Below are 57,671 nucleotides of genomic sequence, written 5' to 3'. Positions count from 1 at the left end.
AATCATTCTTTTAATTGGTGGAATTATAGGATACAACTATTACCAAAAAATATTCGGAAAAGCAATAACAAAAAATAGTGTGCTTTTTGTCTATTCTACGGATAGTTTAGTAGATATTAAAGACAAAATAGCTGCATATTCTAAAAGTCCGAGTACTTTTCTATTTATTGCAGCAAAGAAAAACTTTTCGAAACCTAAAAGCGGAAGGTATCTTCTAAAAGAAGGAATGTCTAACAACGAACTTGTGAACATGCTTCGCAGTGGCGATCAAACTGCCTTAAGGGTTTCCTTTAACAATCAAGATACATTAGAAAAATTTGCTGGTAGAATTGCCGAACAATTAGAAATTGACTCAATTTCTATTGTAAATTCTTTTACTGATACCCGTTTTTTATCAGAAAATAAACTCACAACAAAATCAGTTTTGCAAATCTGTATCCCTAATAGTTACCAAATTTACTGGAATATTTCTGCAGATGGATTTAGAGATAAATTATTATCCGAATACCATCGTTTTTGGAATACATCCAGATTAGAAAAAGCAAAAAAATTAAAAATGTCTAAAGAAGAAGTTATTGCTTTAGCATCTATAGTTCAAAAAGAAACTGCCAAAAATTCAGAGCGTCCAATAGTTGCAGGTTTATATCTAAACAGGTTAAAAGATGGCTGGCCTTTACAAGCAGATCCCACAGTTATTTACAGTATAAGAGAACTAAAAGGTCAAGATTATGCTGTTAAAAGAGTTTTAACAGCAGATTTAGAAATAGATTCACCTTACAATACTTATAAGAATATTGGTTTACCACCTACTTTAATTTCAATGCCAGACATTTCTAGTATTGATGCCGTTTTAAATGCGCATAACCATAACTACATGTATATGTGTGCCAGTGTTGATAAGTTGGGCTTTCATGCATTTGCAAAAACACTTACACAACACAACAATAATGCTGCTAAATATCATATTTGGCTTAATAAGCAAGGTGTAAATAGATAGAAATCATATTGATAAATAATTGCTATTTCTTTATCAATATCATAAGAATAAACGAAGTAGTTCCTTTAAATCAACAAACTAAATTACAAAACAGCTGGGTATTAATAATTTTTAATACTTTCTCAATATTTTAACATATTGATTATCAATCAATTTAAAATTATGTTATAGCTTTGCACCGCGAAACAGAAAGCATAAAAAATATATGGTAATCAAAAAGTTTTTATATTTAAGTAGTGCAATAATTGTATTAGTAAGTACAACTTCTTTAACAACAGTAGAGACAAACAAAACGGTTTCCTATCCTAAGTATTTAGAATACAATATTCCATATTTACAAAAAAACTTTGTAGCTTTTAAACAGGCGGTTGCATTTAAAGAATCTCAAGGAAAATATACAGTAGTAAATACTTTGGGTTATTTAGGCAAATATCAGTTTGGAAGAACAACTTTAGAACGATTAGACATTTATAATACCAAAGAGTTTTTACAAAATCCTGAATTACAAGAAAAAGCATTCATAGCTTTGTGTAAAGTAAATAAATGGATTTTAAGAAAAGATATTAAACGCTCTGTTGGAAAAACAATTAACGGAATTATTATTACAGAATCAGGAATTTTAGCGGCTGCGCATTTAAGTGGTGCAGGAAATGTGAAAAATTACCTACGAAGTAATGGAACTGACTGTTTTTCTGATGCTTATGGAACAACTATTAAAAGCTATTTGAAAAAATTTGCTGATTATGATGTTTCTAATATTAAAGGCGATCAAGACGCAAAAGCTTAATTACTTTTGAATGATAAAAATAGCCGGCTTTTTATGTAAATCTGGCTTTTGATGTTTCCAATCTTTTATCATCATTGTTTTAATGTATTCGGTTGGCAATGTAATGTCTGCCGCAATACATAAATAAGTACTTGTCGACAAAGTATCCTTTAATTCGGTGAACATTTTTTCATTTCTATAAGGAGTTTCTATAAAAATCTGAGACTGATTTTTGTCTTTAGATAATTTCTCTAAATCTTTAATCGCATTTTTTCTTTCTCCTTTTTCAATGGGCAAATATCCATTAAAAGCAAAATTTTGTCCATTCATTCCAGAGCCCATCATTGCCATTAAAATGGATGAAGGACCAACTAAAGGAACAACCTGTATATTTTTTTGATGCGCTAGTTTTACCATACTTGCTCCCGGATCTGCAATTGCTGGAACTCCAGCTTCAGATAATAAACCAATATTTATTCCTTTTTGGCAAACATCCAAATATTTTAAGGTATCCATCTCTTCTGCGTATTTGTCTAGCGGCATTAAACGCAAAGAAGATTGTTCTTTTTCTGGTGCTATTTTTTTAATAAATCTTCTTGCAGATTTCTCGTTTTCCACAATAAAATACTCTAATTGATCAATCACATTTTTTACTGATAAAGGCATTACTTCTAAAGGTTCTGTATCGCCCAAAGTTGTTGGAATTAAATAGAGTTTACCGATCATTTTATATAATTTAGACACTAATTTATGCTAAAAAAAGTGCGTTTATTTTATTTAGAAAGTTTATTTGCTATAACTTTACAGGCTTCCTCAAACATTATATAGACATTTTCAAAACCTTGATTTCCGCCATAATAAGGATCAGGAACAGCTAAATTTTTAGTTGAATGTGTTTCATTTAGAATCAATTGTACTTTGCTTTTGTCATCGTTGGTTCTTGCCTGCATCAAAATATTTTGATAATTGGTTTCATCCATCGCATAAATATAATCAAAAGTATCGAAATCTTTGACTGTAAATTTTCTTGCTCTTTGGTTTCTGATGTCAATTCCGTGTTTTCTAGCAACTTCTATAGAACGTTCATCCGGTAGTTTTCCAATATGATAAGCTCCTGTTCCGGCAGAATCTACAAAAATTTCATCCGCATTTATTTTTGACAGTAAAATTCCTTCTGCCAATGGAGAACGACAAATGTTCCCCAAGCAAACCATTAGTACTTTTGTCATTATAAAATGAAATTTTTAGAACGTTAACTTCTTAGTTAAATCGTCAACGTATTTTCTAAATTGTTTATCTGTTTCTGTCAGATTATCTACGGTTTTACAAGCGTGTAAAACGGTTGCATGATCTCTTTGCCCAATTTGATTACCAATACTTGCTAAAGATGTTTTTGTTAATCTTTTAGCAAAGTACATCGCTAATTGACGCGCTTGCACAATATGTCTTTTTCTCGTTTTAGATTGTAAAGTAGCAACATCCATATCAAAATACTTAGAAACTTCCTTTTGAATATAATCTATAGAAACTTCTTTTTTGGTGTTTTTTACAAACTTATCTACAATCTGTTTTGCTAAATCAATTGAAAACTCTTTTCTATTAAATGAAGCTTGTGCAATCATAGAAATAAGAACGCCTTCTAATTCTCTAACATTAGATTTAATATTTTTTGCAATATATTCTACAATATCTTCTGGCATTTCTACGCCATCTCTGTACAATTTATTTTGTAAGATAGCTATTCTAGTTTCGTAATCTGGTGCTTGTAATTCTGCTGATAATCCCCATTTAAAACGAGATAATAATCGTTGTTCAATATCTTGCATATCTACAGGCGCTTTATCCGAAGTTAAAATTACCTGCTTTCCATTTTGATGTAAATGGTTAAAAATATGAAAAAATACATCTTGCGTGCCTGCTTTACCAGACAAGAATTGTACATCGTCAATTATTAAAACATCAATCATTTGATAGAAGTGAATAAAATCATTTCTCGTATTCGATTTTACTGAGTCTATAAATTGCTGTGTAAATTTTTCCGAAGAAATATATAAAACTGTTTTATCTGGATATTTATCTTTAATATCTACGCCAATTGAATGCGATAAATGTGTTTTACCTAAACCAACTCCACCATAAATTAATAAAGGATTAAAAGAAGTTCCTCCCGGTTTATTAGCAACTGCCATTCCTGCAGAACGCGCTAATCTGTTAGAATCTCCTTCAATAAAATTAGCAAAACTGTAATTTGCATTTAATTGTGACTCTATTTTTACTTTTTGTAAACCCGGAATTATAAAAGGATTTCTTAATTCTCTTTTACCCGATTCTAAAGGTACGGTAAGTCTTTGTGGTTTTAAAGGGTCTCTATTTGAGCTAGGAATTTTTACAATTTGTGGTCTATTACTACTGTAATTATTTTCCATTTTAACATCGTAAATCAATTTGGCTTCATTTCCTAATTGTCTTACCAATGCAACTCTCAATAATTTAATATAATGCTCTTCTAACCACTCATAAAAAAATTTACTAGGCACTTGAATTGTCAACGCTTCTCCAGAAAGTTTTACAGGTTTTATAGGTTCAAACCATGTTTTATAGGCCTGAGGCTTAATGTTATCTTTTATAAAAGATAAACAGTCTGTCCATACGGATTCAGCGGTGAAATTCATTTATTCTAAGTAAATTCTTTGGTTCTTATTTATTGGTGAAAAACACCAACTAATTCTCTTTTTCTTCAGCTTTACAAAAGTGTGAATAAAAAACAAGATAAAAAAACTAAATCACTATTGATTCATAACTATTTTTTTCGTAGACTGCTTAAAATTTTAAGAAAATTACCTATTGACAAAATCATCAACAAAAACAAGGGTACGATATTCTGAAACTGATCAAATGGGAGTAGTTTACCATGGAAATTATGCACAATATTTTGAATTGGGCAGAACAGAATGGCTTCGTAAATTAGGGGTTACATACAAAGATATGGAAATTAGCGGAATAATGTTACCCGTAATTTCTCTAAATTGTAATTTTATTAAATCTGCTATTTATGACGATGTGTTAACGATCGAAACTTTTTTAAAAAAAGAACCAATGGTAAAGATTGAGTTTGAATATAAAGTAATTAATCAAAATGATGAAATCATTTGTACAGGAAGTTCTGTCTTGGCATTTATGAATATGAAAACTATGAAACCAACAAGATGCCCAGATTACTTGTTAAAAAGTTTAGGATTCTAACTCCTTAATCTCCAATTTATACAGATTATCAAAAATATCAAAAATTGTTTGAGCCTCCTTTTTTCTGATAGAAATAACGTATTCACAAGCTAATTCTAATTTCTGATGTATAATTTCCAAATTTTTCTCTTTGATGATTCTTTGAACCACGTTCATTAAATCGTATTCAAAATTCAATTGAAAGTGCACATCAATTGTTTTTTCGATGATTTCGGATGTATCTAATGTAATTTGTGCAGAAGTTTTATAAGCAGAAATTAAACCACCAACACCCAATTTCGTTCCTCCAAAATAGCGAACAGAAACAATTAAAATATTGGTGACTTCAAAAGATTGAATTTGACCGTAAATTGGCAATCCTGCAGAATTATTGGGCTCACCATCATCATTTGCTCTGTATTGAATATCTTCAACCCCAATTTGATACGCGTAACAAAAATGACGAGCAGAATGATGTTTTTTCTTTAATTCTTCTAAACATACTTTAACATCATCTTCATTAAAAACGGGAAATGCATATCCAAAAAACTTAGATCCTTTTTCTTTAAAAAGTGTTTCTTTTGATGCTTCTATAATTGTTTTGTAGCTGTCGTTCATTATACCTTAATTTAAAAATGGATTAAATTAATTTTAAAAACTGACCCCATAGTGACAAAAAAAGCATAGATTTTTGATTGATAAAAATTCATTTTCTAGAGGTATGATTACACAGCAATAAAAAATCTAATTTTTATGGCGTTCTAAAATTAAGCCAAAGCTACAATTACTATCCCAACTATAGCCAAACCAACACCAATTTTGTTTTTAAAGCTAAATTGTTCTTTAAAAACTAAAATTCCAACCAGTGTAGACACAATTACAATACCTACATTATTAATAGTAAATAGTGTTGAGCTTTCAAAACCTTCAGTTTGCAATGCTTTTATTAAAAATATGATAGAATAATAATTAGGAACACCTAAAATAATACCTGCAATGATATTATTCATCCCAAAAGGTTCTCTTTTTTTGATGGATTTTATCAGCAAAATAACCAATCCGAAAAAAGCTGCAAAACCAAATAAACTTCCTGAAAAAACAGAAACATCCTCTTTTTCTACATAATTTACTTCCACAAACTTTAGCGTTGTATCAATAATTCCTGATCCTAAAAATAGTAAAACAGGAAACAACAACCCTGCATTTTTATGAGTTGATTTTTCTTCTTTTACGGATGCTAAATAAACGGCAACTAAGGCTATAAATATTCCTAAAATCTTTAAAAATGTAACAGATTCGTTATACAGAAATACACCAAAAAAAATAGGAATTACCACAGACATTTTTCCTGCAACGGAAGTCACGGCAACTCCATTAATTTGTGCTGTTTTTGCCATCACAAAAAAGATAGAAATAAATAAAGCTCCTAAAATAATCGCGCCATAAAACCAGAGTTGATTTGGGACTTCTAAAATAGAAAAACTTCTTTCCGCTAAAGCAAATCCTACTATAAATGCAACGATATAATTTACTAAAATAGCTTTTAATATATCTACTTTATAAATACCAAAATATTTAAAAATTACAAATATTCCTGTTGAAAAAAAAATACTTAAAAGTAAGTGAATCAATTGATTTTATTTTTAGTGAATAACTCGGTAACGTCTTCCTTACCCGGTATTAAATTCCAAACATGAATGCCTAATTTATTGGCTGAATCTGTATTCTCCTTTACATCATCCACAAATAAAGTTTCCTCAGCAATTAAATTATTTTCATTTAAAACAAACTCATAAATTTCTGAATCTGGTTTTCTAAAATTTATTTCATGCGATAAATAAAACTGCTCAAAACTACTTTTAAATTCACTGTAGAACTCAGGTCCAACAGCATTTTGAACCCATTTTATATGTAAATCATTTGTGTTGCTCAACAAGAATAATCTGTATTTTTTACTTGCTGATACTTCTTTTAAAAAGTCTAATCGCTTTTTAGGAAAATCTAATAATACAGCATTCCAAGCATTCAGTAAATCTTCTTTTTCAATTCCGAATTTATCATGATAAAAATTGATAAATTCATCCGTCGTCATCAACCCTTTCTCATATTGATGATACACAGCAATCATTTCATCAGAAATTTTGGTGACACCTAATCTTGTCATTTCTCTATAAGTTGCTTGTTTATCAAGATTGATAAAAATATCTCCAAAATCGAAGATGATGTTTTTAATCATTTGTATATGTTTTTAAAACGTCGTTTTTAATTTTTATTTCTGATGTTATTATGGCTGATAATATTGGTGCTTTTATTCCGTTTTTAAAAGAAATTTCACCAACAAAAACCTTCGCTTCATCCCATAAATTGGCATCAATAAAAGTTTGTAAAGTTTGTGTTCCTCCTTCAATAAGTACAGATTGAATTTGATGTTTTTGTAAAACATCACAAATTTGACCGGCAATATTTTTAGTAAAATTAATTGTTTCAAAAATTAGTTCTCCACTGCGTTCTAACTGACCTGAATTTTCTGACTTCCAGACTTTTTCTTTCTGCCTTAGACTTGTTGCATCCGTAATTACAATCGTTTTTACACTTCTGTCGAAAACAGCTGCTTCTTTAGGAATTCGCAAACTTTTATCCAACACAATCCGTGTAGGATTATTGCCCGACCAGCTTCGCACATTTAATTTAGGATTATCTGTAATTACAGTATTTGTGCCGACCAAAATAGCATGTTCTTCACTTCTAAACTTATGCACAATTTGTTGCGAACAGTTGTTCGAAATCCAAACAGGAGCTTGTTCATTTCTTTTAAAAGGCGCAACAAAACCGTATTTCGTTTCCGCCCATTTTAAAATAATATAAGGTCTCTTTTTCTCTTGAACTGTAAAAAATCGTTTATGATGCGCTTTGCATTCAGCTTCTAAAACCCTACAATTATATTAATTCCAGCATTTCTTAAACGCTCAATTCCTTTTCCTGCAACTAAAGGATTGGAATCTACACAGCCAATAACTACCTTTTTAAATTGATATTTTACCAACAAATCTGCACAAGGCGGCGTTTTACCAAAATGAACACAAGGTTCTAAGGTTACATAAATCGTTGCTTCTTTTAAAAGTGTTTTATTTTTAACTGAATTTACTGCGTTTACTTCCGCATGATTTTGTCCATGAATTGAGGTAAATCCTTCGCCAATAATTTTATTCTGATGCACAATTACTGCCCCAACACTAGGATTTGGACGTGCTGTGCCAATCGCATTTTTAGCAATTTGTAAACAGCGTTTTATGTAAAATTCGTGATTGATATATTTTTTTTTATAAGAAAGCAGGAAAAAAATACTGCTTAAAACTTGATTTTTATTTCTTCAGTCTTATCCACTAAAAACTCTTTTTTAAAGCCAAAAACAACATAATCAAGTTTTCCTTTAATTCTAATGTTTACTTTTTTGGTTAAAAATGAATTTATCAAACCTCCTAAGAGGCCGTTTTTATCAGAATTTAAAATTCTTTTTGTTGCAATTTTTGCTGTCAAAGGCATTAAAAAATCGGATTTTGCGGGCACTTTAAACTCCTCAGAAAAAACCTGAGCAACCTCAATATTATTTACTGATATTAAAATATTATCCGTATAAATTTTACCACCAACATCATTTGGGTTTTGAAAATAGGCGTTTGCCTGCAAACGAATGGTGTCCGATGAAAAACTAAGAATTTTTATATCATCAACCTTTAAAAAAACGGGTGATTTTTTTATTGAACAACTACTCGTCAATAAAAGTAAACCTAAAAAAAAGAGTAAATTTTTCATCAAAAAATATTAAAAAACAGCTAAATTGCTCCTGCAAAAATACAGCAATAAATGACAAATAAGGAGTTTATCATTAGAGAAATTAAGCAACAAGATAATCTCGAAGTTGCAAAAGTAATTAGAAACGTTTTAATTGAATTAGGAGTACCAAAAGTTGGAACTGCTTACGAGGATCGCGCTACTGATGAAATGTTTGAAAATTTTCAAAAGCCAACATCTACATATTTCGTAATAGAGCAAGATGGTGAAATTTTTGGTGGTGCAGGAATTGCACAATTAGATAATTTTGAAGGCAAAACCTGTGAGCTTCAAAAAATGTATTTTTTACCAATTATTAGAGGAAAAGGACTGGGTACAAAATTAATTAGAACCTGTTTACAAAAGGCAAAAGAATTAGGTTTTGAAAATTGTTATTTAGAAACCATGCCATATATGGAGGCTGCAAGAGCTTTATATCATAAAAATGGTTTTTTAAACCTCGATAAACCAATGGGAAATACTGGCCATTATTCGTGTAATGTTTGGATGCTTAAAAAGCTATAAAAGTTCCAATTTTAGAAATAAGAAACAATACAAATTTTGATGATCGTTAAAAATTATAGAATTGATTTTACACAACAACTTTCTACTATTTACCCGAAAACAGAAATAGATTCTTTTTTCTTTATTTTGATGGATGAATATCTACATTTAAAAAGAATTGACATTACTCTTAATCCTGATTTTGAGATTGATAACACCAATATTTTTATTTTAAATACCGCTTTGCAAAGGCTAAAGAATGAAGAACCAATTCAGTATATATTAGGCAATACCGAGTTTTATGGCTATCCTTTTTTGGTGGATAAAAACACGTTGATTCCAAGGCCAGAAACTGAGGAATTAGTTGAGTGGATTTTAGATGAAACAGCAAAATTACAAAAAGGCAAAGAATTAAATCCACTTAGAATACTTGATATTGGCACCGGCACCGGTTGCATACCAATTTCTTTGGCAAAAAATTTACCAACAGCCACTATTTTTGCAATTGATATTTCTGCGGATGCTCTAAAAATCGCAAAAAAAAATGCGACTTTAAATCACGTGGAAATAACGTTTTTACAAGCCGATATTTTAAAGACGGATTCACTAGAAGCCCCTGCAAATAAAATGAAACAATCTAATTTCGATACTCAAATTATTTCTTCCGAAACGAATCCTACAAAAAAATTAAATTTTGATATAATAATTTCAAACCCTCCTTATGTTAGAGAATTAGAAAAAGCAGAAATACACCATAATGTTTTGCAAAATGAACCTCATTTAGCATTGTTTGTTTCTGATGAAAATCCGTTGATTTTTTACAACAAAATTGCAGATTTGGCGAAAAAACATCTTACAAAAAATGGAATACTTTTCTTTGAAATTAATCAATATTTAGGAAATGAAACTGTAAAAATGCTGAAAGAAAAAGGTTTTAAAAATATAGAATTGCGCAAAGATTTATTTGGAAATGACAGAATGATTAAAGTTCTTAAAAAAACATCTTAACCGTGAAGATAAAATCAACTAATAAACACTAATCTAAAATTTCCAATCGAAAATAATTTAACCGCTTCTTTCAATATATATATACCCGTTGTGCATTATAAATAGTTAAAAAAAGTTATTCATTTGACTATTAAAAGTCGTATATTTAATTGACAATCAATCGATTAAATACAATGAATAACTTTAGAGCAAATTACAATAAAATTTTAGAAGTCTTAGCCACAATTACAGAAAAGGAACAATTTTTACGTCAAAACAGGAAACCAAAACTAAAAGACATTGAATTAATCGCTATGAATTTAACAGCAGAATATATGGGTATAGACAGTGAATGTCAGTTGTTTCGGGATATTCCAGAATATTTGTTTGCTAAAATAGAGCGATCAGTTTACAATAAACGGAAGCGAAAATTATTTTTTGCCATTGAATTTATAAGAACTCAACTCTCCAATAAGTTCACGGAGTTTGAAAACTATTATGTAGTAGATAGTATGCCTTTGGAGATTGTAAAACTCTCAAGAAGCGGGAGAAGTAAAGTTTGTAAAGAGTACTTTTATTCAGCCCCAAATAGAGGTTATTGTGCTAGTCAAAACATGCATTATTATGGCTATAAAATACATGCTGTTTGTTCTATTGATGGCGTGTTTAAAAGTTTTGATATTAGCAAAGCTTCTGTACATGATATTCATTATTTAAAAGACATTAAAAATCAGTTTAATAACTGTGTGGTTTTAGGGGACAAAGGATACCTAAGTGCGGACTATCAGTTAGATTTATTTGAGAGTAAACAAATTAAATTAGAAGTTCCAATGCGTAAAAATCAACAGAATTACAAAAAACAAACGTATATTTTTAGGAAGAAAAGAAAACGAATTGAGACCTTGTTTTCTCAACTTTGTGACCAGTTTAAAATACGGAATAATTATGCGAAAACTTTTGAAGGTTTTAAGACAAGAATTCTCTCAAAATTAACAGCATTAACTATCATTCAATACATTAACAAATTTGTCTTTAACAGGAATATAAACAATTTAAAAGTCAATATTGTTTAAATGCACAACGGGTTATATATATATATTCTTATGTACTAAAATATATTAAATAGGAAGAAAAGATTGGCACTAACCCCTTAAAAATTACATTCGTAAATTGTTATGACAAGTTTGAAATAAAAAAAGTAGTTATCAGAAAAAAAAAGTGACTAGATAACAACTACTTAAGCAAATCGATTAGAAATCTCACCCCTTTATTTTTGGTAAGTTGAATTAGTTTGCTTTAATTTACCTTAAATTTATTAGTATATTTAAAAAATAGTTAATTTTTCAAATTATTAAATCTGATTTTAGATGAATTAGGGAGCATCTAAAATTAAAAAGCAGGCTAAATGTTTACATTTAGTCTGTTTTTGTTTTAAAGAAAAATTTAGATTGATAAAACAACTTAGAAAGTGTTTTTATGATTACAACATGAAATATAAAATCTTTAGAAGCAGCAGAACGAATATCTCTAACCAATTTAGCATTAGGTATTTTGAATAATTGAAAGAAATTGAAAATCAAAAAAAAAACAGACTAAGCATATACTTCGTCTGTTTTCTATTATAATAAATTATACTTTCTATAAATTTTAATAAAACTGGTTTTTTAATGATAAAATACACACTTTAAACCATGTAATTTTGAATATATCGCTACAATCCAGAACTATTTATTAATTCTAAATCTTCATTTTTATAATGAAGATTTTTTTATCTAATTAATTTTTTATACTTAAGACGTTTTGGCATCAAATCTCCACCTAAACGTTTTTTCTTATTCTCTTCATATTCAGAAAAAGATCCTTCAAAGAAATATACTTGACTGTCTCCTTCAAAAGCTAATATGTGAGTACAAACTCTATCTAAAAACCATCTATCGTGACTAATTACAACTGCACAACCAGCAAAATTTTCTAAACCTTCTTCTAAAGCTCTTAAAGTATTTACATCCAAATCATTTGTTGGCTCGTCTAAAAGTAAAACATTCCCTTCTTCTTTTAAAGTCATTGCCAAATGCAATCTGTTTCTTTCTCCTCCAGATAACGTATCTACTTTTTTGTTTTGCTCACTTCCAGAGAAATTAAAACGACTTAAATACGCTCTAGAATTTACTTGTTTTCCGCCCATCATTACTAAATCCTGACCATCAGAAAAGTTTTCCCAAATTGTTTTATTTAGATCAATATTAGAATGCGCTTGGTCTACATACGCAATTTTTGCAGTTTCACCCACATTAAAGCTTCCTGCATCCGGAGTTTCTTCACCCATAATCATTTTAAAAATAGTTGTTTTTCCTGCTCCATTAGGACCGATAATTCCAACAATTCCTGCCTGTGGTAAATTAAACTCTAAGTTTTCGTATAATAATTTATCTCCAAAGGCTTTAGAAACACCTTTTGCATCTATTACATTCGTACCTAATCTTGGTCCGTTTGGAATATAGATTTCTAGCTTTTCGTCAACCTGTTTTTGATCTTGACTCATTAACTTATCATAGTTTTTTAAACGTGCTTTTTGCTTTGTTTGCCGTCCTTTTGCACCTTGTCTAACCCAATCTAGCTCACGTTCTAAAGTCTTTTGATGTTTAGAAGCAGTTTTACTTTCTCGTGCCATTCTTTGAGACTTTTGTTCTAACCAAGCAGCATAATTTCCTTTCCAAGGAATGCCTTCTCCTCTGTCTAATTCTAAAATCCAACCAGCAACATTATCCAAGAAATATCTATCATGCGTAACTGCAATTACGGTTCCTTTATATTGTGCTAAATGATGCTCTAACCAATGCACAGATTCTGCATCTAAATGGTTTGTTGGCTCATCTAATAATAAAATTTCAGGTTCTTGTAATAACAATCTACACAAAGCAACTCTTCTTTTTTCTCCTCCAGAAAGTACCCCGATTTTTGTATCCGCATCAGGAGTTCTTAAGGCATCCATTGCAATTTCTAATTTAGTATCTAATTCCCAAGCATTTGCCGCATCAATTTTATCTTGAAGAATTGCTTGCTGGTTCATTAGTTTTTCCATTTTATCAGCATCAGAATATACTTCTTCTAAGCCAAACATGTCATTAATTTTGTTGTATTCGTCTAAAATAGCAACTGTTTCTGCAACACCTTCTTTAACAATTTCAATAACTGTTTTCTCTGGATCTAATTGTGGTTCTTGTTCTAAATAACCAACTTTATAACCAGGTACAAAAGTTACATCACCTTGAAAATTCTTTTCTACACCTGCAATAATTTTTAATAAAGTTGATTTTCCAGATCCATTTAAACCAAGAATTCCAATTTTCGCTCCATAAAAAAAACTTAAATAAATATCTTTTAAAACCTGTTTTCCTGTTGATTGATAAGTTTTAGACAACTTATTCATCGAAAAGATTACTTTCTTATCGTCGCTCATTATATATTATTTTTAAAATTTAATTTGAAAAACTGCTACAAGAAAATGTAGACTTTTATACTCTTCCTTTTAAGGCATTAAATACCCATGCAATGCAGAAAAAACCAATTCCTACAGTTGCAAAACCCCAGCCAGCAACATCCTTGTATCTGTAAGCTCCCATTAATATTAGTACAACTCCCATAAAAAGCATTAAAAAAGTTGCCCAACCAAGGACTGTATTTTTATTCATTCCCATAATTCCTAAATCGTTAGTTTGTTCGGCAAATATCGTTAATTATTTGGTACTGCCAAATTAAAGCCTTTGGTAAAAAGTGATGAAAATTGATGTCTTAGAAATTAACAAGTGGTAATACTTAATTTCGACCAAGTTTACGCAAAGCTACCCACTGTTTCATTTTTTCTCTAGAATCACATGCAGGGTAACCAACTACAGATTTACCTGCTTGTACGTCTGCAATAACACCGGAGCCAGCACCTACTTTTGCGCCAGAATGAATTGTAACATGGTCTTTTATAGAGGCGCTTCCGCCAATAATTACGCCATCTCCCAGGGTTACAGAACCTGCTAAACCGCTATTGCCTGCCATAATACAGCATTTTCCTAAAACAGAGTTATGCCCTATTTGCACTAAATTATCAATCTTGCAACCATCACCTAAAATGGTAGAGCTAAATTTACCACGATCAATACAAGAATTAGATCCAACCTCAACTCCGTTGCCAATAACAACATTACCAATATGTTTTATTTTTACCAAACCTCTCCCGTCATCACTTGGTCTATATCCAAAACCATCAGAACCAATACTCACATTTGAGTGAAAAATACAATGACTTCCTATTTTGGTTCGTTCTCTAATCACCGTTCCAGACCAAATAACAGTCTCATTACCAATTGTACTGTCATCAAAAACAGAAACATTAGGATAGATGATTACATTATCTCCTAGTACTACATTTCTACCAACATAGGAATTCGCACCAATTTTACAGCCTTTACCTAATGTTACAGTTCTATCGATTACCGCTGTTGGATGGATATCTGTTTCAAAAAAAGGAGGATCTGGCTCAAAAGCTTCTAGTAAAACCGCCATTGCCAAATCTGGATTTTTTACTTTTATAAATGCTTTTCCTTCTCCAGGTAAAATATTTATTTCTTGATAAACCAGGGCTAAACTCGCATTCGACTTTTCCCATAAACTAGCATATTTAGAACTTCCAATAAAAGTAATGTTCCCTTTAATTGCATTTTCAATCTGCTCTGGAGCATGAATTTTATCTATACAATTACCTATTTGTTCACCATTTACAAGTGCATTAATTTCTTCAATAGAGAATGATTTCATGTAAAAATTTTATTAATTTATAAATGTACTATATATTATTTAAATCAAAAAACTGCTAGACAAACATACCATTTAAGTAATTTATTATCTTTTCATTCTTACATTATTTGATTTAGAAACTTATCTGTTTTTATTTTCTGGATTCTTATATTGCAAATTTATTTTCTTTTGAAATTTCAGTTAGTTTTTAGTTGTTTTTTTGATAAAATACTTTCTTAAGTTTTATTTAATTCTTTTTTAAACTCTTTTACACCTCGTCTTATTAAGCAAACGTCTTTTCTGAAAATTTACGCCTTTATTTAAACTTTAACTAAATTCTTGCCGCCAATCTGACTGCTTGATTAATGGCCCTTTTTGCATCTAATTCTGATGCAAAATCTGCACCACCAATAACATGTACATTTTTGCCTGCATCAAATAAAGGTTGATGCAATTCTTTTAACGGAGTTTGTCCTGCACAAATAATTATGTTATCAACTTCCAAAATTTTTGCTTCTCCGTTTTGTGTATAGTGCAAACCGATATCGTCAATTTTTGTATAGGAAACTTCATTTATGAACTGAACGTTTTTCATTTTTAAAGTAGATCTATGAATCCAACCCGTAGTTTTACCTAAGTTTCCACCAAACTTTCCTTTGCTTCTTTTAAACATAAAAATTTCTCTTGGCGACAGCTGTAATTCTGGTTTAACGCCTTCTATTCCGCTTCTAGATTGTAACGTTTTATCGATTCCCCATTCTTTTAACCAAGCATCAATATTTAGTGATGTAGATTCCCCTTCATGTGCCAAATATTCTGAAACATCAAAACCAATTCCTCCTGCTCCAATTACGGCAACTCTTTTTCCTACTGGTTTTTTATACTTTAAAACATCAATATAACTGAGTACTTTTTTGTTCTCAATTCCTTCAATTTTTATATTTCTTGGCGATATTCCTGTTGCAATAATAATTTCATCAAAATCAGATTTTAATAAATCATCCACAGAAACTCTCGTATTTAATTTTAAAGTAACATTTTGAAGTTCAATTTGTTTCTTAAAATAACGAATCGTTTCATAGAATTCTTCTTTACCCGGAATTTGTTTTGCCATATTAAATTGACCACCAATTTCTTTATCAGCGTCAAATAAAGTAACAACATGGCCTCTTTGCGCTGCAATTGTTGAAGCCGCTAATCCTGCAGGACCTGCACCAATTACTGCAATTTTTTTCTTATTTTCTGTTGGAATGTAATTTAGTTCTGTTTCATGACAAGCTCTTGGATTTACCAAACAACTTGCTACTTTTTGTTCAAAAACATGATCTAAACACGCTTGATTACAACCAATACATGTATTAATTTCATCACTTTTATCCACCTCCGCTTTATTAACCCATTCAGGATCGGCTAAAAACGGGCGTGCCATAGAAATCATATCGGCGTGGCCTTCTGCTAATATTTTCTCAGCAGTTTCTGGCATATTTATTCTGTTGGAAGTGATCAACGGAATGGACAATTCTTCCTTCATTTTTTTAGTAACCCAGGTAAAAGCAGCTCTAGGAACTGATGTCGAAATCGTAGGAATTCTAGCTTCATGCCAACCAATTCCTGTATTTATAATTGTTGCCCCAGCTTTTTCAATTTCTTTTCCTAATTGAACAACTTCTTGCCAAGAACTTCCTCCTTCCACCAAATCTAACATTGATAATCTGTAAATAATAATAAAATCAGTGCCTACAGCTTCTCTTGTTTGTTTAACCAATTCGATAGGCAAACGCATTCTGTTTTCATATTCTCCACCATACTTATCAGTTCTTTTATTGGTTCTTTTTGCAATAAATTGATTGATTAAATACCCCTCCGACCCCATGATTTCAACACCATCATAACCTGCTATTTTTGAAAGTTCTGCACAGTTTACAAAATCACGAATAGTTCTATTGATGCCTGATTGAGTTAATTTAAAAGGTTTAAAAGGTGTTATTGGCGATTTTATTTTAGAAGGTGCAACACTAAAAGGATGGTATCCATATCTGCCAGAGTGTAAAATTTGCATACAAATTTTACCCCCTTCTTTATGAACAGCTTCCGTAATTTTTTGATGATGAATTGCATGTTTTTTAGTAGACATTCTTGCTGCAAAAGGTCCTGTCCAACCTTGAATATTTGGCGAAATTCCTCCTGTAACTATGAGTCCTACTCCTCCTTTCGCTCTTTCTGCATAATACGCTGCAATTCTATCTAGGCCGTTTTTTTCTTCTTCTAAACCGGTGTGCATAGAACCCATTAAAATTCTATTTTTTAAGGTTGTAAATCCTAAATCTAATGGCTCAAAAATATGTTTGTATATCATCTGTTTTATCTTAAATTTATTATGCACGCATAACACATTGCAAGATATGCTTATTTTATGAAATTAAAAAACCAAAGAAATTGATTCTTTGGTTTATAAAAATATTGTTTTATTCTAATTCAGAGGAACATCTATAATCAATAATTTACTTTTTTTGTTCGCTTTTATAACTACTTTTTCGGATTCTGTAATACCTATTGCATCTCTTTCTTTAAGTGTCTCATCAGCAATCGACACTTCTCCATCGATTAAGAAAAAGTAGGCTCCGTTTTTTAAATGATATTCTATTTCAAATTCTGGGTCTAAATCAATCATCAAAATATAACCTTGCTGATGTATTGGCAAAGAACCTTCTACTAATTTATCTACTGGTGAAACTAAAACTTGAAAATTATTTTTTCGGCCAGATTCCTCAAACATCTTTTGATTGTAATACGGTGTTACATTTTCTGTTTCCGGAAGAATCCAAAGTTGTAAAAAGTTTACGGCGTCTGTTTTACTATGATTAAATTCTGAGTGCGTTAAACCAGTTCCTGCGCTCATAACCTGCACTTCCCCAACTTCAATAGCACGTTGATTATTCATATTATCTTTGTGTGATAACGCTCCTGAAATAGGAATAGAAATGATTTCCATATTTCTATGCGGATGTGTGCCAAAACCCATATTTGGTTGCACAATATCATCATTTAAAACACGTAACATTCCAAAATTCATTCTTTCTAAATTTTGATAATTTGCAAAACTAAATGTATGATACGATTTTAACCAACCATGATCTGCAAATCCTCTGGTAGTCCATTTATGAAGTATTTTGTTCATTTTTATTTCCTTTTTTTTTTGCATTAGAGATTGAGGCATTTATTGAAGCTCATTTTCTTTTTCAGAAAATAGCGACTGCCGAAAGCACGACCCTTTTTGGGGAATGCCCAAATATTAATATAAATAACCCATTTTTCCTTGCTGAAAATCGCGCATTGCTTCTAAAATTTCAGTTTGCGTATTCATTACATAAGGTCCATATTGTGTAATTTTTTCTTTAATCGGCTCTCCTGATAAAATTAAAATAGTACTTTGTTTTTTTGCTTCAAATTGGATGATAGTTCCGTCTTGATGAAAAGTTATCATTTGATTTTCTCCCTTCTTTAAAACACCCGAATTATTTATCAAAATTTCACCGTCTAATAAGTAGATTAAAGATTGATGATTTTCTGGGATTTCAATTTCTAACTTTCCGTTTTCATCAGCATTTGCCGTAAAAACATTCACTTCTGTTTGGGTTTTAATCAATCCAGATTGTTCTAATTGATTTCCTGCGATAATATTTAATTGCACTTTTTTATCCTCAGAAAAGAGTTTCGGAATTTGATTTTCTTCTAAATGCTGATAATTAGGCGTCATCATTTTATCTTTTGCAGGCAAATTTAACCACAACTGGATTCCTTCTAAATCGCCACCTTTTTTCACAAACTGCTTGGTTGGTGCTTCTGCGTGAATTATTCCACGCCCAGCCGTTGTCCATTGAACGCCGCCAGCTTTTACCACCATTTCATTTCCCAAAGAATCTCTATGTAATTGTTCGCCTTTGAACAATAATGTTATGGGCTCAAAACCTCTGTGAGGATGCGGACCTAAGTCAAAAGGATTAGAAAATTCACTTATTGCATAAGGTCCATAATGATGCAATAGCAAAAACGGATCTACATTTTCAATTCCGTCTGCTGGCAAAGGTTGACGCAATTTTATTGGTCCCATATTTACCAATGGACTTGGAACTTTATGTTGTATTGATTTTAGTTTTTTCATAATTTTTATTGCTAGTTGTTACGAATGTAATTCCGCTCAAAAATCGAAATAACTCGAACTGATATTTCAGTTAATTATTTTCCTAAAATTATAAGTTGAGGAAAATGTTTTCCGAAATTTTTTATCTAATTTTATCCAATAGATTACTTAGAATAGCTGCTTCTTCCTCTGATAAATTGTCTAAAAAAGATACGTTTTTTATATTGTCAATCATTGATAATAAATCTAAACCTACCTCCGAAATTTTAACATATACTACTCTTCTATCATGTTCGCAACGTTCTCTTTCAATTAGATTTTTATCACATAATTTATCCATTAAGCGAGTTGCATTTGGTGCTCTTTCAATCATTCTATCTTTTACAATTTGCACCTTAATTTGATCTTTTGAACCGCGTAAAATCCTTAAAATATTATATTGTTGAGGCGAAATTCCGTAAGGTTTAAAAAACTCATTTTCTCTACTACTCAACCAATTTGAAGTATACTTTATATTGATTAGTGCTTTTACTTTGTTGCTAGTAAATTTCGATTTTATGTCTTTAGATATATCTCCCATGTTTTAGTGTTTAGTACAGAGTAATCAATACTTAGTACTGGATGCGCAGCATTATTTAGTAATCAGTACTCTAAAAATTTGGTTTGGTAAAAACAATGTTTTACTCAATTTGTTTCTTGTTTTTCTTGTCTATTGTCACTTGTCTCTAAAATCAAAAATCCATGCCCTTAATCTTAAATCTTGCATTATTTTATTAAATTCATCCGTTGTAGGAGTTAAATAAATTTTATCATCCACAAATAAAGTTGGGAATTTAACAACACCATCATACAACTCTTTGCTATGTTCTCTTGCTTCTGAATCTTTGGAAACGTCTTTATAAATATAGGGCACATCCGTAGAATTTAGAAAATTTTTAAAGGCAACCGTATAAGCATGACCTTGTTTACCGTACAAAACTATTTTCATTTCTATTGATTTAAAAAATTCTCAAATTTATGTATATTGTCTTTTAATGAAGCTAATAATTCTTTATTTACAATCTTATCGGCTATAAAGTTATCGTTAAAACTGGGTAATGAAAAAGTAATTAACTCTTTTGCCCCCATTCTAGAAAACTTTTGCTCGCCAGCCGCCAATACAAATTGACCTCCCATTTTTCCTGGTGAAGTAGCCATTAATAAAAGTGGCTTGTCTCTAAAAACATTCAAGTGAATTCTTGAAGTCCAATCATATATGTTTTTAAAAGCTGCGGCATAAGAACCATTGTGTTCTGCTAACGAAAGTATAAAGCCGTCATAGTTATCTAACAAAGAAGTAAACTTTTTTACATCTTCTGGAAATCCGTTTTTTTCTTCGTCAAAACTATATATTGGGACATTAAAATCTCTTAAATCAATTACATCAAAAGAATTATTTTTTAAATTTTTTGCAGCAAAGGTTGCTAATTTTTTATTGATGGATGTTGAGCTTGTACTTCCTGAAAATGCTAGTACTTTTTTCATAATTAATTTAGTTTGTTATAAGTTATATATGACGTAATTCGTAGGATTACGGCAAAAATTGAAACCAAAGCCCATCCTAATGAATAATTTAAAATTCAAACAAAGTTACAAAAATAAAATTTATTTACCAAGGAAAATAAATCCAAGGAGATATTTAAGAAAGCAACTTAATAGAAGCTAATATTTGCTGATTTTTTTTAATTAAAAGAAATATTCCTATACTTATTTGTAGGTATTAAATCATTTCTGCTACAGATATTCCGAGTAAATGTTTTATTATTTGATTTAATAATTATTTTCTGGTTATTTTTACACATTATATTTATCCTTTTACAACACATTTTATGTTAAAAAATACTTTATATTATTTTCTACTATTCTTAATTAGTATACTTACTTTTCAAGATATAAATGCTCAGTTAAGCAAAAAACATTATTTACCACCAATTACGAGTGATGATCCTATAGAAAATCAATATATCTATATTTCTACTCCTAAAAATAAAAATGTTGCTTTTAAAATAACGCCAATTGGAAGGCCTTTATCAGAAGAAATAAAAGGAACGGTTTCAAACTCCAACCCCTTTATAACTAACTCCTATGATGTCGGAAACCAATTATTTCAAGAATCAAGTCAAACCGCAACAATTATGACATCCAAAGGTTATATTATTGAAGCTGATGATCTTGTATATGTTTCCATTAGAATGGTATCCTCAAACAGATTCCAAGCTGCGGCAATCGTAAGTAAGGGAAATTCTGCTCTAGGAACCGATTTTAGAATGGGAGGATTTTGGAGCTCTTCACCAAAAGAGGGATTTTTAAATTTTATATCTGTAATGGCTACAGAAGACGACACAAATATTACTTTTGATGATTTTACTCCGGGAATAAGAATTAATAATTATTCTGGATCAATCCCTTTTTCAAGAATTTTAAACAAAGGAGAAAGTTTTATTGTTTCTGTTTCTTTTGATGCAGGAGGAAATCCAGATGATTTAATAGGTACTTTAGTACACTCCGAAAAACCTATAGTTGTAAACTCTGGTTCTGCAACCGGTAGTTTTTTTGAAGGCAGCAACAATAGAGATTTTGGAATAGATCAAATTGTTGACTCAAAAAAAATAGGAACTGAATATATATTTGTTCGAGGTGAAGGAGAAGATGGATGGGAAAATGTACTTATTATCGCTCATGAAGATAATACCGAAATAAAAGTTGGTGGTACCGCTGTTATAACTATAAACAAAGGAAAATTCCATGTAATAGAAGGAGGATTTTACAATGCAAATGGTAACATGTATGTAGAAACCTCTAAACCAGCCTTTGCGTATCAAGGTGTTGGTTTTGGGGATAACGCTGCTAACCAAGGATTATTTTTTGTACCTCCTTTAAACTGTGAAAGCAAAGGAAATGTGAATAATATCGCATCAATAGACCAAATTGGTAGTGATACATTTGACGGCGGAGTAACAATTGTGACAAATACCGGAGCTACGGTAACAATCAACGGGCTACCAACTTCTTCTTTTATTTCAACCGGACCAAGTCTTGTTAACGGAAATCCAAATTATGTAACGTATAAAGTTACCGGGCTAAAAGGAGATATAAGCGTAGAAAGCAGTGAAGAATTATATTGTGCTTATTTTAATCAAAATGGCGCTGCAACTTCTGGTAGTTTTTATTCCGGATTTCCTTCTGCCCCAGAAATTAATTTTAATACCACCGTTTCCTCTTTAGGAAACTGTATACCAAACGTTACTTTACAAGCCGCAAACACAGAATTGTTTGACGGAGGCGTAAAATGGTATTATTATAATGAAACGACTTCTGATTGGGAAGAAAGAAGTTCTGATTCTAGCTACAAACCAATAGCTTCTGAACCAGGTAGTTATAAATTAATTGGTATTATAGATTGTACAGGAGCAACTTTCGAATCCTCAGAAATTCCTGTAAGTCTTTGTCCTGATGATTTTGATGGCGATTTAATTATAGACAATTTAGATATTGACATTGATAATGATGGGATTTTAAATTGTGATGAATCTTTTGGAAACGCAACTTTAAATCTTTCAAACACAAGTTCACCTAGTATTCTTTTTCAGGACAACACCACAAATTCAACAATTATTTCAAGTTCTTTTTCTGAAACAAATTCTGCCGGAACTCCAAACACTTTAACAGGGGAAAATTCTGGTAATTTTGTTTCAACCATAAACGCAGGAGATATTTCTAACTTAAATTATAAACTCGATTTCAATCAAAATATCAATTTTAAATTTACGCAGAACAGAGCTTTTGATCATGTAATTTCCGAAGGTGAATTTTTTATCCTAAAAATTGGTCCAAATTCTAAAAACATTACACTTTTAGATCCTGATGATCAACTTTTAATTGATACAAATTTTGATGGCGTATTTGAAGAAGAAATTACAAATATTTCTGCATCAGAAATCTGGTTTCAATATAAATCTAATACTTCAGGAGCTGCAAGTACTTTCGAGTTTTTAGCAAATCAAGTAAATCAAATTGATTTTACGCATCAGTCTGCAGGAATTACAACAAACTCAACCTTTAGCGGAAATATTCAATTAACTTGTTTTTCTTTGGATTCTGATGGAGACGGAATTGAAAACATGTTTGATTTAGATTCTGATAATGACGGAATTCCGGATATTTCAGAAGCTTCCTCTCCAAAAATTTTACTTTCAAATACAGATACAAATCAGGATGGATTAGATGATATTTTTAACGGAATTACAACAAATATTGACACAGATAAAGATGGTGTTCCAAATTATTTAGATGTAGATTCTGACAATGATGGAATTTTTGATTTAGTAGAAGCGGGCCATAATTTAGCGGATGCAAATAATGATGGAATTATTGATAGCGCAAACGCAACTTCGGTAGGTATTAACGGTGTAGTTGACACTTTAGAAACAACCGCTGATAATGCAATTCTTAATTACACAATTGCCGATACAGATGCAGATAATATTTTAAATTTCTTAGAATTAGACGCAGATAATGATGCTTGTTTTGACACGAAAGAAGCAGGTTTTACAGACGCTAACAACGACGGAATTATTGATGCAAGCCCCTTTCAAGTAAACGCAAACGGAAAAGTACTAAACACTACAAATGGCTATACAAACCCTAATTTATACTATATAACAAGCGCTCCAATACTCATTACAAATTTTGAAGATGTAATTTTTTGTGAAGATTCTACAGACACCATTACAATAGAAACAACTGCAGATAGTTTTCAATGGTGGGTTTCTGTTGATGGTTCAACTTGGAACATCATTTCAAATGATGCGATTTATAACGGAAGCACAACAAATTATTTAACAATCACAAATACACCTTTAACTTACAATAACAATAAATACCGAATTGTTTTAGGTAGAACAGGAAATGCTTGCGCAGTAACTTCAAATGAAATTACATTAACTGTAAATCCTTTGCCCATCGTCACAGCCATTGTAGAATTAAAACAATGTGACGATGATTTAGACAGAATATCAACAGTGAATTTAACAGAGGCAGAAATTAGTATTTCAGCAAATTATCAAACCGAAACATTCACCTATTTTGCAACTCAAGCTGATGCCATTGTTGGTTCACCTGAAGTAACAGACAAATTACGCTATCCTGTAAATCAAATTGGTGAAGCTTGGGTTAGAACTATTTCTACTGAAGGTTGTTATCGAATTTCAAAAATTAACTTACAGGTTGAAGCGGCTTCAGACGTTGCTTACGACAAAGAATTTGACGCTGTTTGCGATGATTTTTTACAAGCTGATGGTACAAACGGACCTTTAAATGATGATACTGACGGAATTACTAATTTTGATTTTAGTGCCGCTGAATCAGAAATTTTAGTGTTTTTCCCACCTGCTTTAAGACCCGATTTAGAAGTATCTTATTATGAAACCAAAGAAGACAGAACTGCTGTAATCAATAAAATAACAGATATTTCAAACTACAGAAATATTGAGTATCCCTCTGACATTACAAGACAAACTATTTATTTTAAAATCACAAATAAAAACAACAACGATTGCAGTGGAACAGGGGAATTATATTTAAAAACAAATACGGTTCCTGTAGCAAATTCAGTTGATGATTTAGAATTTTGTGATGATGCAAATGATGGTGATCGCACAAACGGATTTGTACAGAGTTTCGATTTAGAAAGTCAAAATAACATAATTTTAGGCAATCAAAATAGCTCAGATTTCACAGTTACTTATCACCTTTCTGACACTGATGCAAATTCAGGAAATGCTCCTCTTTCCTCTCCTTACACAAATACCAATCGTGACTTACAAACCATTTACGTAAGAGTTACAAATAACACAACAGGCTGTTTTACAGACCACACTGCTTTTAATTTAATTGTACATCCTTCACCAATTGCAAATTTCGTAGAAGATTTAGAAGTTTGTGATGATAATTCTGATGGCTCTGCTAGAAACGGATTTTCTAAAACTATCGATTTAGAAAGTCAGACTGCCGGAATCTTAGAAACACAAGACAACACTATTTACAAGGTTACTTATCATCGTAATTTAATTGAAGCACAAAATGGTGCAAATCCTTTAAATTCACCCTTTAGTAACACAACAGCAAACAGACAAACTATTTATGTTCGCGTTTTTAATGCTGATACGCAATGTGCAAACGGAATTTCTAATTTTGATGTGATTATAAATCCAGAACCAACTTTCGAAACGATTTCTAATCTTTCTGAATGTGATAATAATGATGATTTTGATGATGCAAACGGCATAATTCAAACCATTGATTTAGACGGGAAAATTGCTGAAATTTTAGGAACCTCTCAAGATCCTGATGATTTTAATGTAACTTTTCATTCATCTAAAGCAAATGCAACTTCTGGAAATTCTGCAATCTCATCACCTTATGAAAATTTATTTGCAACAGAAACCATTTTTGTGCGCATTCAAAACAAAAGAACAGGCTGTGTAAATGATGATGCATTTTTTGATGTCATCGTAAATCTTTTGCCAGATTTTACCGTGACAACTCCGCAAATTTTATGTTTAAATAATATGCCTTTAAATATTAAAGTAGAAAATCCGCGAGGTGTTTATACTTATGAATGGAAAAATACAAATGGAACAACTTTAAACACTGTTTCTGCGGACAATATTAATATTACTGTTAAAGGAACTTATACGGTTACGGCAACCACTACAAATGGAACATCATGCTCTAGAACAGAAACAATTGTTATCAACGAATCTAATATTGCAATTTTAGACATCAGTTTTATAACCATCGTTGATGAAACTAACAATATTGGCAGTCAAAATAATTTATCAATCTCTATTGACATTCTTAGTAACGATTTAGGACCAGGCGACTACCAATTCGCAATTATAAATATGGATGAGAACACAAGAACTCCTTTTGCTGGTTTCCAAGACGAACCTCTTTTTGAAAACTTAGAAGGCGGAATTTATAAAATACTTGTAAACGACAAAAACGGATGTTCGCCAGATACAACGTTACTAGTTTCTGTAATTCAGTTTCCAAAATTCTTTACACCAAATGCGGATGGAGACAATGACTATTGGGTTGTAAAAGGTGCCAACAAAACTTTTTACCCTAATAGCAGTATCAACATATTTAACCGATACGGAAAACTGGTCGCTCAAATAGCAATTGATGGCCAAGGTTGGGACGGAACTTATGGAGGAAAAAGACTTTCTTCTGATGATTATTGGTATAATATTACGCTAATTCCTGCGGATACCGCAAAACCAACCATCAGCAAAAAAGGAAATTTCTCTTTACTCAGGAAGTAACTATTTTACAAATAAAACTTTATATTCGCCTTTAGAAATTTATTTATGAAAAAAAATATTCTCCTATTATTTTTGCTTAATTCGATTTTTATATATTCTCAGAATGATTGTTCAGACGCATTAATAGTTTGCGGAAATAGTGGATATCAAGATTTAACCGCTACAGGTGTTGGAATACAAGAATTAAGTGGTTCAAATACATGTGGTAGTCAGGAAAATAATAGCTTATGGTTTAGAATAAGTATAAATACAGGAGGTACATTAGGTTTTATACTTACTCCTACTTTTGCTGACGGATCAACAAATACAGATTTAGTAATAGATTTTGATTTTTTTGTTTTTGGTCCTAATGTAGACTGTGGAGATATAGGCCAAGCCATTCGCTGCTCAACTACAAATCCACAAGCTTCTGTAGCTACCAGTAATTTAACCGGTATGAACAGTACCGAACAGGATACTTCTGAAGGGCCAGGAACATTAGGAAATAACTTTGTTCGTGAGTTAGACGTTATTGCTGATGATTCTTATTTTATCGTTATTGATAGACCCGTAGGCACTAGTAATTTTAAAATTGACTGGACAGGAACAGCCACCTTTAACGATCCTCCAAGCGCGACTCCTCTAACAACAGGAGAATCCTATGACTTATTATTATGTGATTCTGACGGGGTAAAAGATAACAGAACTACTTTTGATTTAACCTCAAATGAAAATTCTATTTTAAACGGACAACCAAATACCTCTATAAGCTATCATACAAGTAATAACGATGCACTCACAAATAGCAGCCCAATTCCTAATCCTTTAAATTATGAAAATACCGCAGCTCCACAAAATATATTTATCAGACTTACAGACACAAATACACTTTGTTTTACAACTACTAAATTTAATATAAATGCATACACAACTCCAGAAATTGATTTACAACCTGACAACTTAATTATTGAGGATCCTGATAATAATGGTAGCGAAATAGTTGATTTGACAGTTCAGGATGCCAGTATTTTAGGCGCTCAAGATATTTCTGAATTTGAAATCATGTATGCGACAGATATTACTTTTAACACAATCATTACAGATCCTTTAAACCATACAAGTGCTGTAAGTCTCGAAACTATCTATTTTAGAATTGTTAATCAAAATAATATTACTTGTTTTTCTCAAGGTTCTTTTACGGTTACCCTAGTAAACAATCAACCCCCAGAACTTACTGCTAATAACAGAGTCGCATATTGCCCTTTGAGTCAGGTCAATATAGCACCAAACTTCACTATTTCAGATCCTGACGACGCAGGTATTGATGCATTTTTTATTCAAATTTCTTCGGGATATAATATAGCAACTGATCAGCTAATATTAACAGGAACGCACCCTACGATAAACACCTCGTGGAATACCAATGAAGGCAAATTAACATTAACACCAATAGGGCCAAATCAAATCTCACATACAGACTTGGAAATAGCTGTAAGAGATCTAATTTTTGAAAGCACAAATGCAGATATTAGTTCAGATCGATTTTTTTCTTTTACAATTGGAGATGCCAACTACCTCCCTTTAACAGGACATTTTTATGTTTTTGTAGAAAATATTAATATCTCTTGGTCTCAAGCTAAGATTTTAGCAGAGGCATCAAATTACTATGGTCTTCAGGGGTATTTAGCAACAATTTTATCTACCGAAGAAAGTCAAATCGCTGCTGAGCAAATATCAGGTGCTGGTTGGATTGGTGGTAGTGATGAAGATCAAGAAAGTGTTTGGAAATGGGTTACCGGTCCTGAGGCTGGAACTATCTTCTGGAATGGTACTTTTACTGGATCAGCACCAATTGATCAAACAACTGGATTACCAATGTATTCAAATTGGAATACTGAAGAGCCTAATCAAGCAGGAAATGAAGATTATGCACATATAACTGACGATTCTATAGGTATTGAAGGTTCTTGGAATGATTTACCTGACACAGGTGGTGGTGGACCATATCAAGCAAAAGGATATATCGTTGAATACGGAGGTATGCCTGGGGATCCCGTTTTACAGATTTCTGCAAGTACAAGTATCTATATACCTAAAGTATTAACAATAAGTGCCGACATAGATTTATGTACTGGCACTTCTGTGAATTTAATAGCTACAGTAACCGAAGGTACTATTTTTTGGTATGACGCTTTAGGTAATCTCGTAAATGTGGGAAACTCATTTACAACACCAGTACTAAACAGCTCAATAACCTACTATGCAACAGCTTCACCAGAAGGGTGTTCAATATCCGACAAATTAGCGGTGGTAGTTACGGTATATGCGTTACCCGTTGCAAATAAACCGGATAACATAGAGAGATGTGACGATGACGGAAATGGATTTAGCACATTTGATTTTGATACGGACAGTACTCCTAAAATACTAAACGGACAACCTGATGCAGATTTTGAAGTATTGTATTTTAACAGTTTAGAAGAAGCTCAGAAAAATATTCCTGACACAAATATTGACAGTCCTTATGAAAACAAGGATGCTTTTACGTTAGAAACAATATATGCTAGAATTCAAAATACAAACAACACAACTTGTTTTGATATTACCTCATTTACTTTAGCCGTTTTTGATTTACCCATACCTATTCAGCCAGAATCTTACAGGATTTGTGACAATGAAGAAAGCGGAAGTGATACAGATGCAATTATAAATACGTTTTTATTACATACTAGAGATTCTGAAATTCTAGGAGCTTTAGATCCAAATCAATACAATATTAGTTATCATACCTCTCAAAATGGGGCAGAAACAAATGATTCTTCAACCGCAATTGATAAAGATGCTGATCATTCCGTTACAAATACTCAAACTGTATTTATAAGAGTAGCAAACAAAGACAATTCAGCTTGTGACGATGCCTCTAAAACCCTCGATCTAATAGTAGACTCTTTACCCGAAGTAACGGATGTAGTAAACTTATTACAATGTGACGATGATTTAGACAGAATATCAACAGTGAATTTAACAGAGGCAGAAATTAGTATTTCAGCAAATTATCAAACCGAAACATTCACCTATTTTGCAACTCAAGCTGATGCCATTGTTGGTTCACCTGAAGTAACAGACAAATTACGCTATCCTGTAAATCAAATTGGTGAAGCTTGGGTTAGAACTATTTCTACTGAAGGTTGTTATCGAATTTCAAAAATTAACTTACAGGTTGAAGCGGCTTCAGACGTTGCTTACGACAAAGAATTTGACGCTGTTTGCGATGATTTTTTACAAGCTGATGGTACAAACGGACCTTTAAATGATGATACTGACGGAATTACTAATTTTGATTTTAGTGCCGCTGAATCAGAAATTTTAGTGTTTTTCCCACCTGCTTTAAGACCCGATTTAGAAGTATCTTATTATGAAACCAAAGAAGACAGAACTGCTGTAATCAATAAAATAACAGATATTTCAAACTACAGAAATATTGAGTATCCCTCTGACATTACAAGACAAACTATTTATTTTAAAATCACAAATAAAAACAACAACGATTGCAGTGGAACAGGGGAATTATATTTAAAAACAAATACGGTTCCTGTAGCAAATTCAGTTGATGATTTAGAATTTTGTGATGATGCAAATGATGGTGATCGCACAAACGGATTTGTACAGAGTTTCGATTTAGAAAGTCAAAATAACATAATTTTAGGCAATCAAAATAGCTCAGATTTCACAGTTACTTATCACCTTTCTGACACTGATGCAAATTCAGGAAATGCTCCTCTTTCCTCTCCTTACACAAATACCAATCGTGACTTACAAACCATTTACGTAAGAGTTACAAATAACACAACAGGCTGTTTTACAGACCACACTGCTTTTAATTTAATTGTACATCCTTCACCAATTGCAAATTTCGTAGAAGATTTAGAAGTTTGTGATGATAATTCTGATGGCTCTGCTAGAAACGGATTTTCTAAAACTATCGATTTAGAAAGTCAGACTGCCGGAATCTTAGAAACACAAGACAACACTATTTACAAGGTTACTTATCATCGTAATTTAATTGAAGCACAAAATGGTGCAAATCCTTTAAATTCACCCTTTAGTAACACAACAGCAAACAGACAAACTATTTATGTTCGCGTTTTTAATGCTGATACGCAATGTGCAAACGGAATTTCTAATTTTGATGTGATTATAAATCCAGAACCAACTTTCGAAACGATTTCTAATCTTTCTGAATGTGATAATAATGATGATTTTGATGATGCAAACGGCATAATTCAAACCATTGATTTAGACGGGAAAATTGCTGAAATTTTAGGAACCTCTCAAGATCCTGATGATTTTAATGTAACTTTTCATTCATCTAAAGCAAATGCAACTTCTGGAAATTCTGCAATCTCATCACCTTATGAAAATTTATTTGCAACAGAAACCATTTTTGTGCGCATTCAAAACAAAAGAACAGGCTGTGTAAATGATGATGCATTTTTTGATGTCATCGTAAATCTTTTGCCAGATTTTACCGTGACAACTCCGCAAATTTTATGTTTAAATAATATGCCTTTAAATATTAAAGTAGAAAATCCGCGAGGTGTTTATACTTATGAATGGAAAAATACAAATGGAACAACTTTAAACACTGTTTCTGCGGACAATATTAATATTACTGTTAAAGGAACTTATACGGTTACGGCAACCACTACAAATGGAACATCATGCTCTAGAACAGAAACAATTGTTATCAACGAATCTAATATTGCAATTTTAGACATCAGTTTTATAACCATCGTTGATGAAACTAACAATATTGGCAGTCAAAATAATTTATCAATCTCTATTGACATTCTTAGTAACGATTTAGGTCCTGGAGACTATCAATTTGCAATTATAAATATGGATGATAACACAAGAACTCCTTTTGCTGGTTTCCAAGACGAACCTCTTTTTGAAAACTTAGAAGGTGGAATTTACAAAATACTTGTAAACGACAAAAACGGATGTTCGCCAGATACAACGTTACTAGTTTCTGTAATTCAGTTTCCAAAATTCTTTACACCAAATGCGGATGGAGACAATGACTATTGGGTTGTAAAAGGTGCCAACAAAACTTTTTACCCTAATAGCAGTATCAACATATTTAACCGATACGGAAAACTGGTCGCTCAAATAGCAATTGACGGTCAAGGTTGGGACGGAACTTATGGAGGAAAAAGACTTTCTTCTGATGATTATTGGTATAATATTACGCTAATTCCTGCGGATACCGCAAAACCAACCATCAGCAAAAAAGGAAATTTCTCTTTAATTCGAAAATAGAAGAAAACAAAAACCTCTTTGAAATACTTCAAAGAGGTTTTAACAATTTCTAATTCAAAAAATATATTAAGCTACTTTTCCTATTTCATTTCTTACTTTTTTAGGCTCTTCAACAACTTCAAACTGATTCGAAGTATTATTTGTACCTCCTGCTTTTAACGCTTTATCCCCAGTAAAAAAAGTTTTATGATCATCGCCTAAATCAGAACCTGCCATTCTCTGGTGTTTCACACAAGCAACTCCTTTTCTAATTTCTTGTCTTTGAACTCCTTTTACATACGCTAACATTCCGTCTTCACCAAAATAACCCTCAGTCAAATCATTCATATGTAAAGCCGTTGTATGATACGTTGGCAACGTAATTAAGTGATGAAAAATACCCGCTTCTCTTGCCCCATCAATTTGAAAAGTTTTGATTTTTTGATCTGCACGAAAACCTAGTTCGGATGCATCATATTGTTGATCCATTAAATTATTTCTATCATAAGCTGTCATATTTTCTCCTTCAGCACGCATTTCTTCATAAACTTGCTGTCTAAAGTTTAACGTCCAATTAAATGAAGGCGAATTGTTATACACCAACTTCGCATTAGGCACAACTTCTTTTACTCGGTTTACCATATGTGCGATTTGCTTTACATTCGGAGTTGGTGTTTCTATCCATAATAAATCTGCTCCATTTTGTAAACTTGTAATACAATCTAACACAACTCTATCAATATTAGAACCATCTTTAAATTTATACAAACCGTTTGCTAATCTTACCGGACGAACCAATTTACCGTCTCTTTTTAATAAAACATCATCTTCTTTTGCTTCATTTATTCCTATTTCTTCCGCTTCAACGAAAGCTAAATATTGCGAAGCTAAATCTCCAGGTTCTTGACTTACCGGTAATTTTTGAGTAAGACTCGCTCCTTCTGAATCTGTTCTTGCAACAATAATTCCTTCATCAACCCCTAATTCTAAAAATGCATATCTAATTGCATTTAATTTAGAGATAAAATCTTCGTGAGGAACCGTTACCTTTCCGTCTTGATGACCACATTGTTTTGCATCAGAAACCTGATTTTCTACTTGAATTGCACAAGCGCCTGCTTGAATCATTTTTTTAGCCAATAAATAAGTAGCTTCTTCGTTTCCAAAACCTGCATCAATATCAGCAATAATTGGTACAATATGAGAATCAAAATTATCTATTTTACTTTGTACATCTTCACCTTTTTCAAGTCTTCTAAATAAATCATTTAGCTCAATTGCATCTGCCTGACGTAAGAAATCATAAATTTCTTCAATCAAAGAAGAAACTGCTGTTTTTTCGTGCATCGATTGATCTGGTAAAGGACCAAATTCCGATCGCAAAGCGGCCACCATCCATCCAGAAAGGTATAAATATCTTTTGCTGGTTGTTTTGTGGTGTTTTTTAACTGCAATCATTTTTTGTTGCGCCACAAAACCATGCCAGCAACCTAAAGATTGCGTGTAATTTGATGAATCTGCATCATATTCCTCCATGTCTTTTCTCATAATTGCAGCAGTATATTTTGCAATCTCTAAACCCGTTTTAAATCGGTTTTGAGAAACCATTCTCGCAGCACTTTCAGAATTTATAGCATCCCAAGAGGTACCATATTTTTGTTTTAAATTTCTTACAGTGTCTAAAGCTGAACTATAACTGTTTTGTGATAAATTTTTCATAATTTCGTGTTTAATTATTAAGGTTTTCTGGATTTTGATAATTTCGTCTCGTTAACTATTTCAGTAGTTGCGAGACATTTTTTTTATATATGATTGTACGCTTTTAAAGTTAAAAATTCTTGAAAATTTTTTGTTAAAACAAGTTCATCAAATAATTGTATTGCTTCCTTGAATTTGCCATTATCAAATCCAACTTGTCCCACATACTCTTTAATTTTTTCAATCTCTTGATGTTTGAATTTTTCATAAGCTGTTGTATTAAATATTTCTCCAGTATCTATTGCTACTTCCTTTTGAAGCCACAACCAAACCTGAGTTCTAGAAATTTCTGCAGTTGCTGCATCTTCCATGAGATTGTAGATTGCTGCTGCGCCATTTCCACGCAACCAACTTTCGATATACAAAATTCCTACATTGATGTTTTTACGAATACCTTCTTCAGTAATGGTTCCTTTTGGCATTTCAACCAAATCATTTACACCCACGTTTACATCACTTCTTTTTACATGAATTTGATTTTTCGTCAGCATGTTTTCATTAAAAACATTCATAGCTAAAGAAACTAATCCTGGATGCGCAACCCATGTTCCGTCATGCCCATTTTTTACTTCTTGCTCTTTATCTGCATATACTTTTGCAAACGCATTGCTATTTGCTATTTCGTCATTCTTAATCGGAATTTGAGCGGCCATTCCGCCCATTGCGTGCACATTTCTTTTATGACATCTTTGAATCACCAATAAAGAATAAGCACTCATAAAAGGCGTCCTCATAGTTACTTGATCTCTATTAGGAACCATGAAATTTGGATGATTTCTGAATTTTTTGATGTATGAAAAAATATAATCCCAACGTCCGCAATTCAATCCCGCCATATGATTTCTTAATTCATAAATAATTTCATCTAACTGAAAACTTGCCGTAATTGTTTCTACTAGAACAGTAGCTTTTATCGTATTTTGAGCAATATTTACATACTCTTGCGCAAAAACAAAAATATCATTCCATAAACGAGCTTCTAAATAATGTTCTAGTTTTGGTAAATAAAAATAGGTTGCAGAATTTTGCGCTTGTAATGTTTTGATGTTGTGGAAAAAATACAGTCCGAAATCTACCAAAGAACCAGACATTTCTTCACCGTCAACAGTAAAATGTTTTTCATTTAAATGCAAACCTCTTGGTCGTACAATTAAAGTTGCCGTATTTTTATTTAATTGATACGATTTATTCTTTTTGTCATCATGATATGAAATTGTCTTATTAATTGCATCTCTTAAATTAATTTGACCCTGTAAATTATTATAGATATTTGGAGAATTACTGTCTTCAAAATCTGCCATAAAAGTTTTTGCTCCGGAGTTTAAGGCATTGATCACCATTTTACGATCTACAGGACCCGTAATTTCTACTCTTCTATCTAATAAATCTTCTGGTAAAGGAGCACAAACCCAATCGGATTCTCTAATTTTTTTGGTCTCTTTTGGAAAAGAAGGATAATTTCCAGCGTCAAAATAAGCTTGTTCAACTTCTCTTTCTTCCAATAATTTTAATCTTCTTTGATTGAATTTTTCATGTAATTCTAACAAAAATAATTGCGCTTCATTTGTTAAAACATCCTGATAATCCAAAATCTTAAAGCCATTAAAATTGATTTCTTTTGTAATTGTATTTTCTTCCATAATTAGACTAATTTAATTTCTACACTGCAATGATATAATTAATTTTTGGACTCCACAAGCGAACGTTCGCTAAATTTATAAAAAACTTTTTTTAATTCATTCGCTATTTATTCTTATCTTTGAATATATGATGGTAGAAGACGAATACATCCGATTAATTTTTGGTTTAAAACTCAAGCAAATACGAACAGAGAAGAATCTTTCGCTATTTGGTTTGTCAAAATTATCCGGACTCTCAAAATCCTATTTAAATGAAATTGAGAAAGGAAAAAAATATCCGAAGACAGATAAAATACTATTACTTTCAGAAAGTTTAGAGGTTCCTTATGATCATTTTGTCTCATTAAAACTAGATAAAAATCTTGCACCAATTGGCGATATCTTACAGTCTAAAATACTGAAAGAAATACCTTTAGAACTATTTGGTATAAAAGAAAATAACTTAATTGATATTATTGCCAATGCGCCCGCAAAAGTAAATGCCTTTATTAGCACCATTATAAAGATTGCACAAAACTACAATCTTACAAGAGAGAGTTTCTTTTTAGCCTCTTTACGTTCTTATCAAGAAGCGCATAATAATTATTTTGAAGACATCGAAGATGATGTGGAAAAATTTGCAAAATCGTATCATTTAGATTTATCAAAAAGAATTACATCTATCAATTTAGAAGAGATATTAATTGAAGAATTTGGCTATATAATTGATGATAAAGAACTTTGTAGATATGACAATTTAGGAGAAATTAGAAACATTTACATCCCAAAAAACAAAATACTTTTAATTGATAAAAACATTTCTGAAGCTCAAAAAACATTTATTTACGCCAAAGAATTGGCGTACAATTATCTAGAAATTCAAGATAGGCTTTATACGTTTCCTTGGATAAAATTCGAGAGTTTTGATCAAGTTTTAAATAACTTTATTGCTTCTTATTTTGCTGGTGCTTTAATTATTTCTAGAAAATCTCTTATAGAAAAATTAACAAGTTTCTTTGAGTTAGAAGAATGGCAACCTTTAAAATTACATCAAATAATTAAGCATTATAATTGCTCTCAAGAAACTTTTTATCAGCGCTTAACAACTATTTTACCTAAATATTTTAACATAAAAAATTTATTTTTCTTACGATTTACACACAAAGAGAATTCACCTGAATTTAAACTCAGTAAAGAACTGCATATTACCCAACAACAATCTCCACACGCAAACAGAAATAATGAGCATTATTGCAGACGTTGGATTTCTTTAAAAACAATTCAGGATTTAGAAAACTCATCAAAAGAAAGAGCCACTTTTGGTATTCAAATTTCCTCATATGAAAATCAAAAAAATGAATATTTAGTGCTTTCATCCGCAACTCCAGATCCTTTTAAAAAGGACATTAACAGAAGTGTAAGTATTGGATTGTTGCTTTCTCCTCATTTAAAAAAGAAACTTACTTTTCTGAAAGAAAACACTTTTCAGAAAAAACTTGTTGGTGTAACATGCGAAACCTGTTCTGTGAAAAATTGCGCAGAAAGATTTGCAGAACCAACGCGTCTAGAAAGAGAAAATCAATATAAAGAAATAGCACAAACAGTTGAAAGTATTATTACTTCTTACAGTTAAAATTTCTTATTTTAGCAGATAAATACAAACATTTTTCATGGATATTAACTTCAATAGAAACGAAGATCACAATAAGTTATTAGCTTCAGATTTGCGCAGACGTTTTGCGAAAGTAAAATTAGGTGGTGGTCAAAAAAGAATTGACAGACATCATTTAAACGGCAAAATGACGGCAAGAGAACGAATTGATTACTTATTAGATCGTACTGCTAAATCGATAGAAATCGGTGCGTTTGCTGGTGAAGAAATGTATGCCGAACACGGTGGCTGTCCGTCTGGAGGTGTTGTCGTAAAAATTGGATACATTAAAAACAAACAGTGTATTGTTGTTGCAAATGATGCCACTGTAAAAGCGGGCGCATGGTTTCCTATCACCGGAAAAAAGAATTTACGTGCGCAAGAAATATCCATAGAAAACAAATTACCGATTATTTATTTAGTGGATTCTGCTGGAGTTTACTTGCCTTTGCAGGATGAAATTTTTCCTGATAAAGAACATTTTGGACGCATTTTTAGAAACAATGCTGTAATGAGCAGCATGGGCATTACGCAAATTTCTGCGGTGATGGGAAGCTGTGTTGCTGGTGGTGCTTATTTACCAATTATGAGTGATGAGGCTTTAATTGTAGACAAAACTGCAAGTATATTTTTAGCGGGAAGTTATTTAGTAAAAGCTGCCATTGGCGAAAGTATTGACAACGAAACTTTAGGTGGCGCAACTACTCATTGTGAAATATCTGGAGTTACAGATTACAAGGCAAAAGATGATAAAGATGCGCTAGATAAAATAAAATTTATTATTGATAAAATTGGCGATTATGACAAAGCCGGTTTTAGCAAAACAGAATCTTTTCCGCCAAAAGAAAAAGAAGATGATATTTTCGGAATTCTGCCAAAAGAGAGAAATGCACAATATGATATGATCGAAATTATTAAACGTTTGGTTGATAATTCTGAGTTTGAACAATATAAAGAAGGATACGGAAAAACTATTTTAACCGGTTATGCAAGAATTGATGGTTGGGCAGTTGGTATTGTTGCAAATCAACGAAAATTAGTGAAAACTCAAAAAGGAGAAATGCAATTTGGTGGTGTAATTTATAATGATTCTGCCGATAAAGCAACACGTTTTATTGCCAATTGTAATCAGAAAAAAATACCCTTAGTATTCTTACAAGATGTTACAGGTTTTATGGTTGGCTCAAAATCTGAACATGGAGGAATTATAAAAGACGGCGCAAAAATGGTAAATGCCGTGAGTAACTCCGTAGTTCCAAAATTTACGATTATAATAGGGAATTCTTATGGAGCAGGAAATTACGCAATGTGTGGTAAAGCTTATGACCCACGATTAATTGTTGCTTGGCCAAGTGCTGAATTGGCGGTTATGAGCGGAAATTCTGCTGCAAAAGTTTTACTACAAATAGAAACTGCATCGCTAAAAAAACGTGGAGAAGAAATTACTCCTGAAAAAGAAGCTGAGTTATTTGACAAAATAAAATCGCGTTACGACAAACAAATATCTCCATATTATGCAGCTGCGCGAATCTGGACAGATGCAATTATAAATCCTTTAGACACTAGAACTTGGATTTCTATGGGAATTGAAGCTGCAAACCACGCACCTATTGAGAAGAAATTTAATATGGGTATTTTGCAGGTTTAAAAAGAAAAAAAATGCTATGAAAAACATAATTTTTATCACTTTTATAACTCTCTATACCTTAACTATTTTTGCTCAGAAAAAAGAAATAAATAAAGACTCAACATTTATAGAGCTAAAATTTTATAAAGAATTTTTTAAGAACGAGAAGTTAACAGCTATAGATCCAGAAAGGATTAAAGTTAGTGATGGAGACACCTTAATACTTGTTACAAATTTTAAAAAAATTTAGAAAACAAGCTTCAAAATAAAAGAAATTTCTTCTCAACAAAACTCCAGAGGGTATATACCTCTTTGGCAATATAAAAAGACGCACAAAGAAGCAATCACTAAAAAAGATTCAATCAATTTTATTTTTAAAGAAAAAGACACTTTAATACTTATAAGTGATAAAGATTTTTATAAAAATCAAAAACGAGTTTCTGTCCCGTATGAGCCAAAAAGTCATGAATTTTTAGAGACCTACAAAGATATTAAGACCGTTGCAAAAAGCGAACTTAATTATTTTTACTTTTTAGAGTTCCCTTTTTTTTAGCTAAAACATCGATTATGCTATTTTTTTTCTATTTTAAGTGAGTAAATGCCTTTTTTAGGCTTCATTTTTCCTTAATTTTTACAATTAGACGCAAATATCCCTGGACTTCGATATAAATTGTAGCATATTGCCTCCATCAAATTTTGTGTATGCATTTTTTTCATCCCTCTATATCTTGCAATTCCACCTTTAAACCATAATTTTATTCCTCCAAAAGTACGTTCTACTTTAAACCTTGTTTTTCCTATTAATTTATTGAATCTAGTTTCCCATTTTGTTAACGGTTTATTTTTTACCGCCTTTTTAAGGATATGATTCTTTAAATTACGCTTCTTTAAAATCGCAACATTTTTCTTTGATTGGTACCCTTTATCAGCCTTTAGAGGGATGCCTTTTGGTAATGCTACATTTACAGTTTCTAGAACTTCCTCCAAATTTGCAATCTCATTTTTGCTGGCAGTTGTGGTTAGTACTCCTAGAACAAGTCCTTCGTTATCCGTTACATGATGCTTTTTAAACCCAAAATGGTACTTTCCTCTTTTCTTTAACCAAGTACCCTCTTTATCGACACTATCTGGATATTCTTTGTGTACTTCTACTTGGTCTGCAAAGCGGTCTTCGGTTACCTTAAAATTTGTTTTTCCTTTTGGTCTAAGTGGCGTATCTATTACACTAGCGTCTATTATTAAACCTGTTTTTACAATGATATTATGTGCTTCTAGCTGTTTGTTTATGGAGGTAAATAATTTTTCGAAGGTTTGTGTTTTGGTTAATGCGGTTCTAAACCTACTTAAAGTACTATGATCTGGAGCAACCTGTTCAATAGTCATCCCACAAAAATAACTAAAGGAAAGACTGTCATTTATTCGGTCTTCAACTTCATAATCGCTTAAACCATACCAACTTTGTAAAAGACACATTTTAAAAAGTAATGTCCCATCATAAGAAGGCTTGCCAGTGGCACTTTTTCCTTTTAAATAGTCATTATTTATTAGGATAGAGATCGTATCCCAATCGATAAGGGTGTTTATTTGGGTGAAAAATGTCTTTTTAATTTTTCTTGCTCGTAAATCGCAAATGCTATCGGCTAAAGTTGGTTGTTTTTGTATTTTCATACACTAAATTTACAACTTAATATACTTACAATCAAACATTTAACATAAATAATTACGTGTTATTTTTGTGCTTTTTATTAGGTACTTCCTTGCAACGGTCTTATATTGTGTACAAGAAACACGATTCTTATGGCAACATCCGTAAAGGAAAAAAAGAATTCATGCGTTTATGGGAAGCGCCTATAAAAATTTATTTTGCCCCAAAATTAGATAACTACTATAAGAAAGCTATAAAAAAGGCCGTGAAAGCATTATCTTCTATAGATTCTTTACAAATTTCATTTGTTAAAAACCTCAATAAATCTAATTATATTATTTACCAAATAGATACTAAAAACAAGTTTCAATATTCTACTAATTTAAAAACAAATAAATATATAGATTATTATATCAATTGGGAAAAAGGAAAAATTTATGATGCTAAATTAGATTTTGAAATTATTAAATACCATTATTCTTATGGTATTTGCAAGTTTACTGACTTAGAAACTTTTGAGGAAAATCACACTCATGCAAAAGAGGCAATAAAGAATGGAGGTAAAATGTTCTTTACACACTCTAACTGATTTACTTTCATATTTATTTAATGACTAATATCACAATTAGTCATTTTTTTATGCCTTATTTTTGTAGGATAATTTCTAGAGAATGAGTAAATCAATTTATATTACTACTATAGAACCCAACAGCGGTAAATCTATAGTGTCATTAGGCTTTTTAAGAATGATGCTAAATCAATCTTCTAAAGTTGGTTATTTTAGACCTATCATCAACAAAGATAAAAACGGTCTTTACGACGATCATACATACACCGCAATTAATTTTTTTAATCTAGATATAAAATATGAAGATTGCTATGCTTTTGAACAAAGTGAAGTTGTTGAATTATTGAGCGAAGGAAAAAAGGAAAAAGTTATACATGATATTATTAAAAAATATAAAAACCTTGAAGCAAAATACGATTATGTCTTAGTTGAAGGTACCGATTTTTCTGGCGAAGGTGGTTTTACTGAATTGGATGTAAATCTAATGGTTGCTAAAAACTTAGGGATTCCTGTGTTAATTGTGGGCGCTGGAAATGATAAAAAGAAGAAAGATTTTATCAATACCATGCAACTCACCTATAATTCATTTATTCAAAAAGAAGTAGATGTTATTGGCTTAATTGCTAATAAAATTGAAATTGATGAAATGGAGTATATAAAAACTGAATTGCGAAAAGTAATTCCAAAAGAGGTTCATATAGATGTAGTTCCTAAAGTTAATTTTTTAGCCAATCCAACTGTGAAAGAAGTTGCTGAAGCTTTAAACGGAAAAGTACTTTTTGGGGAACAATTTTTAGATAATTCCATCGGAAGTTATAGTACTGGTGCAATGCAACTGCGTAATTATTTAACCCGCATTAAAGAAAATGCTCTTGTAATTACCCCTGGAGACAGAGCCGATATTATTTTAGGAGCATTACAAGCAAATGCTTCTAGTAATTATCCAAGAATTGCAGGAATCATTTTAACAGGAAATTTAATTCCGGAAGAATCTATTTTAAAATTGATAGAGGGCGTGCAGTCAACAGTTCCTATTGTTACTGTAGAGGGAGGAACTTTTGGAATATCCAATAAAATTGGTGCTGTAAAAACTAAAATTTATGCATCTAATAGCAAAAAAATATTATTAGCTTTAGATACTTTTGATACGTATATTAATGTAGAAAGACTTAATAAAATATTATCGAAATTTAGTTCGGATAAATTAACACCAAGCATGTTTCAATACAATTTGTTACAAAGAGCTAAAAGCTGCAGAAAACATATTGTTTTACCAGAAGGAAATGATGAGCGAATTATGGAAGCGGCTGCTCGTTTACAATTATTAAATATTGTTGATTTAACCCTATTGGGCGATCGAAGAGAAATTCAACAAAAAGCAGATCAATTAGGATTACAAATAGATTTAGACAAAATAAATATCTTAAATCCTGAAAATTCTATTCATAACGCCTACTTTGCCAAAACACTTTATGAAGCGCGTAAACATAAAGGTTTAACCGAAACTACAGCGATAGATTTAACCAGAGACGTTTCTTATTATGGAACCTTAATGATTTTAAATGGTTTAGCGGATGGAATGGTTTCAGGCGCTGTTCACACAACAATGCACACAATAAAACCAGCCTTGCAAATCATCAAAACCAAACCCGGAGTTAAAGTAGTTTCCTCTGTATTTTTTATGTGTTTATCAGACAGAGTTTCTGTGATGGGAGATTGTGCTGTAAACCCAAATCCGAATGCAGAGGAATTAGCCGAAATAGCAATTTCATCAGCAAAATCTGCAGAAGCATTCGGAATTAAAGCAAGAGTAGCGATGTTATCATATTCTTCTGGAAGCTCTGGAAAAGGGGAAGAAGTTGAGAAAGTTAGAAAAGCAACTGAAATTGCTAAAAAGTTAAACCCTGATTTATTGATTGAAGGTCCTATTCAATATGATGCTGCCGTAGATATGTCTGTTGCAAAAACAAAAATGCCAAATTCTAAAGTAGCTGGTCAAGCATCCGTTTTAATTTTTCCTGATTTAAATACAGGAAACAATACCTATAAAGCAATTCAAAGAGAAACAGGCGCCTTGGCAATTGGCCCCATGTTGCAAGGTTTAAATAAACCTGTGAACGATTTAAGCAGAGGTTGCACTGTAGAAGATATTTTTAACACCGTTTTATTAACTGCTATTCAAGCAAATCAAGAATAAATATGAATATTTTAGTTTTAAATGCAGGTTCTTCTTCGTTAAAATATCAAGTAATTGAAATGCCAAGTGAAACTGTAAAATGCGTTGGTTTAATTGAAAGAATAGGCACGGATAACACCATTTTTACGCATGAAAAAGAGGGAGAAAAATATTCAGAAATTTTACCAATTAAAAATCACGAAATTGGTTTACAAAACATTACAAAGACTTTACTAGATGCTAAAATTGGCGTTATAAACGCTGTGGATGAAATTGAAGTAGTTGGCCACAGAATTGTTCATGGAGGAAGTAAATTTAGTAAAACAACAATTGTAAATCAAGAGGTTAAAGATAGTATTCGCGAGTTATTTGATTTAGCTCCTTTGCATAATCCTGCAAACTTAACGGGTATAGAAATTGCCGAAACTATTTTTACATCGGCAAAACAGATTGCTATCTTTGATACTGCTTTTCATCAAACAATGCCAAAAGTAGCATATCAATATGCAATTCCGAATTCGTATTTAGAAGATCATAAAATTAGAGCCTATGGTTTTCACGGTACAAGTCATAAATATGTATCCGAAAAAGCGATTGAATATTTAGGCGAAAAATCTAAAAATTTGATCACAATCCACCTGGGAAACGGTTGTAGTATGACCGCTATAAAAGACGGAGAAAGTATAGAAACCTCTTTAGGCTTTGGACCAACAAATGGTTTAATTATGGGCACTAGAGCTGGTGACATTGATCAATCTGTCATTTTCTTTCTGATGAAAAAACTCAATAAATCGGCAGAAGAAGTAAATAATTTATTACAAAAAGAATCCGGTTTAAAAGGTTTAACTGGTTTTTCTGATTTAAGAGAAATTTCTGAAAAAGCAGCTAAGGGAAATATCGACTGCCAAAATGCGTTAGATTTGGCAAGTCATAGACTTAAAAAATATATTGGCTCTTATGCTGCTATTTTAAACGGGTTAGATGCGATTGTTTTTACAGCCGGAATTGGAGAAAATTCATCCTTAATGAGAGAAATGGCTTGTGAAAATCTAAATTTTTTAGGTATAGAATTAGATGACCTTAAAAACAAAATTAGATCAAAAGAAATTACAGAAATTCAGTCAAAAAACTCTAAAATAAAAATATTGGTTATCCCCACTAACGAAGAAATTGAGATTGCTAAGCAGTCTTATCAACTTTTAAAATAACATATATTCACAAAAAAGACCTTTCAATTTTTAAAACTGAAAGATCTTTTTTTTACAAGAAATTCTAAAAAAATTTAGAATTCATTCTTTACAAATCTTTTTATTGCAATACCTCCTTGATCGTTTTTTACTTTTACTAGATAAACTACATTTACTAAATTTTATATATTCAATTGCTTCTTAGCTGAAGTTTATACTTTTTTTCCTAGCAAATTATAAACCCAAACGCTTTTAATAGAAAGATTACTATCATCAATATTTAAAACGGCAGTTGATGGGTTTAGATATACTAAAAAATTAACCAAACTCAAATTATTTACACTTTCAGTGTTTTCTGTGCAATTATAAGTTGTTGTGCGGCTAGTTCTGGTTCTCTCTAGAATTTTATTGTAAATTTAATCCTCAAAAAATATAAATTCAATAGCTGTTTTATCTTTAAAAGGATGTAAATAATTTGACATAAACTTCGTGGTATCGAAAGTGATGATTGCAAATTCCCCTTCAACTAAACCTTCAAAACCTATATCATAAGTATAAACGGTTCTATCGGAATCAAGCAAGTTATCTCCTTTTAGAAACTCAGATAAACTAGAAGTAAGTTTATCTTGCCTAAAAAAAATGTTTCCAAAATAGTAAAAGGTGAAAAAGTAATTTTTTTCATACTGACTGCCATTTGTGGTTTTATCACATATGTTTAATTCAGAAAATGAAATAAATACCTAATAGTAGCTATATTCCTTATTAAAATCATCAACAAAAATAATAGTAAATCAATTTTCAAATTTTTACATTTGCGTAGTTAGATTAATTTTCAATAAAACAATCACTAGAAATGGGTAGAGCATTCGAACTTAGAAAAGGACGCAAAATGAAACGTTGGTCAGCAATGGCTAAAACCTTTACCAGAATTGGTAAAGACATTGTAATGGCTATCAAAGATGGTGGTCCAAATGTAGAAACGAACTCTCGTTTGCGTGCAGTCATTCAGAATGCAAAGGCTGCTAATATGCCTAAAGAAAATGTAGAGCGTGCCATAAAAAAAGCTTCGGATAAAGATACTGCAAACTACAAAGAAGTATTGTTTGAAGGCTATGCACCGCACGGAGTTGCCATAGTTGTTGAGACCGCAACCGACAATAATAATAGAACTGTTGCCAATGTTAGGGCAGCTTTTAATAAGTGCGATGGAAATTTAGGTACTTCTGGATCCGTTGTTTTCATGTTTGATCATGTGTGTACTTTCACTATTAAAAAAGAAGATATCACCGTTGATTTAGAAGAATTAGAATTAGAAATAATTGATTTTGAAGTAGAAGAGATTTTTGATGATGAAGAAGGCGTAATCATATATGCTCCTTTTGAGCAATTTGGTTCTTTACAAACTTATTTTGAAGAAAATAATATCGAAATTTTATCTTCTGGATTTGAGAGAATTCCGGCTACAACCACAAAGTTAAACGAAGAACAGCAAGCTGATGTTGATAAATTATTAGAAAAATTAGATGAAGATGATGATGTACAAAATGTATATCATTCTATGGAGTCTTAATTTTGCGGAATATTTTACTCAAAAATCCTAAAGCTATGTTTTAGGATTTTATTTTATTTTAAAACAAAAAGTCTTATTTTAGTAGGATATTAAGCAAAGGTTCTTGTACAGATTAAAAATAAATAATTATGAAATATTTAACCCCAGAATTGGAAGCTTTATCGAAGCAATTTGAAATTAAAAAATCGTTAGCACGTAAAAGTGTTTCTTGTGGTATTTTTCAAGATTATGATGACAACGAAGAAATAGCTCAACAATACAAAAAGAAAAACTAGTTTATTGCTTTACTTTTAAACTCCATTGAAATTTAAAATTAGAGACCACTACCCCATCTTCATTTACACCTTCAGAAATCAACGTAATAACTTGACCTTCGCCGGTTTTTACTGATACTTCAATCGCTTTTCTAATTTGACTTCCGCCTTGACACTTAAATAAAACAGTCCCTGTTGCTTTTTTAAAAAAATCGCTTTCTTGATGCGTAACCAACATCGATACTTTTCGTTTAGAATGTTCTATTTCTTGCATCACTAAAACTCCTGTACTCATTTCTGCAGCCATTCCTTGAGCCGCCCAAAACATACTTTTAAAAGGGTTCTGATTGATCCATTTATGAGTAATTTTTACAATTGCAGTTGTATCTGTTAAGCTTTTCACGCGCATTCCAGACCACCAACCTAATGGTAATTTGAAAAACATAAACGTATTTATTTTACTAGTAGTTATCTTCATTAGTATTGAATTCATTAGCAATTTACCACTTTTTTATCAATTAAAACAAGAAATATAAATGTTAAAATTATGTTAAAATTAGTACTATGTATTGCATAATACTATCTTTAGGATATATATTTGCATAAGAAAGTATTATATCTAATTTTAAATCATGAAAAAAATACCGAAAACACCAACGCTTTTTTAATCCATATTTCTGCTTTTGCTGGTTTTATGTTTCCTTTTGGAAATATAATTACACCATTAATTGCATGGCAAACATTAAAAGATAGAAGCCCTTTTTTAGACGAACAAGGCAAAGAAGTTGTGAATTTTAATATCAGTTATACACTTTATGTTTTTCTTTTAACACTTACATTTATTCCGTTTGGGATCGGTTCTATTTTTAGAAAAAATCATGACTTTTGGAATAACAATCACTTTAATTTTGACTTTGGCTTTGATAATCTTTTCGGATTTATAGGTTTAGTTTCTATTACAAGCATTGTTTACTTGACAGGAATTGCGTTAGTAATCATCGCGTCTTTAAAAGCAAAAGAAGGCGAAAATTATAAGTATCCTTTTACAATAAAATTTATAAAATAAAACCACATACATGAAGATTGAAAACACAAAAGCACAAATGCGAAAAGGTGTTTTAGAATTCTGCATTTTATCCATCCTAAAAAATGGTGATGCGTATACTTCTGAAATTCTTTCGAGCTTAAAAAGTGCAGAGATGATTGTGGTTGAAGGAACCATCTACCCGTTATTAACTCGTTTAAAAAACGCAGGTTTATTAACGTATCGTTGGGAAGAATCAACCTCAGGACCACCAAGAAAATACTACGTATTAACAGAAAACGGAGGTATGTTTTTGAAAGAGTTAGACAAAACATGGCATAATTTAGTAAATTCAGTTCACCAAGTAACTAGTAAAAAATCAACCACAAATGAATAAGACAATTAACATAAACTTAGGCGGATTTTTCTTCCACATTGATGAAATAGCCTATCAGAAACTAAGAAGATATTTAGAATCTATTTCTAAATCTTTAAGCGATGATCCTCAAGGAAAAAACGAAATTATTGCTGATATCGAAGCTAGAATAAGTGAACTTTTATCAGAAAAAATAACCGATGCACGGCAAGTTGTAAATGAGAATGATATTGACGACATCATTAAAATAATGGGGCAGCCAGAAGATTATGTTGAAGCTGAAGAAAGCTACAATGAATCCTCTTATTCTTATCACAGAAACAGCGCATCAGGAAAAAAGTTATTTAGAGATGGTGATGATAAATTTTTAGGAGGAGTTGCTTCTGGAATTGCACACTATTTTGATATTGATACTATTTGGGTGCGTCTTGGTTTATTAGCACTGTTTTTAGGCGCTGGATTTGGGTTTCTAATCTATATAATTCTTTGGATTTTGTTGCCCGAAGCAAAGACAACTGCAGAGAAATTACAAATGGAAGGCGAACCAGTAAATATTGATAATATTGAGAAAAAGATTCGTAAAGAATTTAATAATGTATCAGAAAATGTTTCAGAATTTGCGAACAAAGCATCCGAAAAAATAAAAGATGGAGCTAGTGAATTTTCAGACAAAATAAATCAAACTTTTTCAGGAAAGACAAAAAAAAATAACGGAATACAAGATTTATTTGAAACTCTGGGAAAAATTATTCTTGCCATTTTTAAAGTAATCGGTAAGTTTATTGGAGTGCTTATCATATTTGTTTCGGCAGCTGTTATTTTATCTCTAATTATTGGAGGATTTTCTGTAGGAAGTCTAGAATTTCTAAATGTGGATGGTCAGTTTTTACAATATCCGCCCTTTTTCTATGATGCGGCATTACCAAAATGGATTCTCGTATTAAGTGTGTTTTTGTTGATTGGTATTCCGTTTTTAATCTTATTTATTTTAGGATTACGTATTTTATCAAGCAGTGTAAGAAAACCAAGCAAAACTGCTTCTTTAACGCTTTTAGGTATTTGGATAGTCGCTTTATTAGCAATGATTTTTACAGGTTTAGAATATGGAACATCCTATGCAAATTATGGGCAATCAACGGACAGAAATACCTTAAGTATTTCTAAAAATGATACTTTAAAAATAAAAATGGTTAATGATGATACTATTTATTATCGCCATAATTTAAGAAAAAGCTCATCTCAAGAACAAGTAGCTGTTGATGGTAAATTGATGACCTATTCTAACTACATAAAAGTAGATGTAAAAAGAAGTTCTACGGATGAAAGCTATATAATTATTCAAAAAGAATCTAGAGGGAAAAACAAAAGTAATGCGAGCAAAAATGCCGAAAACATAAAGTATAAATACACCGTTTTAGACAATACGATTGTGTTAGATGCCTACTTTTTATCAGCATATAAAAATATGTGGAAAGATGAAGAAATTAATATCACCATTTATCTTATAGAAAATGCATATGTTTATTTTGATAATTCTTCTAAAAACTTTTTAAATGATGTGGAAAATGAAGCAGATATTTATGACAAAGAAATGGTAAATCATCATTTTATAATAACAGAAAGTACGCTAAAATGTACAGATTGTGTAGCTGAAATTATTGAAGAGGAAAGAGAAGTGATGAAAAAAGTTGATAATACGTTTGATGAAAGAATAGAAGTGACAATTTAAAAAACGATTCAACTAAATAAAACAACAATTCAGTAACCTAATTTTCTTTTTAAGCATCTAATAAAAGACATTTGATGTACACTTAAAAACAAAAACATGAAAACAACAACCACTAAAATTTTAACTTTTCTATTTATTGCTGCACTTTTAAGTTCTTGTAACGTAAATATGCTCAACAGAGTAAATGGAAACAAAAATGTAGTTACAGAAGACAGAACTACAAAGGAAGCATTTACAAAAGTGAAAGTTAGTGCAGGTTTAGACTTGTATATTTCTCAAGGATCTAAAAACAAAGTTACTGTTGAAGCTGATGAAAATTTACAAGAAATTATTATCACAGAGGTTATTAATGGAGAACTAAAAATTTATGCAGAAAAAAATATTTGGAGAGCAAAAGCAAGAAAAATTCATGTTATTATAAACAACTTAGAAAACTTAATAGCAACTAGTGGCGCAGATGTGTATGCAAAAGAAACCCTTAAAGTAACTGCACTAAAAATTAGTGCAACAAGTGGTGCAGATATCAAAATTTCTGTGGATGCAGATTTTGTTGAAACAAATGCAACAAGTGGATCTGATATTGAAATTTCTGGAATTTCCAATAACTATTTTTCTAATGCTACAAGTGGCGCTTCAATAGATGCCTACGAGTTAAAGAGTAAAAATGTAACTGCAAAAGTTACAAGTGGTGCAGAGATTAATGTATTTGCAATTGAAAGCATTGATGCAAAAGCTACTAGTGGCGGAGATATCGATTTTAAAGGAAATCCGAAAAAAATTGATAAAAAATCATCTTCTGGAGGAAGTATTTCTGCTCAATAGTTTAAAGTAAAAAATCAATCAGCTTAAACCAAACTAACCATGAATTCATTTTTAACTCCTTTTAAAGAGTCGATCATTTTACAAACAATTTTTGCCATTGCATTCTTCTTTTATAGTTTGATGACTGCTGCGCAAGTTGATGAAAATTCGGAATTATTTAAAACTTTAAAATCAAAAGACAGCATTATTTTTGAACGCGTATTTAACAAATGTGAACTTGAAAAATTAGCACCAATTATTGCAGAAAACTTTGAATTTTATCATGATATTGCTGGTATACAAAATAGAGTAGAATTTATAAATGCAATAAAAAACAATATTTGTTCAAACCCCGGAATCAACCAAAGAAGCCTGGTTAAAGAATCTTTAGCTGTTTTTGAGATGAAAGAGAACAACGTTTTGTATGGTGCAATTCAGAAAGGAAAACATACTTTTCAACAAAAAATTGACGGTAAAATGAAAACAGTTGGAATTGCAGATTTCACCCATCTTTGGATTTTAGAAAACACCAAATGGAAATTAAAAAGAGTATTGAGTTACAATCATAAACCACTTACAGAATAAAAATTTATTAGAAAGCTAACTTCTAATATTAGTACTAATACTTGGTTTTATTAGTTTACTTGGTAAGTCGTCGTTTTGTGAAAAACGGCGCTTACTTTTTTATGCTAACCTTATTTTACCATCTCATTAAAGTTTTTCAGTATCCCAAGAAACAATTTAAGCATCTTATTAAATTTGTATTTAAACTTTAAAAAAATTAACTTCGCTTCTTTACAGAGCTAGTTCATTAATTTATGATATAAGCGATCTTTGCGGGATTCCCAATTTAAACAACCTCCTATCGTTTTTACACTTAAATGATCTTTTAAAATAAATTCTTTTAAAATGAAAACAAATTATTTAGCTATTTTCTTGGTAATGCTAATTTTAGGTTGTAATAAAGAGAAAGAAATAAGTTCTGTCAACCTAGAGAATTGGTATAAGAGAACTGCAGATCTTAATGCTAAAGATTCCCTTGAATTTGGTAAATCTTATCTTTCAATTTATTCACAGATTTATAGCATGTCAGAGCATAAAACACATAATTTAACAGCGATGGCGAGTTTGCGAAATACTAGTGAAACAGATTCAATTTACATTCTTAAAGCCTTCTATTATGATACACATGGAAAACTTATCAGAAAATATTTTGACTTTCCAATATATTTGGCTCCGATGGAAACAACAGAAATAATAATTGATGAAGTTGATATAGCTGGTGGTACTGGCTCAAACTTTATCTTTGAATGGAAGATTCCTAAAAATTGCTCAGAACCTTTATTTGAAGGAGTTATGAGCTCTACAATTGGGCAGCAAGGTTTATCTTTTACAACGTATGCAAAACGAATTAAATAATTACATATAACACATGGAAAATAGATTTAATATTTCAGTACTTATAGACGGAGATAATGCGCAACCAAAATTAATAAAAGAAATAATTGAAGAGGTTTCTAAATATGGAAAAGCAACTATAAGGCGAATTTATGGAGACTGGACTTCACAACAAATGAATAGTTGGAAAGCAATTATTAATCAACATTCTATAAGTCCTATTCAAAAATTCTCTTATACAACTGGTAAAAATTCTACGGATGGTTCTCTCATAATCGATGCCATGGATATTCTACACGGAAAAAATACCGAAGGTTTTTGCATTGTTTCTAGTGATAGTGATTATACAGGTTTAGCCAAAAGAATTCGAGAAGAAGGATTATTTGTAATGGGTATTGGAGAGAAAAAAACACCCACTGCCTTTGTGAAATCGTGCGAAGTCTTTACATATACCGAAAATCTAAAAACTGTAGAACCTGACGAAAGTGAAGAGACGATAGGCAACGAAACAAAAACACCTAAATCAAAAAAACAAACTCCAAGTAAAAAGGCTAAAGTCAATACCAAAAAAATAAGCCTATCCAAAGAAGATTCTAAAACAATTGACAAAGCTTTTGATATTTCCATAAACGAAGAAGACAAAGCACATATCTCAACTTTAGGTTTAAATATTAGAAAGATAGATCCTAGTTTCGACCCTAGAAGTTATGGCTTTAAAAATCTAACAAAACTTTTTGAAAGTATAGACAAATTTGAAGTAATTAAAAACGAAGTTGGAGGTTTAAATCACCCGTTAATAAGAATAAAATAATTGTAAACTTTACTTTTTTTTAGTTAAATGCTCCTCAATATCAGCAATATGATGTTGCAAAGCTTCGGCAGAAATCTGTATTTCTTTTATTAAAAGTGACAAAGAAATAATTAATAAAATAAGCGCAAAACCAAAAACATATTCAGCAACTATTTGATAATCAATGTATATTATAAATATTGTTAACACACAAAAAAGTAAACTAGAAATTCCAAAAATTTGCATCCATCGCGTTAGATTTAAACGCAGTTTTAAATTTTTAATTTGTCTTAATAAAGAATCGTCTTTTTTCTCTAAATACTTATCATGCAAATTTCTAATAACAGCTGCATAGGCTAAAAAACGATTTGTGTAGGCAAGCATTATCAATGAAATTGCAGAAAATAGTACGGCTGGTGTTGTTAAAGTAAGTTCTTCCATGAAAAGCAAAATTAATAATATTTTCTAGTTAAAATGGATAAAATCAATTTTGTATTTTTGAAGTATGAAAATGCTACTTTTATTTATTACTTTCATTTTAAGTATACCGATGTGCGCTCAAAAACTACCAGAAGGTTTTGTTTTTCTTTCTGATGTGGATGCTACCATTCAAACTGAATTAAGATATCTAAGCAACAATAATTTTATTGGCAAAACAGTTGATGGTTATTATGATAATTGTTTAATTGTTACCAAGGAAACAGCCGATGCTTTGCATAAAGTACAAACTATTTTAGCAAAAAAAGGGTTGAGTCTTAAAATTTTTGATGCCTACAGACCACAACAGGCAGTCGATCATTTTGTAAAATGGGCCAAAGTTTTACAAGATACTTTAATGAAAAAAGAATATTATCCACAAGTGCCAAAATCAGAATTATTTAATAGAGGCTACATTGCTTCAAAATCTGGACATACAAGAGGTAGCACAGTAGATTTAACCATTATTAATTTAAAAACCAGCAAAGAATTAGATATGGGAAGTCCGTATGATTTCTTCGGTGTTCAATCGCATCCTAATTATAAAAATATATCAGAAAATCAGAAAAAAAATAGGTTTTATTTACGAGAAATTATGTTAGCAAATACCTTTAAGCCCTATGATTATGAGTGGTGGCATTTTACGTTAAGAAACGAACCTTTTCCTAAAACCTACTTTAACTTCCCTATTAAAGACTAATTTTTAACAGTTCATAAACAGGTTCCATAAAAATCGGCATTATATTTGTACTATAAATGCAAGAAATCTATATACCAATGAAATCATTTTTTAAATCTTTATTTATTTTATGTTGTATGTTTTTATCTACAACTTTAGTTGCCCAGTTAGATAAGAATAATGGTGGTAAAGAAAAAGGCAAAGTAAAAGCTATTATTTTAAAGAACTCTAAAGAGGTCCTAAAACCAGAAGCAGTCAATTTAGATGGTTCAAATGGTTTTAAAAAAGCCTTTGATGAAGAAAATGAAAAGCTAAAAGAAAAACAAAAAGAAGACGATTTAAAAAATAAAGGTATTCTTACACAAGAAAAAAGAAATGAAGAGCTTTTTTTAAAATCATTCAAGAAAATAAATGGTCAATATATTATTCCTAAAATAGACCAAGATTTAGGCAGTTTTAGAACCGATTCTAAAAGTGTAAATATTATTTGTAGAGATTTTCAATATCCAGATGGCGATAGAGTTACTATTTTTGTGAACGATATTCCTGTTGTACACAATATCGTATTGACTAATAGTTATCAAAAATTTAATATTCCTTTAGAAGTCGGAATTAATAAAATTGCTTTTCAAGCTTTAAATCAAGGTACTTCTGGTCCAAATACTGCTGCTTTTAAAGTATATAACGATGCTGGTGTGTTAATTTCTTCAAATGAATGGAATTTAGCCACGGGCGCAAAAGCTACAATAAACATTGCAAAAGACAAATAAACAGTCTACGAAATCGTTTGCGCTAATTTAAAAAACTCAGGTTTTTTTATTCTTTAGAAAACAGTTATTTTTGTACCTGATTATATCAAATAAGTATATAATGTATACAACAAACAACAATCATTAAGAATGAAAGAAATCACCAAACAAACCTATTTAGATTGGTACAAAGACATGCTTTTCTGGCGTAAGTTCGAAGATAAATTAGCATCAGTTTATATTCAACAAAAAGTTAGAGGTTTTTTGCACTTGTATAACGGTCAAGAAGCTATTTTAGCAGGGGCGCTCCATGCAATGGATTTATCGAAAGATAAAATGATTACTGCGTACAGAAATCATGTACAACCAATTGGTATGGGAGAAGATCCCAAACGTGTAATGGCAGAGCTGTATGGTAAAGTAACTGGTACTTCTAAAGGGATGGGTGGCTCTATGCATATCTTCTCTAAAGAATTTCGTTTTTATGGAGGTCATGGAATCGTTGGTGGTCAAATACCTTTAGGAGCTGGTTTAGCTTTTGCAGACAAATACAAAGGAAGTGACGCTGTAACTTTAACTTGTTTTGGAGACGGAGCTGCAAGACAAGGTTCTTTGCATGAAGCATTTAACATGGCAATGTTGTGGAAATTACCTGTAATTTTTATTGTTGAAAACAATGGATATGCAATGGGAACATCTGTAGACAGAACCGCAAATCATACTGATATTTGGAAACTTGGTTTAGGATATGAAATGCCTTGTGGACCCGTTGATGCAATGAATCCAATAAAAGTTGCGGAAGCTGTTGATGAAGCGATTCAAAGAGCAAGACGTGGTGATGGACCTACATTCTTAGAAATGAAAACATATAGATATAGAGGTCACTCAATGTCTGATGCGCAACAATATAGAACTAAAGACGAAGTTGAAGAATATAAGAAAATAGATCCAATTAATCAGGTTTTAGACATAATCAAAGAAAAAGAATATGCTACAGAAGAAGAGATTGACGCTATCAATAAAGAAGTAAAAAGAATGGTGAAAGAATGTGAAAAATTCGCAGAAGACTCACCTTACCCAGAACCACAACAATTATATGATATGGTTTATGAACAAAAAGATTATCCTTTTATAAGTTAAAATATGGCAACAATTATAAACATGCCCAGACTAAGCGACACCATGGAAGATGGTGTTGTGGCAAAATGGTTAAAGAGTGTTGGAGATAAAATTGAAGAAGGTGATATTTTAGCCGAAATTGAAACAGATAAAGCTACAATGGAGTTTGAATCTTTTCATGAAGGAACTTTATTATATATAGGAACTCAAGAAGGTGAAACTTCACCTGTTGACACTTTGTTAGCTATTATTGGTGAAGAAGACGAAGATATTTCTGATATTTTAAAAACAAGTTCAAAAACTGCAAAAACAGAAATTAAAGAAGAAGTAGAAGAAGTAAAAACTTCTGACGATTCAAATACTGATGCCGTTGTAATACCTAAAGGTGTAGAAGTAATTTCTATGCCACGTTTAAGTGATACAATGACAGATGGTACAGTAGCTGCTTGGTTAAAAAAAGTTGGAGACAAAGTTGAAGAAGGAGATATTTTAGCTGAAATTGAAACAGACAAAGCTACAATGGAATTTGAATGTTTCTATGAAGGAACTATTCTTTACATAGGCGTTCAAGAAGGAGAAACAGCTCCTGTAGACGGCCTTTTAACTATTATTGGACCTGCAGGTACAGATGTCTCTGCAATCATTGCAGCTAGAAATACATCTTCTGATAAAGCATCAGAAAAAGCTACTTCATCAGAAAATAAAGAAGAGAAAAAAGAGGAAGCGGTAGTTGTTGAGCAAACATCTACAAATGATACTTCTACAAATAATTCTGGAGGACGCATTTTTGCATCCCCTTTGGCTAAAAAGATTGCTTCGGATAAAGGTATTAATTTAGCCGATGTGAATGGTTCTGGAGAAAATGGTAGAATCATCAAAAAAGATGTAGAAAATTACACACCTTCTGCCAAACCAGTTGAAACTGCTAAATCTGAATTTTCTGCACCTACCGCACCTGCAATGAGTTTTGTTGCTGCTGGTGAAGAAAAATCTGAAGACGTTAAGAATTCTCAAATGCGCAAAGCAATTGCAAAATCTTTAGGTAATTCTAAATTTACAGCACCAGACTTCAGTTTAAATATTGTAGTTGATATGGACAACGCAATGGCTTCTAGAAAAACCATAAATGAAATTCCAGATACAAAAGTATCTTTTAACGATATGGTTGTAAAAGCTTGCGCAATGGCATTAAAAAAACATCCACAAGTAAATACATCCTGGACAGAAGAAAACACAATTTATCACAGCCATATTCACGTTGGCGTTGCTGTCGCTGTTGATGATGGTTTATTAGTGCCAGTTATAAAACACACAGACCAATTAAGTTTAACGCAAATTGGTGCAGGTGTTAGAGATTTAGCAGGTAAAGCTAGAAATAAGAAATTAGCGCCTACAGAAATGCAAGGAAGTACTTTTACGGTTTCTAACCTAGGCATGTTTGGGATCGAAAATTTTACTTCTATCATCAATCAACCTAACTCTGCTATTTTATCTGTTGGTGCAATTGTGCAAAAACCAGTTGTTAAAGACGGAGAAATAGTTGTTGGTAATACAATGAATTTAACTTTAACTTGTGATCACAGAACTGTTGATGGTGCAGTTGGAGCTCAATTTTTACAAACATTAAAAACGTTTATAGAAAACCCAGTTACAATGTTAGCTTAGGTTTTTAAAACTATATTTCATAAAAAAGCTCGCAATTTGCGAGTTTTTTTTATATCAAAATGAATGAACAATTTACAAGAAAAACTTAAAAATCCTGTTTGGTATTCATTAAACGAAACTCACAAAAAGTTTTTAATAGAATTTGATGGAGTCCAGTTTTATAAACCAGAGATATGCAGTTTTGGCGCTTTCTTTGATGAAACAAAAACGGCAAAAGCTTTAAATGAATATTCAAAGATTGCAGATAAATTCTATTTAGTTTCAGAAAACCAGGAACCTATAATAGATACCGATCATGTAGTTTTAAAAAAGAAAATTGATGGTTGCCAAATGGTTTTAGAAAATTTAATCGATATAGAAATAACTGAAAATATTGTTTTATTATCAGAAAAGTACATTGATGAAATTTATGATCTAATTTGGTTAGTAATGCCGGGATATTATCAAAAAAAAGGTTTTGAAATGGGTAAATATTATGGAATATTTAAAGATAATAAACTCGTTTCTATTACAGGTCAAAGAATGCAAACTGATAATTTTATTGAAGTGAGCGGGGTTGTTACACATCCAGATTATACAAAAAAAGGGTATGCAAAACAATTAGTTGCCTACACGACAAAAGGAATTTTAAAAGAAAAAAAGCTACCTATTTTACATACAAACAAAGGGAATCCTGCAATTTCACTATATGAAAAACTAGGATACAAATTAACTAGAGACATGAATTGGTGGTTGTTTTCTAAGAAGTAAAAGAAATTAATTAGCCCTTCTAAAAATTAGTCTTTTGCCTTTTACAAGAAAAAAAAGCCTTGAGAAATTAATTCTCAAGGCTTTTTAATTTATAAAAGCAGTACACTACAATTTAGTCATTGTCATTGAAACTTTGGAATTCATTTCTTGTCCTTGAACAGAAAGTGCCATATCTA

General features: G+C 31.3%; 51 protein-coding genes and 1 pseudogene (2 of these 52 only partly in view). 28 read left to right on the top strand and 24 right to left on the bottom strand.

Annotation, left to right across the window (positions count from 1 at the left end; translation table 11 throughout):
- On the top strand, positions 1-997 hold the 3' portion of the coding sequence (gene mltG, locus BST83_RS03685; protein ID WP_104808629.1) for an endolytic transglycosylase MltG. It extends 32 nt beyond the left edge of the window; only the last 997 of its 1,029 coding nucleotides appear in the window; its start codon lies beyond the left edge, outside the window; it ends in the stop codon at positions 995-997.
- A 205-nt stretch (positions 998-1,202) separates the two neighbouring features.
- A complete protein-coding gene (locus BST83_RS03680) occupies positions 1,203-1,784 on the top strand; it encodes a peptidoglycan-binding protein LysM (protein WP_104808628.1) in 582 nt (193 codons plus the stop codon).
- Here BST83_RS03680 and BST83_RS03675 read toward each other — a convergent pair whose 3' ends face one another.
- The 3 genes from BST83_RS03675 to dnaA are packed head-to-tail and all read right to left on the bottom strand — an operon-like array spanning position 1,785 to position 4,435.
- Complete coding sequence (locus BST83_RS03675; protein ID WP_104808627.1) at positions 1,785-2,489, bottom strand: SAM-dependent methyltransferase; 705 nt, start codon at positions 2,487-2,489, stop codon at positions 1,785-1,787.
- 47 nt (positions 2,490-2,536) lie between these two features.
- The gene (locus BST83_RS03670; protein ID WP_104808626.1) at positions 2,537-2,992 is read right to left on the bottom strand and encodes a low molecular weight protein-tyrosine-phosphatase; all 456 of its coding nucleotides are present in this window, start codon (positions 2,990-2,992) and stop codon (positions 2,537-2,539) included.
- 15 nt (positions 2,993-3,007) lie between these two features.
- A complete protein-coding gene (dnaA, locus tag BST83_RS03665; RefSeq protein ID WP_104808625.1) occupies positions 3,008-4,435 on the bottom strand; it encodes a chromosomal replication initiator protein DnaA in 1,428 nt (475 codons plus the stop codon).
- A 172-nt stretch (positions 4,436-4,607) separates the two neighbouring features.
- Between dnaA and BST83_RS03660 the strand changes: the two genes are divergently transcribed.
- Positions 4,608-5,006 (top strand): acyl-CoA thioesterase, encoded by a 399-nt coding sequence (locus tag BST83_RS03660; protein WP_104808624.1) that lies wholly within the window; start codon positions 4,608-4,610, stop codon positions 5,004-5,006.
- Here the strand turns inward: BST83_RS03660 and BST83_RS03655 are convergent.
- The 5 genes and pseudogenes from BST83_RS03655 to BST83_RS03635 form a co-directional block, all read right to left on the bottom strand.
- Positions 4,995-5,603, bottom strand: coding sequence for an IMPACT family protein (locus tag BST83_RS03655; RefSeq protein ID WP_104808623.1), 609 nt, complete (start codon positions 5,601-5,603; stop codon positions 4,995-4,997). The genes BST83_RS03660 and BST83_RS03655 overlap by 12 nt on opposite strands.
- A gap of 149 nt (positions 5,604-5,752) precedes the next feature.
- Entirely contained in the window at positions 5,753-6,616 is an 864-nt protein-coding gene (locus tag BST83_RS03650) for a DMT family transporter (RefSeq protein ID WP_104808622.1), read from the bottom strand.
- Positions 6,613-7,221 (bottom strand): HAD-IA family hydrolase, encoded by a 609-nt coding sequence (locus tag BST83_RS03645; protein WP_104808621.1) that lies wholly within the window; start codon positions 7,219-7,221, stop codon positions 6,613-6,615. Before BST83_RS03645 ends, BST83_RS03650 begins: the two co-directional genes overlap by 4 nt.
- Positions 7,214-8,277, bottom strand: a pseudogene (ribD, locus tag BST83_RS03640) (bifunctional diaminohydroxyphosphoribosylaminopyrimidine deaminase/5-amino-6-(5-phosphoribosylamino)uracil reductase RibD). Before ribD ends, BST83_RS03645 begins: the two are co-directional and overlap by 8 nt.
- Positions 8,278-8,333: 56 nt before the next feature.
- Entirely contained in the window at positions 8,334-8,798 is a 465-nt protein-coding gene (locus tag BST83_RS03635) for a hypothetical protein (RefSeq protein WP_104808620.1), read from the bottom strand.
- A 51-nt stretch (positions 8,799-8,849) separates the two neighbouring features.
- Here BST83_RS03635 and BST83_RS03630 point away from each other — a divergent pair, with 51 nt between their 5' ends.
- The 3 genes from BST83_RS03630 to BST83_RS03620 all read left to right on the top strand — a co-directional run bounded on the left by BST83_RS03630 (position 8,850) and on the right by BST83_RS03620 (position 11,380).
- Positions 8,850-9,341 (top strand): GNAT family N-acetyltransferase, encoded by a 492-nt coding sequence (locus BST83_RS03630; protein WP_104808619.1) that lies wholly within the window; start codon positions 8,850-8,852, stop codon positions 9,339-9,341.
- Positions 9,342-9,380: 39 nt separating this feature from the next.
- The gene (prmC, locus tag BST83_RS03625) at positions 9,381-10,328 is read left to right on the top strand and encodes a peptide chain release factor N(5)-glutamine methyltransferase (protein ID WP_104808618.1); all 948 of its coding nucleotides are present in this window, start codon (positions 9,381-9,383) and stop codon (positions 10,326-10,328) included.
- 173 nt (positions 10,329-10,501) lie between these two features.
- Positions 10,502-11,380, top strand: a complete 879-nt coding sequence (locus tag BST83_RS03620; protein WP_104808617.1) for an IS982 family transposase — start codon at positions 10,502-10,504, stop codon at positions 11,378-11,380.
- A 695-nt stretch (positions 11,381-12,075) separates the two neighbouring features.
- Here the strand turns inward: BST83_RS03620 and ettA are convergent.
- From ettA to BST83_RS03575, 9 genes are all read right to left on the bottom strand, one after another.
- Positions 12,076-13,767 carry an energy-dependent translational throttle protein EttA gene (ettA, locus tag BST83_RS03615; protein WP_104808616.1) on the bottom strand — a complete coding sequence of 564 codons (1,692 nt, stop codon included), beginning with the start codon at positions 13,765-13,767 and terminating at the stop codon, positions 12,076-12,078.
- 55 nt (positions 13,768-13,822) lie between these two features.
- Positions 13,823-14,005: a CAL67264 family membrane protein gene (locus tag BST83_RS03610; protein ID WP_104808615.1), complete on the bottom strand. Its 183-nt coding sequence runs from the start codon at positions 14,003-14,005 to the stop codon at positions 13,823-13,825.
- Between the two features lie 118 nt (positions 14,006-14,123).
- A complete protein-coding gene (gene lpxD / locus BST83_RS03605) occupies positions 14,124-15,116 on the bottom strand; it encodes a UDP-3-O-(3-hydroxymyristoyl)glucosamine N-acyltransferase (RefSeq protein ID WP_104808614.1) in 993 nt (330 codons plus the stop codon).
- Between the two features lie 310 nt (positions 15,117-15,426).
- Positions 15,427-17,451, bottom strand: coding sequence for an NADPH-dependent 2,4-dienoyl-CoA reductase (locus BST83_RS03600; RefSeq protein WP_104808613.1), 2,025 nt, complete (start codon positions 17,449-17,451; stop codon positions 15,427-15,429).
- A gap of 114 nt (positions 17,452-17,565) precedes the next feature.
- Positions 17,566-18,273, bottom strand: coding sequence for a pirin family protein (locus BST83_RS03595; RefSeq protein ID WP_104810776.1), 708 nt, complete (start codon positions 18,271-18,273; stop codon positions 17,566-17,568).
- A gap of 114 nt (positions 18,274-18,387) precedes the next feature.
- A complete protein-coding gene (locus BST83_RS03590; RefSeq protein WP_104808612.1) occupies positions 18,388-19,257 on the bottom strand; it encodes a pirin family protein in 870 nt (289 codons plus the stop codon).
- A gap of 121 nt (positions 19,258-19,378) precedes the next feature.
- Positions 19,379-19,816, bottom strand: a complete 438-nt coding sequence (locus BST83_RS03585) for a MarR family winged helix-turn-helix transcriptional regulator (RefSeq protein WP_104808611.1) — start codon at positions 19,814-19,816, stop codon at positions 19,379-19,381.
- A gap of 135 nt (positions 19,817-19,951) precedes the next feature.
- Entirely contained in the window at positions 19,952-20,224 is a 273-nt protein-coding gene (locus BST83_RS03580; protein WP_104808610.1) for a glutaredoxin family protein, read from the bottom strand.
- A gap of 2 nt (positions 20,225-20,226) precedes the next feature.
- On the bottom strand, positions 20,227-20,760 hold the full coding sequence (locus BST83_RS03575) for an NADPH-dependent FMN reductase (protein ID WP_104808609.1): 534 nt from the start codon (positions 20,758-20,760) through the stop codon (positions 20,227-20,229).
- 344 nt (positions 20,761-21,104) lie between these two features.
- On the opposite strand from BST83_RS03575, the gene BST83_RS03570 reads away from it, so the two are divergent.
- The gene (locus BST83_RS03570) at positions 21,105-26,603 is read left to right on the top strand and encodes an FIDD domain-containing protein (RefSeq protein WP_104808608.1); all 5,499 of its coding nucleotides are present in this window, start codon (positions 21,105-21,107) and stop codon (positions 26,601-26,603) included.
- 45 nt (positions 26,604-26,648) lie between these two features.
- On the top strand, positions 26,649-31,904 hold the full coding sequence (locus tag BST83_RS03565; protein ID WP_104808607.1) for an FIDD domain-containing protein: 5,256 nt from the start codon (positions 26,649-26,651) through the stop codon (positions 31,902-31,904).
- 66 nt (positions 31,905-31,970) lie between these two features.
- Here the strand turns inward: BST83_RS03565 and BST83_RS03560 are convergent, their stop codons facing one another.
- Entirely contained in the window at positions 31,971-33,602 is a 1,632-nt protein-coding gene (locus BST83_RS03560) for an isocitrate lyase (protein WP_104808606.1), read from the bottom strand.
- A gap of 83 nt (positions 33,603-33,685) precedes the next feature.
- The gene (gene aceB / locus BST83_RS03555) at positions 33,686-35,281 is read right to left on the bottom strand and encodes a malate synthase A (protein ID WP_104808605.1); all 1,596 of its coding nucleotides are present in this window, start codon (positions 35,279-35,281) and stop codon (positions 33,686-33,688) included.
- Positions 35,282-35,408: 127 nt separating this feature from the next.
- Between aceB and BST83_RS03550 the strand changes: the two genes are divergently transcribed.
- Genes BST83_RS03550 through BST83_RS03540 form a run of 3 tightly spaced genes read left to right on the top strand, consistent with a single transcriptional unit; the run spans position 35,409 to position 38,788 of the window.
- Positions 35,409-36,893, top strand: a complete 1,485-nt coding sequence (locus BST83_RS03550) for a helix-turn-helix domain-containing protein (protein ID WP_170062727.1) — start codon at positions 35,409-35,411, stop codon at positions 36,891-36,893.
- A gap of 37 nt (positions 36,894-36,930) precedes the next feature.
- Positions 36,931-38,559, top strand: a complete 1,629-nt coding sequence (locus tag BST83_RS03545; protein WP_104808604.1) for an acyl-CoA carboxylase subunit beta — start codon at positions 36,931-36,933, stop codon at positions 38,557-38,559.
- A 16-nt stretch (positions 38,560-38,575) separates the two neighbouring features.
- Positions 38,576-38,788, top strand: a complete 213-nt coding sequence (locus tag BST83_RS03540; protein WP_104808603.1) for a hypothetical protein — start codon at positions 38,576-38,578, stop codon at positions 38,786-38,788.
- A gap of 374 nt (positions 38,789-39,162) precedes the next feature.
- Here the strand turns inward: BST83_RS03540 and BST83_RS03535 are convergent, their stop codons facing one another.
- Positions 39,163-40,206 (bottom strand): IS5 family transposase, encoded by a 1,044-nt coding sequence (locus tag BST83_RS03535; RefSeq protein WP_104808602.1) that lies wholly within the window; start codon positions 40,204-40,206, stop codon positions 39,163-39,165.
- Positions 40,207-40,313: 107 nt separating this feature from the next.
- Here BST83_RS03535 and BST83_RS03530 point away from each other — a divergent pair, with 107 nt between their 5' ends.
- From BST83_RS03530 to BST83_RS03520, 3 genes are all read left to right on the top strand, one after another.
- A complete protein-coding gene (locus tag BST83_RS03530) occupies positions 40,314-40,772 on the top strand; it encodes a hypothetical protein (RefSeq protein WP_104808601.1) in 459 nt (152 codons plus the stop codon).
- Positions 40,773-40,854: 82 nt separating this feature from the next.
- Positions 40,855-42,948 (top strand): phosphate acetyltransferase, encoded by a 2,094-nt coding sequence (pta, locus tag BST83_RS03525; protein ID WP_104808600.1) that lies wholly within the window; start codon positions 40,855-40,857, stop codon positions 42,946-42,948.
- Between the two features lie 2 nt (positions 42,949-42,950).
- On the top strand, positions 42,951-44,135 hold the full coding sequence (locus BST83_RS03520) for an acetate/propionate family kinase (protein WP_104808599.1): 1,185 nt from the start codon (positions 42,951-42,953) through the stop codon (positions 44,133-44,135).
- A gap of 395 nt (positions 44,136-44,530) precedes the next feature.
- Here the strand turns inward: BST83_RS03520 and BST83_RS19780 are convergent, their stop codons facing one another.
- Positions 44,531-44,695 carry a hypothetical protein gene (locus BST83_RS19780; RefSeq protein WP_170062726.1) on the bottom strand — a complete coding sequence of 55 codons (165 nt, stop codon included), beginning with the start codon at positions 44,693-44,695 and terminating at the stop codon, positions 44,531-44,533.
- 272 nt (positions 44,696-44,967) lie between these two features.
- Between BST83_RS19780 and BST83_RS03515 the strand changes: the two genes are divergently transcribed.
- Together BST83_RS03515 and BST83_RS19775 are read left to right on the top strand one after the other, a co-directional pair.
- Positions 44,968-45,684, top strand: a complete 717-nt coding sequence (locus tag BST83_RS03515; RefSeq protein ID WP_104808598.1) for a YebC/PmpR family DNA-binding transcriptional regulator — start codon at positions 44,968-44,970, stop codon at positions 45,682-45,684.
- A 128-nt stretch (positions 45,685-45,812) separates the two neighbouring features.
- Entirely contained in the window at positions 45,813-45,959 is a 147-nt protein-coding gene (locus BST83_RS19775) for a hypothetical protein (protein WP_170062725.1), read from the top strand.
- A 1-nt stretch (position 45,960) separates the two neighbouring features.
- Here the strand turns inward: BST83_RS19775 and BST83_RS03510 are convergent, their stop codons facing one another.
- Positions 45,961-46,416, bottom strand: a complete 456-nt coding sequence (locus tag BST83_RS03510; protein WP_104810774.1) for a DUF4442 domain-containing protein — start codon at positions 46,414-46,416, stop codon at positions 45,961-45,963.
- A 120-nt stretch (positions 46,417-46,536) separates the two neighbouring features.
- On the opposite strand from BST83_RS03510, the gene BST83_RS03505 reads away from it, so the two are divergent.
- From BST83_RS03505 to BST83_RS03475, 7 genes are all read left to right on the top strand, one after another.
- Entirely contained in the window at positions 46,537-47,004 is a 468-nt protein-coding gene (locus BST83_RS03505; RefSeq protein WP_240614634.1) for a DUF4870 domain-containing protein, read from the top strand.
- Positions 47,005-47,014: 10 nt separating this feature from the next.
- Positions 47,015-47,359 carry a PadR family transcriptional regulator gene (locus BST83_RS03500; protein ID WP_104808597.1) on the top strand — a complete coding sequence of 115 codons (345 nt, stop codon included), beginning with the start codon at positions 47,015-47,017 and terminating at the stop codon, positions 47,357-47,359.
- Positions 47,352-49,067 (top strand): PspC domain-containing protein, encoded by a 1,716-nt coding sequence (locus BST83_RS03495; protein WP_104808596.1) that lies wholly within the window; start codon positions 47,352-47,354, stop codon positions 49,065-49,067. Before BST83_RS03500 ends, BST83_RS03495 begins: the two co-directional genes overlap by 8 nt.
- Positions 49,068-49,163: 96 nt before the next feature.
- Positions 49,164-49,889, top strand: a complete 726-nt coding sequence (locus BST83_RS03490; protein ID WP_170062724.1) for a head GIN domain-containing protein — start codon at positions 49,164-49,166, stop codon at positions 49,887-49,889.
- 39 nt (positions 49,890-49,928) lie between these two features.
- Positions 49,929-50,453 carry a nuclear transport factor 2 family protein gene (locus BST83_RS03485; protein WP_104808595.1) on the top strand — a complete coding sequence of 175 codons (525 nt, stop codon included), beginning with the start codon at positions 49,929-49,931 and terminating at the stop codon, positions 50,451-50,453.
- Positions 50,454-50,777: 324 nt separating this feature from the next.
- Positions 50,778-51,287, top strand: a complete 510-nt coding sequence (locus tag BST83_RS03480; RefSeq protein ID WP_104808594.1) for a DUF3124 domain-containing protein — start codon at positions 50,778-50,780, stop codon at positions 51,285-51,287.
- Between the two features lie 13 nt (positions 51,288-51,300).
- Entirely contained in the window at positions 51,301-52,077 is a 777-nt protein-coding gene (locus tag BST83_RS03475) for an NYN domain-containing protein (RefSeq protein ID WP_104808593.1), read from the top strand.
- A 9-nt stretch (positions 52,078-52,086) separates the two neighbouring features.
- Here the strand turns inward: BST83_RS03475 and BST83_RS03470 are convergent, their stop codons facing one another.
- Positions 52,087-52,497: a DUF2721 domain-containing protein gene (locus BST83_RS03470; protein ID WP_104808592.1), complete on the bottom strand. Its 411-nt coding sequence runs from the start codon at positions 52,495-52,497 to the stop codon at positions 52,087-52,089.
- A gap of 64 nt (positions 52,498-52,561) precedes the next feature.
- Between BST83_RS03470 and BST83_RS03465 the strand changes: the two genes are divergently transcribed.
- The 5 genes from BST83_RS03465 to BST83_RS03445 all read left to right on the top strand — a co-directional run bounded on the left by BST83_RS03465 (position 52,562) and on the right by BST83_RS03445 (position 57,495).
- Positions 52,562-53,233 (top strand): M15 family metallopeptidase, encoded by a 672-nt coding sequence (locus tag BST83_RS03465; RefSeq protein ID WP_104808591.1) that lies wholly within the window; start codon positions 52,562-52,564, stop codon positions 53,231-53,233.
- A 77-nt stretch (positions 53,234-53,310) separates the two neighbouring features.
- Complete coding sequence (locus BST83_RS03460; RefSeq protein WP_104810771.1) at positions 53,311-53,982, top strand: hypothetical protein; 672 nt, start codon at positions 53,311-53,313, stop codon at positions 53,980-53,982.
- Between the two features lie 129 nt (positions 53,983-54,111).
- Positions 54,112-55,101: a pyruvate dehydrogenase (acetyl-transferring) E1 component subunit alpha gene (gene pdhA / locus BST83_RS03455; RefSeq protein WP_104808590.1), complete on the top strand. Its 990-nt coding sequence runs from the start codon at positions 54,112-54,114 to the stop codon at positions 55,099-55,101.
- A 3-nt stretch (positions 55,102-55,104) separates the two neighbouring features.
- Complete coding sequence (locus BST83_RS03450; protein ID WP_104808589.1) at positions 55,105-56,745, top strand: dihydrolipoyl dehydrogenase family protein; 1,641 nt, start codon at positions 55,105-55,107, stop codon at positions 56,743-56,745.
- Between the two features lie 63 nt (positions 56,746-56,808).
- Complete coding sequence (locus tag BST83_RS03445; protein WP_104808588.1) at positions 56,809-57,495, top strand: GNAT family N-acetyltransferase; 687 nt, start codon at positions 56,809-56,811, stop codon at positions 57,493-57,495.
- Positions 57,496-57,600: 105 nt separating this feature from the next.
- Here the strand turns inward: BST83_RS03445 and BST83_RS03440 are convergent, their stop codons facing one another.
- Positions 57,601-57,671: the 3' end of a hypothetical protein gene (locus BST83_RS03440; protein ID WP_104808587.1), read on the bottom strand. Its footprint extends 661 nt past the window's final position; only the last 71 of its 732 coding nucleotides appear in the window; the start codon falls outside the window, past its right edge — the gene reads right to left on this strand; it ends in the stop codon at positions 57,601-57,603.

This window comes from Polaribacter filamentus (genome assembly GCF_002943715.1).
In the GTDB taxonomy this organism is placed as follows: Bacteria; Bacteroidota; Bacteroidia; order Flavobacteriales; family Flavobacteriaceae; genus Polaribacter; species Polaribacter filamentus.
Note: the sequence above shows the minus strand (reverse complement) of the source record. Positions and strands in the feature narration are given on the sequence as shown.

What these genes read in the sequence shown, in the direction of transcription:
- BST83_RS03495 (WP_104808596.1), top strand. Translation starts at nt 47,352, where the DNA reads ATGAATAAGACAATTAACATAAACTTAGGCGGATTTTTCTTCCACATT.
- BST83_RS03480 (WP_104808594.1), top strand. Translation starts at nt 50,778, where the DNA reads ATGAAAACAAATTATTTAGCTATTTTCTTGGTAATGCTAATTTTAGGT.
- BST83_RS03460 (WP_104810771.1), top strand. Translation starts at nt 53,311, where the DNA reads ATGAAATCATTTTTTAAATCTTTATTTATTTTATGTTGTATGTTTTTA.
- ettA (WP_104808616.1), bottom strand. Translation starts at nt 13,767, where the DNA reads ATGAGCGACGATAAGAAAGTAATCTTTTCGATGAATAAGTTGTCTAAA.
- BST83_RS03630 (WP_104808619.1), top strand. Translation starts at nt 8,850, where the DNA reads ATGACAAATAAGGAGTTTATCATTAGAGAAATTAAGCAACAAGATAAT.
- BST83_RS03470 (WP_104808592.1), bottom strand. Translation starts at nt 52,497, where the DNA reads ATGGAAGAACTTACTTTAACAACACCAGCCGTACTATTTTCTGCAATT.
- aceB (WP_104808605.1), bottom strand. Translation starts at nt 35,281, where the DNA reads ATGGAAGAAAATACAATTACAAAAGAAATCAATTTTAATGGCTTTAAG.
- BST83_RS03550 (WP_170062727.1), top strand. Translation starts at nt 35,409, where the DNA reads ATGATGGTAGAAGACGAATACATCCGATTAATTTTTGGTTTAAAACTC.
- dnaA (WP_104808625.1), bottom strand. Translation starts at nt 4,435, where the DNA reads ATGAATTTCACCGCTGAATCCGTATGGACAGACTGTTTATCTTTTATA.
- BST83_RS03635 (WP_104808620.1), bottom strand. Translation starts at nt 8,798, where the DNA reads ATGAAAAATTTACTCTTTTTTTTAGGTTTACTTTTATTGACGAGTAGT.
- BST83_RS03675 (WP_104808627.1), bottom strand. Translation starts at nt 2,489, where the DNA reads ATGATCGGTAAACTCTATTTAATTCCAACAACTTTGGGCGATACAGAA.
- BST83_RS03540 (WP_104808603.1), top strand. Translation starts at nt 38,576, where the DNA reads ATGAAAAACATAATTTTTATCACTTTTATAACTCTCTATACCTTAACT.
- BST83_RS03670 (WP_104808626.1), bottom strand. Translation starts at nt 2,992, where the DNA reads ATGACAAAAGTACTAATGGTTTGCTTGGGGAACATTTGTCGTTCTCCA.
- BST83_RS03585 (WP_104808611.1), bottom strand. Translation starts at nt 19,816, where the DNA reads ATGGGAGATATATCTAAAGACATAAAATCGAAATTTACTAGCAACAAA.
- pta (WP_104808600.1), top strand. Translation starts at nt 40,855, where the DNA reads ATGAGTAAATCAATTTATATTACTACTATAGAACCCAACAGCGGTAAA.
- BST83_RS03590 (WP_104808612.1), bottom strand. Translation starts at nt 19,257, where the DNA reads ATGAAAAAACTAAAATCAATACAACATAAAGTTCCAAGTCCATTGGTA.
- BST83_RS03515 (WP_104808598.1), top strand. Translation starts at nt 44,968, where the DNA reads ATGGGTAGAGCATTCGAACTTAGAAAAGGACGCAAAATGAAACGTTGG.
- BST83_RS03560 (WP_104808606.1), bottom strand. Translation starts at nt 33,602, where the DNA reads ATGAAAAATTTATCACAAAACAGTTATAGTTCAGCTTTAGACACTGTA.
- BST83_RS03620 (WP_104808617.1), top strand. Translation starts at nt 10,502, where the DNA reads ATGAATAACTTTAGAGCAAATTACAATAAAATTTTAGAAGTCTTAGCC.
- BST83_RS03510 (WP_104810774.1), bottom strand. Translation starts at nt 46,416, where the DNA reads ATGAAGATAACTACTAGTAAAATAAATACGTTTATGTTTTTCAAATTA.
- BST83_RS03535 (WP_104808602.1), bottom strand. Translation starts at nt 40,206, where the DNA reads ATGAAAATACAAAAACAACCAACTTTAGCCGATAGCATTTGCGATTTA.
- BST83_RS03600 (WP_104808613.1), bottom strand. Translation starts at nt 17,451, where the DNA reads ATGATATACAAACATATTTTTGAGCCATTAGATTTAGGATTTACAACC.
- BST83_RS19775 (WP_170062725.1), top strand. Translation starts at nt 45,813, where the DNA reads ATGAAATATTTAACCCCAGAATTGGAAGCTTTATCGAAGCAATTTGAA.
- BST83_RS03465 (WP_104808591.1), top strand. Translation starts at nt 52,562, where the DNA reads ATGAAAATGCTACTTTTATTTATTACTTTCATTTTAAGTATACCGATG.
- BST83_RS03475 (WP_104808593.1), top strand. Translation starts at nt 51,301, where the DNA reads ATGGAAAATAGATTTAATATTTCAGTACTTATAGACGGAGATAATGCG.
- BST83_RS03565 (WP_104808607.1), top strand. Translation starts at nt 26,649, where the DNA reads ATGAAAAAAAATATTCTCCTATTATTTTTGCTTAATTCGATTTTTATA.
- BST83_RS03485 (WP_104808595.1), top strand. Translation starts at nt 49,929, where the DNA reads ATGAATTCATTTTTAACTCCTTTTAAAGAGTCGATCATTTTACAAACA.
- BST83_RS03645 (WP_104808621.1), bottom strand. Translation starts at nt 7,221, where the DNA reads ATGATTAAAAACATCATCTTCGATTTTGGAGATATTTTTATCAATCTT.
- BST83_RS03570 (WP_104808608.1), top strand. Translation starts at nt 21,105, where the DNA reads ATGTTAAAAAATACTTTATATTATTTTCTACTATTCTTAATTAGTATA.
- BST83_RS03575 (WP_104808609.1), bottom strand. Translation starts at nt 20,760, where the DNA reads ATGAAAAAAGTACTAGCATTTTCAGGAAGTACAAGCTCAACATCCATC.
- BST83_RS03520 (WP_104808599.1), top strand. Translation starts at nt 42,951, where the DNA reads ATGAATATTTTAGTTTTAAATGCAGGTTCTTCTTCGTTAAAATATCAA.
- BST83_RS03490 (WP_170062724.1), top strand. Translation starts at nt 49,164, where the DNA reads ATGAAAACAACAACCACTAAAATTTTAACTTTTCTATTTATTGCTGCA.
- BST83_RS03595 (WP_104810776.1), bottom strand. Translation starts at nt 18,273, where the DNA reads ATGAACAAAATACTTCATAAATGGACTACCAGAGGATTTGCAGATCAT.
- BST83_RS03500 (WP_104808597.1), top strand. Translation starts at nt 47,015, where the DNA reads ATGAAGATTGAAAACACAAAAGCACAAATGCGAAAAGGTGTTTTAGAA.
- BST83_RS03610 (WP_104808615.1), bottom strand. Translation starts at nt 14,005, where the DNA reads ATGGGAATGAATAAAAATACAGTCCTTGGTTGGGCAACTTTTTTAATG.
- BST83_RS03545 (WP_104808604.1), top strand. Translation starts at nt 36,931, where the DNA reads ATGGATATTAACTTCAATAGAAACGAAGATCACAATAAGTTATTAGCT.
- prmC (WP_104808618.1), top strand. Translation starts at nt 9,381, where the DNA reads ATGATCGTTAAAAATTATAGAATTGATTTTACACAACAACTTTCTACT.
- BST83_RS03445 (WP_104808588.1), top strand. Translation starts at nt 56,809, where the DNA reads ATGAACAATTTACAAGAAAAACTTAAAAATCCTGTTTGGTATTCATTA.
- pdhA (WP_104808590.1), top strand. Translation starts at nt 54,112, where the DNA reads ATGAAAGAAATCACCAAACAAACCTATTTAGATTGGTACAAAGACATG.
- BST83_RS03680 (WP_104808628.1), top strand. Translation starts at nt 1,203, where the DNA reads ATGGTAATCAAAAAGTTTTTATATTTAAGTAGTGCAATAATTGTATTA.
- BST83_RS03655 (WP_104808623.1), bottom strand. Translation starts at nt 5,603, where the DNA reads ATGAACGACAGCTACAAAACAATTATAGAAGCATCAAAAGAAACACTT.
- BST83_RS03580 (WP_104808610.1), bottom strand. Translation starts at nt 20,224, where the DNA reads ATGAAAATAGTTTTGTACGGTAAACAAGGTCATGCTTATACGGTTGCC.
- lpxD (WP_104808614.1), bottom strand. Translation starts at nt 15,116, where the DNA reads ATGAAATCATTCTCTATTGAAGAAATTAATGCACTTGTAAATGGTGAA.
- BST83_RS03450 (WP_104808589.1), top strand. Translation starts at nt 55,105, where the DNA reads ATGGCAACAATTATAAACATGCCCAGACTAAGCGACACCATGGAAGAT.